The organism is Methylomonas sp. HW2-6 (assembly GCF_052474525.1).
Map to the genome: position 1 here is coordinate 979900 of NZ_CP184124.1, position 57671 is coordinate 1037570.

The following is a 57671-nucleotide window of genomic DNA, read 5'->3' on the forward strand; positions in this document are numbered from 1 at the left end:
GAACTGGCGGTTGGTTTGCAAATCCGATTCCCAAATGCCGACGCCGCCGTAGAACTGGCTGATACGAAACCGCTCTTCGCTTTGCTTCAGTGCCAGTTCGGTTTGCTTGCGTTCGGTAATATCTTGCACCAGGACGACGAAGCGGTCGTGACCGGCTTTGTAGCTGTCGATGGCGTACCAGCGGTCGATCTGCGCCACATGGTTTTCGAAGTGTTTCGGCTCGCCGCTGATGTCCAGGCCGTCGAAACTGTTGATCCAGGCCGCTTCGGTTTGCGGCAACACCTGTTTGACGGTCTTGCCGATCCAATTTTCGCGGCCAAGGCCGGTCATTTTTTCGAAAGCGGGATTAATGTCCAGGTAACGGTAGTCGACGATTTTGCCGCCGGGATCGCGAATCACCTGGTGCAGTGCAAATCCGAGAGACATGTTGGTGTACAAGCGCGCCAGATCGGCTTCACTGGTTTTGCGGGCCCGGATCTCGCGGCGTAAGCGGTAAACCCAGTAAAAGCAGAACAGCAAAGCCAATAGCAAGGCCAGCGCCGGTTTGGCCAAGGTTTTCAGGTCGGCGCCGGTGTCGGCCTGGATTCCCAGCCAGCGGTTGGTGATCTTGTCGCGTTCGGTTGGCTCGATCGCCGCCAAAGCTTTTTCCAGCAAACTTAACAATTCCGGGTGCGCTTTGGTCACAGCCAGCCGACTTTCGCCGACGTAGCCGGTCTGGCCGAGGATGCGCAGGTTGGACAGGCCTTGTTGTTTGATGATGAAGCTGGCGGAAGCGGCATCGCCGATGTATGCGTCAACTTTGCCCTCGTCCAATAGTCGCAGGCAGTCATTTACCGAACCGCCAACCGTCAGTTGCAAGTTCGGATAGTCGCGTTTAAGCAACTCCTGGACGAAATAGCCCTGTTCGACGGCGATCCGCCGTCCGGCCAGCATATGCAGCGACGTAATGAAGCCGTGGAATTTGTTGCCGATAACGACGGCCGGCATCGACAGATAGGGCTCGGTGAAGGATAGATATTGTTCGCGTTCCGGCGTCTTAAGCGCTGCGGCGACGGCGTCGAGTTCGCCGCGCTCGACCATTTCCATTATCTCTTGCCAGGTCTTGTTCTGCACCGGGACGAACTGGATGCCCAACCGCTTTTCGATCAATTGCAGAAAATCCGGGACAGCGCCGGTGTAGCGGCCTGCGGCGTCCAGGGTTTCATAGGGTGGTAAGTTCCGCTCGACGCCGAGTCGAATCGTCGGATGCTTGTTCAGCCAGATGCGTTCGGCCTCGGTCAAGGAGATGCCGTTCAAGCGGCCGCCGCTCAGAATGAAGCCGTCCAGCTGTTTCGGATTCAAGCTGGGCATTGATTTCAGATTGGAGAATATTTCCGCAACCCGCTGGAGCCGTGCCGCCTCGATTTGGCCGAGCGGAATCGTGTCGGCCTGAATCCGTTTGCGGGTTTCCTCGGCTTCGAACCGGAGTTGTCCGCGGCTGAGCTTACTGTGGTATTTGCTGCGGATTAGTTCGATAACGGCGTCCGGATGCTCCAGTGCATATTGCCAGCCTTTCAAGCTGGCGCGGCGAAACGCCTCGCTGCGGCCGGGATGCTTTTCCAGTTCGGCCTGACTGGTAAACAGGATGTCGCCGTAAAAATCGATGCCGTAGTTTTGCGGTGAGATCAGATTGAATTTGATCCCTTTTTGGCGCAAGCCAAAGGGCAGGTCAGTGACGTAGCCGGCCATCACATCGACTTTATTGCGGATCAAGTCCGAGTCGGCAAAGTTGTGGGCTACTTTTTGAAGCCGGGTTTCGTCGAGATGGGCCTCGGCCAACAGCGCGCGGATTTGGGCGTTGTTTTCGCCGGCCAGATCGTACATGACTCTTTTGCCGGACATTTCATAGGGGCTGAGGATGCCGGAAGATTGCTTGCTGAACAACGCCAGGGCGTCGTGCTGGAAGATGGCCGCCAAGGCGACAATCGGTTTGCCGTTGGCGTACCGGACGACCAAGCCGGAGTCGCCGATACCGTAATCGGCTTGGCCGGAAACGACTTGTTCGACGAAATCCTGCGCAGGATCGCGTTCACGGATCTCGACCTGCAAGCCTTCCTCGGCATAGTAGCCTTGTTCGAGCGCGGCGTAATAGCCGGCGAATTGAAACTGATGAAACCACTTAAGCTGCAGTGTTACCGGCTCCGGCGCCTGCCCGGCAGCGAGGGCTGCGGCATTGAACGACACGGCTAAAACCGTTGCCAGCCGAATAAAGCTTTTTGTCATGGGGCGGCACGCCGGAATGAAAGTAGGGTTATTCTACATCCAAAAATCGAACGCCCCAGCCGGTTTTAATCGGCGCTGTAGGTCGCGGTCGTAAATATCGCTTGAAATTTATTTTTGCCGGTATTCGATTTTCGTTGTTGCGTATTGGTCAGGGCCAGTTTGGCCTCGTTCTGCAATTGGCTGTCGGCAAAATACTGGTTTTTGCGTAACGGTGCTTGCACCGCTTTACGCAAATATTCTTCCGCTTCGGCACTGCGGTCTTGCTGCAGCAAATAATCGGCGTAGAAATAATTGGCATCAATGCCGTTGGGATTGATTTTCAGGCTGGCCTTTAACATTTGTTCGGCCAATTGGTTGTCCCCGAAAGAAATGGGCCAGCCGGGCGCCATGTAATACAAGGTGCCCAGCGTGACATAAGCGGCGCCATCCAATGCCTCGGGTTGCAATGCAATCGCTTCTTCCAACAAGCCTTTGGCAGCTCTCAGGCTAGCCAATGCATCCAATGATGACTGAAATTCGGCGTTGGTGGCGATGATGGTTGCTTGCCAGATTTTCGGTTCGGCGGCGCGCGGAAAGCGTTTGCCCAACTCGGCCGCTTTGTCGATCAAAGCCGGATAGGCTTTGCGCTGTAAGCTCTCGTCGTTCTGGTAATACACCTTGGCCCACTCACCCTCCAAATTGTCGATGGCATGGGTCAGCTCCGACGCCCAGATCGGGGTCGCGAAAAGTATCAAAAAAACAACAACAGTAGCTTTGCTCATACAGAAAATATAGAGCATTGCACCTCGCTTTTCAATACTTCTCGTAAATTATTGTTATTTATCCCAATCCTTGAACGGATTTTTTGCCAAATTATTGTTGTAATAGCGCAAATCGTCCGTCACTTCCTGGCCCAGCCAGGTCGGTTTTGCAAAAGATTCGCCAATTTGCGACAACTCGATCTCAGCCACGATCAAGCCTTGATTGTCGCCGAGGAATTCGTCGATTTCCCACAGATGCGGCTCGCGGCGTACGAAATGGCGGACTTTTTCAATCACCGGCTTATGGCAGAGCTCGGCCAGCAATTGCTCGGCGTCGGCCAACGGGATCTCGTATTCGAATTCGAGGCGATGGGTTCCGATCGTCGCGCTTTTAATATTCAACCAGGCTTGGCTGTCGGAAATCCGTACTCGGATCGAGCTGAGCGGACTCCCGCTCAGATAGCCTTGTTTGTATAAAACCGAATCCTCGACTTCGTCACGCCAAGCGTCGTTAGCCAATAAAAATTTGTGTTCCACTTCGAGCGCCATGCTGTGTTTCCTCGCGGCAAAAGCGACATGATAATGGCTGGGAGCGGACTTTTCAGGACTTCGGGTGGGCGAACCGGGCGCAGACGCCGACTCGGGGTAGACTGAGGCAGATGGAGGGCGCGCCGCCGAATTGCCGGACGGCGCATTGGAACTGTTGTGGATTATGCCGGCGAATCGGCGCTTTTGCGGCCGACGCCGAAGCTTTCCAGCAACATCAGGCCGACGCCGATGCAAATCGCCGAATCGGCGATATTGAACGCCGGCCAATGCCAGTTTTGGTAATAAACGTCGAGAAAATCGATCACGTAACCGTAAGCCACCCGGTCGATCAGATTGCCGATCGCGCCGCCAAGTACCAGCGACAAGGCCCAGGCCATCAGGGTTTCATATGGTTTCAGTCGGTACAACCAGACGCCGATGATACCGCTCATTACCACTGCCAGCCCGGCGAACAGCCAGCGCTGCCAGCCGCCGGCCTGAGCCAGAAAACTGAAGGCGGCGCCAGTATTGCGGGCGTAAGTCAGATTGAAATTCGGCAGCAACGGAATCGATTCGTAGAGTTGCATCGTTGCGTCGACCGTCAGTTTGCTGGCTTGGTCCAATATCAGCACCAGCGCCGAAACCCAAAGCCACTTAAGCATAACGACGGGTCTCACCATTGCCGGCCACGTTTTCCACGCAACGGCCGCACAACTCCGGATGCTCCGGATGCTCGCCGATGTCGTAACGTTGGTGCCAGCAGCGCACGCATTTTTGCTGCTCGGATACTCTGACCTTTATTCTCAAACCGTCGATATCGGTCGCAACCGCATCGTCCGGGCAGAACTGCATATCGGAAACGCCGGCATTGGAAGTGATGAAAATAAAGTGCAACTCTTTGCCCAGTTTGTTCAATTCGGCGCCGTAAACTTCGTTGCAATACAAATCGACTTCGGCATTCAACGATGCGCCGATCGCGCCGTCTTTGCGCAAGGCTTCAAGTTCCTTCGACACCGCCGCGCGCACCGCCATGACCCTGTCCCAGGTGTCGCGGTTGATCGCGGCATCGGCTTCCAGCGGGAACAAGCCTTGGTACCAGGTTTCCAGGAATACCGACTCGCCGCGTTGGCCGGGGATGAAGTGCCAGATTTCGTCGGCGGTATAGCTGGTGATTGGCGCCAGCCAGCGCACCAGTGCCTCAATGACATGGTACATCGCGGTCTGGCCGGAACGGCGCGCCAGGCAATCTTCCTTGGCGGTGTACTGGCGGTCCTTGACGATGTCCAGATAAAAACCGCCCAAGTCGATGCTGCAAAAATTCAGCACTTTTTGGTAGATCACCTGGAATTGGTATTCGTTATAAGCCACCTTGATTTCTTCCTGCAATTGCCAGGCTTTGTCGACGACCCAGCGGTCCAGCGCCACTAAATCGTCCTTGCCGACCAGATGTTGCGTCGGGTCGAAGCCGTCCAGGTTCGCCAATAAAAAGCGCGCGGTGTTGCGCAAGCGGCGGTAGGCGTCGGAGGTGCGTTTCAGAATCTCGTCGGACACCGACATTTCGTAGCGGTAGTCGGTGCTGGCCACCCACAAGCGCAACACGTCGGCACCCAGCGATTTCATCACCGTCTGCGGCAGTACCACGTTGCCCTTGGATTTGGACATTTTCTTGCCTTCGGCATCGACGGTGAAGCCGTGGGTCAGCACCTCTTTATACGGCGCGACGTCGTTCATCGCCACCGAGGCCATCAACGACGACTGGAACCAGCCGCGGTGCTGGTCGGAACCTTCCAGATACAAATCGGCCGGGAAGCGCAATTGCTCGCGGCGCTCCAACACGGCAGCATGAGTGACGCCGGAATCGAACCAAACGTCCAGCGTATCGGCGACTTTTTCGTAGTGCTCGGCGTCGGCGCCCAGCAATTCGGCCGCATCCAGTTCGAACCAGGCATCGATGCCTTGTTGTTCGATGCGCTGCGCGACTTGCTCGATCAATTCGGCGCTACGCGGATGCAGTTCGCCGCTTTCTTTATGCACGAAAAAGGCGATCGGCACGCCCCAGGTACGCTGGCGCGAGATGCACCAGTCCGGGCGGTTGGAAATCATCGCCTCGATCCGCGCCTGGCCCCAGTCCGGCACCCAATCGACGCGTTTGACTTCGTTCAAGGCGGTATCGCGCAAACCGTTCTTTTCCATCGAAATAAACCACTGCGGCGTGGCGCGGAAAATGATCGGGGTTTTGTGGCGCCAGCAATGCGGATAGCTGTGCAGCAAGGCGTGGTGGTGCAGCAAGCGGCCGCGCTCGCGTAACACTTCCAAGACCTTGTCGTTGGCGCTGAATACGTGCAGGCCGGCGAATAACTCGGTACCGGGCAGGAACACGCCGTTGCTGCCGACCGGATTGTCGACCGGCAGGTCGTATTTCATGCCGACCACATAGTCTTCCTGGCCGTGGCCGGGCGCGGTATGCACGGCGCCGGTGCCGGCGTCGGTGGTAACGTGGTCGCCGAGGATGATCGGCACCTGCCGGTCGTAGAACGGGTGCTGCAACAACAGGCCTTCCAGCGCGTTGCCCTTGCAGTAGCCGACGATGTGGTGCTCGCCGATGCCGTAGCGCAATACCGCATCTTTTAATAATGCTTCAGCCAGCAACAGCCGTTCGGTTTGGCCGTCGATTTCGCATTGCACCACCGCGTATTCCAGCTCCGGATTCAATGCCACCGCTTGGTTGGCCGGCAGAGTCCAGGGCGTGGTGGTCCAGATCACCACCGACAGCGGGCCTTGGCCTTCGCGATCGCCGGCATGATGGCACTTTTCCATGAAGGCATGCTCGTCGACGACGGCAAAACGCACGTCGATCGCCGGCGAATGCTTGTCCTCGTATTCTACTTCCGCTTCGGCCAGCGCCGAGCCGCAATCGGTACACCAATGCACCGGTTTGAAGCCCTTGCTCAGATGGCCCTTGGCGGCGATTCGGCCCAGGGCGCGGACGATGTCGGCCTCGAACGCGAAATCCATCGTCAAATAAGGATTGTCCCAATCGCCCAATACGCCCAAGCGGATGAATTCTTCTTTTTGAATGCCGACCTGTTTCTTGGCGTAAGCGCGGCACTCCTTGCGAAACTCGGCCGGCGATACTTTGACGCCGGCCTTGCCGACCGACTTTTCCACCATCAATTCGATCGGCAAGCCGTGGCAATCCCAGCCCGGCACGTAGGGGGCGTCGAAACCGGCCAGGGTTTTGGATTTGACGATGATGTCCTTCAACACCTTGTTCACCGCGTGGCCGATGTGAATCGCGCCGTTCGCATACGGCGGGCCGTCGTGCAGAATGAATTTGGGCCGGCCGGCGCAAGCCTCGCGAATCTTTTGATACAGTTGGTTTTCGTTCCACTGTTTCAGCATCTCCGGTTCGCGCTGAGCCAGATTGGCTTTCATCGCAAACTCGGTCTTGGGCAGGTTCAGGGTTTGTTTATAATCGATGGTCATGGTGTTTTCTGCGTAGCATTCCGGCGCGTAATCGCCGACACCGGCCGCTGAAGCCGAACGCTTGCGCCGATTTGCCGAACGGTTTAATAATGGTAAACGCGCGATTCTAGCACCAACCGGCAAGCGCTATAAAGCGCCGGCTGCGCGAAGCAGGGAACCGTAATGGCGAGGGTAGAGCTTTGCAGGGCCGCCGAATCGGTATTTTCGGCGGCGGATGATGGCGGCGGTTCAGGCCCGGTTACGCAGCCAGTACAGCCCGTATACCGCGCCGATCAGCAGGCTGACGCCGATTGCCGTCAACGGGTGGTCGTATTCGGAAGCGCTTGCGGCGAACACCGTCTCGAATGCCAGCAGGTTTGCCGCCCAAGAACGCCCCGGTCCGGCCGCGGCGGCCAGTGCGCAAATGCTGAATAACCACCACAGGCTTTTTTTTGGCATGATACCGCTCCCGGTTGAATTTATTGTTATAGTTTTGATTCGCTATCATGTTAGCGACAAAACCGGAACGCGCAAACCTTTTTTTCATTCCTGATTTCGGGTGATCCTTATGCATAGAAAACCAGCCCAAACCGCGGTCGAAATTAACGGCTTGATCGCCGAACGCTGGAGCCCGCGCGCGTTTGCCGCCGACCAACCGGTCAGCCGGCGCGATCTGACCGCTTTGCTGGAGGCGGCGCGGTGGGCGCCGTCCTGTTTCAACGACCAACCCTGGCGATTTATCGTGTGCGACAAATTCGGTGATGGGGCGGCATGGCAAATCGCGCTGAACGTCGTTGCCGAAAAGAACCGGCTATGGGCGCAAAACGCGCCGCTGTTGCTGCTGGCGGTAGCCATGAATAATTTTAATCACAACGGTAAGCCGAACCGTTGGGCAGCCTACGATACCGGCGCGGCCGCGTTGAGCATCTGCTTGCAGGCCACGGCGTTGGGTTTGGCGGCTCACCAAATGGGCGGTTTCGATGCCGATCTGGCCCGGCAAAGTTTCGGTCTGCCGGATGACTGCACGCCGATGGCGATGATTGCGGTGGGCTATCCGGCGGACGCCGCGATCCTGCCCGAGGATTTTCAGGCCGGCGAGCGCGGCGAACGCAGCCGGGCGGCTTTGGAGCAGCGCTTCTATTGCGGACACTGGGGCAAAACCTTCGACTAATCCGTACTCTTAACATCCAATCCGGCGGTTCGGCATGTTGGTGAAATCTGCAAAAACATCGTATGCGCGGAGCCTGATCGAGGCCAGTCTCGATCCGTTGGTCACCATCAGCGCCGACGGTAAAATCATGGACGTCAACAGCGCCACCGAAAAAGTTACTGGCGTGCCGCGCAAGGAGTTGATCGGCAGCGATTTCTCCAACTATTTCACCGATCCGCAAAAAGCCCGCGACGGTTACCGTCTGGCGTTTTCGCAAGGCAAGGTTACCGATTATCCGCTGGCGATTTGCCACGTTTCCGGCAAGATTACCGAGGTGCTGTACAACGCCTCGGTCTACCGCGACGAAGACGACAATATCGCCGGCATTTTTGCCGCTGCCCGCGACATTACGGCCTTGAACAAGGCTCAGCGCGAATTGGAAGCGGCGATCTTGCACATGCAATTGGTCCGGGAAATGACCGATCTGCTGCAGAGCTGCCAGAAAATGGACGAAGCCTATCCGATCATGAAGGCAGCGTTCGTCCGCCTGTTCCCGGAATCCAGCGGCGGGCTTTACATGCTGGACGCCGCCGGCAATTCGTTGGTGCTGGAAGACTCTTGGGGCGATACCCGGCTGGAAGCGGTATTCAACCCTGACGAATGCTGGGGCATGCGCCGCGGCCGTATCCACATCGCCCGTTGCGGTAATTCGATCAATCCCAGCTGCGGCCACGTTTGCTCCGAATCCGTTCCGTATCTATGCATCCCGTTGTTGGCCCACACCCGCGGCCTGGGATTGATCTATATCGAGCCCCGTTTCGCCGATCCCAAGGGCGACGACATTGAACGCACCCTATCTATCGCCGAAGCGGCGGCAGATAGCGCACGCTTGGCTTTGGCCAATCTGACCTTGCGCGAAGAACTGCACGAATTATCGATCCGCGACCCGTTGACCGGCTTGTTCAATCGCCGCTTTCTGGAGGAGGTGCTGGATCGGGAAATCTTGCGGATGGGGCGTAGCAACAAAATGTTGGCCGTGGCGATGATCGACATTGACCATTTCAAGGTTTTCAACGACAACTACGGCCACGATGCCGGCGACGAAGTTTTGACCAAAACCGGCCAATTGATGAACGGCTTTCGCGAGGGTAGCGACATCGTTTGCCGCTACGGCGGCGAGGAATTCGTCGTGGTTACTTCGGAAGTGGATCCGGATAAAATTTTGCGCCGGCTGGAGCGTTTACGGATGGAAGTGGAGCATCTGCATGTCAAGTTCGGCAATCAGCAACTGCCGGAACTGAGCGTCTCGATCGGGGTGGCAATTTTTCCGGATCACGGCAGCAACCGGACCGAGCTGCTGAACCGGGCCGACCAGGCGCTGTATGTCGCCAAGGAAGCCGGTCGTAACCGGCTGATCGTAGCCGGCTAGCGGCGGTCAAGTCTTCGGCCGGTAGGCGAACGGTTTGGCCAGCGGTTCGCCGACAAATATGCCTTGTCCCGGCTGCTGCACGCTCTTCCAGTACGCTTCGATCAAACTGCTGCCGCGCAGGTAAAAATACAGTACCACGCCGGGATTCGGAAACTTGGCCGGAAAATTACACGGTTCCACCACCGCGCCGTAGCTGGCCGTGGCCCCGGCGCTCAGCCACTCGGTGATGCTCATTTGGCCGCCGCCGGACAGCACGCCGCCGGCCGACGTCAAATGGTCGGCAATCGCCCCCGGCAGATAATGGTTTTCGGCCAGATGCGGCACATGGGTCAGGCCGGTGAAGTAAAACATCACGTCCTGGCGGCCGCTGATGTAGTCCTGCTCCAGATAGTGCACCGGCCAAAAATTCTGCAGCGCCTCGGCCACTTTCGGAAAGGTTTGGGCGCGGGAGCTGCGCGCCTTGTCCGAAGTTTTCAGCAGATAAGCGGCGCCTTGCGGATGCGAGTAATCGGACGCTACGCCGGTATCGATCAATTTCTTGGCCTCGGCGAAGGTTTTGCCGGCCACCGCCATGGTCGGCCGCCAGGCGTGGGCCTTAAACGGCTTATCGGTTTCGGAAGTGAAATAGGGGCTGTTGCGCGTGGTCTGGCAGCCTTTGGCGCAAAACGCCGGATCGTAACCGGCCGCGAATGCCGTCGTGATCGACATGCAATCCACCCGAAACGGCAGCAGCCAGGTCAAGGCATACGCCTGCACGTGGGCCGGGGTTTTGGCGTCGACCTGCTGTTTCAGGGCTTCGAAGGTACGTTGCGACATCACCGCCTGCCGCGGCGGAAACTGCAGATGGATGATCTGCTCGGCCGGAATTTGACGCTGCTGGCTGTAATATTCGCCGATCTGCCGGCTCAGTGGATCGGCATCGTTGACGATCACCGCCAGATCGTGCCCGCTTAGGGCCGGCGCCGGGCGGTACAACGGCGAAATCGCCTCGGCCTGCACGCTGCCGGGCAAGCAGGCCAAGGCCAATATCAGCCGCAATAATTGAAACGGTTTGGCGTTGAACACTCGATTCTCCTCCAGAAAAGGGCGGCCTGGTCCGATAAGCCGGCGGCCTGCTAAACCCCGAGCATAGCCGACGCCGCCTCGATTTCAAACCTGGAAGCGGCCGATTATCGATCCAATCGCCAATATCGCCTGTGCCGCTCCATTCCGGCTAGCGGCAGGCCGCGATTTTTGCCGACCGGCAGCGCCGCGGTTTCAAGTACAATCCGGGCTTCATTGCCGCGGCCGTTTGTGCCGCATCGTTCGCCATCGGGAATGCCTGACGCCATAGGCGCAACGGCGATTGCCCGCCAAGCCGAGAGCCATTATGACCACGATCCGCCAAGCCGATTTTATCCAAAGCATCGCCGATGCCTTGCAGTTCATTTCCTATTACCACCCCAAAGACTTCATTGACGCGCTGTACGCCGCGTATCAGCAAGAACAAAGCCCGGCGGCGAAGGATGCGATGGCGCAGATTCTGATCAACTCCAGGATGTGCGCCGAAGGCCGGCGGCCGATTTGCCAGGATACCGGTATCGTTACGGTGTTTTTGAAGATCGGCATGGACCTACGCTGGGACGCCACATTGAGCGTGACCGAGATGGTCAACGCCGGCGTGCGCCAGGCTTATCTGCATCCGGACAACGTGCTACGCGCCTCCATCCTGTCCGACCCGGCCGGCAAGCGCCTCAACACCAAAGACAACACGCCGGCGGTGGTGCATATGGAACTGGTGCCCGGCGATAAAGTGGACGTGGAAGTCGCGGCCAAAGGCGGCGGCTCGGAAGCCAAATCCAAGTTCGTCATGTTGAACCCGGCCGACAATATCGTCGATTGGGTGTTGAAAACCGTGCCGACCATGGGTGCCGGCTGGTGTCCGCCGGGTATCCTGGGTATCGGTATCGGCGGCACTGCCGAAAAAGCCATGATTTTGGCGAAGCAGGCCTGCATGGGCTCGATCGATATTCAGGATCTGATCGCCCGCGGGCCGGCCAATGCCATCGAGGAATTGCGCCTGGAGTTGTACGACAAAGTCAACGCGCTCGGCATCGGCGCCCAGGGCTTGGGCGGTCTGACCACGGTGCTGGACATCAAAATCCTGGATTACCCAACCCACGCCGCCAACAAACCGGTGGCGATGATCCCCAATTGCGCCGCGACCCGCCACGCCCATTTCGTGTTGGACGGTTCCGGGCCGGCCATCTTGACGCCCCCCAAACTGTCGGATTGGCCGGCCATCACCCAATCGGCCAGCACCGCCCGCCGCGTCAACATCGACGGCCTGACCAAGCAGGATGTTGCCGATTGGCAGCCCGGCGAAACCCTGCTGCTCAGCGGCACTTTGTTGACCGGCCGCGACGCCGCCCACAAACGCATCGTCGATTTGCTGAACAAAGGCGAGCCGTTACCGGACGGGGTCGATTTAAAGGACAAATTCATTTACTACGTCGGCCCGGTCGATCCGGTGCGCGAGGAAGTGGTCGGCCCGGCCGGGCCGACCACCGCGACGCGGATGGACAGCTTCACCGACACGGTGCTGGAACAGACCGGCCTGCTGGGCATGATCGGCAAATCCGAACGCGGCCCGCAAGCCATCGAGGCCATCGCCAAACACAAAGCGGTGTATTTGATTGCAGTCGGCGGCGCCGCTTATCTGGTATCCAAAGCCATCAAGCAAGCGCGGGTCGTGGCCTTTCCCGAATTGGGCATGGAAGCGATCCACGAATTCGTGGTCGAGGACATGCCGGTCACCGTGGCGGTGGACAGCCGCGGCGAGTCTATTCACAACAGCGCACCTAAGCTGTGGCAAGCGAAAATCGGCAAAATCAAGGTGGTCGCGGAGTAGGTAAGTCGCGCGCAAGCGCCTGACTTTACCGGGCGGACTCGGTGCCGGCGGCCGGTTGGAGTTCCCGATATATACGGCATATGCCCTATTTTTTGGCAAGTCGGTGGGGATTTTGACTTTTGAAACGTCTTAACTGAAGAGGCCCTGTAAGCAAAGGGCCGCCGCACTGTCCAAAACCGTTCATTCATCGACGCATGCCCTTACCCCGCAAACCGGCCCCGACTTTAACGCTCTGCGCTGGGCTGGTTGCGGCGGCGTGCGCTTGCCAGCCGCTGCCGCCCCGCGATCCCCAGGATCTCGCCTTTGCGACGCCGCCGCAATGGTCGGAACAGCCGACGCCGCCGGAGCAGTCGGTCTCGGCGTGGCTGGATCGCTTTGCCGACGCGCAATTGACGGCGTTAGTGGCCGATGGTCTGGCCGGCAATTTCGATCTGCAGGTCGCTGCGGCCCGTATCGATGCGGCCCGCGAACAAGCGGTGGTGGCCGGCGCCGGGCGTTGGCCGCAAGCTTATTTCAATCCGGGTTACCAACGCAGGCGCGATCTCGGCGTCGAATCCGGCCGCTTTGCCGCGCTATTCAACTTGAGTTGGGAGCTGGATGTCTGGGGCCGGATCAAGGCCGGACAGCAAGCCGCCATCAGTAACGCCGCCGCAGTCGCCGACGATTATCGGGCGGCCCGGCTCTCGCTGGCGGCGCGGATTGCCCAAGCTTATTTCGCCCTGGCCGAAGCCCGCTTGCAGGCTCATGTTGCGGCGCAATCGGTCCACGACCGCGGCGTGATCGTCGACCTGGTACGCGGCCGATTTAATAGAGGTTTGACCCGCGGTCTGGATTTGCGGCTGGCATTGACCGATCTGGCGAATGCCCAAGCCCAACTGGCCCAAGCCGAAAACGACGTGCAATTGTTGGCGCGGCTACTGCAAACCCTGCTCGGCCGTTATCCGGACGGCCGGATCGCTCAAACCGCGGCGAACGACCCAGCCGGCCAGACGCCGCACAGCTTGCCGGAGCCGCCGCCCGGTCTGGCCGCCGGCCTGCCGGCCGAGCTGATGCTGCGCCGCCCCGACATTACCGCCGCTTTCCAACGCTTGCAAGCTGCCGACTCCGGCCTGGAAAGCGCCGAAAAAGCGTTATTGCCACGGCTGACGTTGACGGCTGCCGGCGGCAGCGCCAGCCCGGCCCTGGCCGAAATTGTCGATCCGCGCGCAGCGGCCTGGAACTTGGCGGCTGGCCTGGCTCAACCCTTGTTCACCGGCGACCGTTTGCAAGCCGAGATTCGCTTGAATCAGGCCCGAGTTCGCGAGGCCTACCAACAATACCAGAGCGTGGCGTTGAACGCGTTCCGCGAAGTCGAACAAGCCCTGGCCGCCGAAACCCGCTTACGGGAGCAGGAACAGGCGCTACGCGAGGCCGTCGAGCAAACCGAAGCCAGCCGCAAGCTGGCGGTGTATTCCTACCAGCAGGGCTTGATCGAAATTCTGACCCTGCTGGACAGCTACCGCAGCACCCTGAACGCGCAAAGCGCGCATCTGGCGGTGCGGCGGCAATTACTAGCCAATCGCATCAACTTATATTTGGCCTTGGGCGGCCCGGTGTGAACGAAAAATCCCGTTGGTTACAAATCATCTTGCCGGCTGCGGTGTTGAGCGCGGCCTTTGGTGCGGCCTGGGCCATGATCGCCTTGCGGCCGAGCAGTTTGCCGGCGCCGGCCGAGCAGCCAATCCCGCGCGTCGAGTTCGTCAATGCCCAACCGCAAACCTTGAAACTGAACGTGCATTCGCAAGGCGTGGTTGCCCCGCGCGAAGCGATCGACCTGATCGCCCAAGTCTCTGGCAAAGTCGAGCAGATGCATCCGGCGCTGGTGTCCGGCGGTTTTTTCAAGGCCGACGAACTGTTGGCGACGATAGACCCGCGCGACTACGATTACGCCATCGTCGTCACCCAGGCCAAGATTGCCGAAGCCAAACGGGTACTGATCAACGAACGCGCCCAGGCCGAACAGGCGCTGAGCGAATGGCAGGCGCTGGGCCAGGGCGAAGCCAGCGATCTGGCCTTGCGCAAACCGCAACTGGCCGAAGCCGAAGCCAAATTGCAGGCCGCCGCAGCGGATCTGGCCAAAGCCAAACTCGACCGCAGCCGCTGCGAGATCCGGGCGCCGTTCTCCGGCCGGGTGTTGAGCAAGCAAGTCGGCCGCGGCCAGTTTCTGCCGGCCGGCGCGACGATTGCAAGGATTTACGCCAACGACATCGTCGAGATTCGGCTACCGGTCGGTATCAACGAACTGGCCTTTCTGGATTTGCCGCTGGGCCAAGCCGGCCGCGCGGCGCATTGGCCGGCGGTGACCTTGAGAGCGGAGGTGGCCGGCCAGCCGCAAACCTGGCGCGGGCGCATCGTCCGCAGCGAAGCCGAACTGGACAGCAGCAGCGGCCAGTTGTTTCTGGTCGCCCAGGTCGAGCAGCCCGATAACAGCCGCGACGGCGCCGCGCCGCTGTTGAGCGGCCTGTTCGTCCAAGCCGAAATCGAGGGTGTAGCCCGCGCCGGGCTGTATGCCTTGCCGCGTAGCGCATTGAACAATCTGCAGCAGGTCAAATTGGTCGATGCCGAGCAGCGCTTGGTGTTCCGCGATGTCGAGATCCTGCGCAGCGAGCCGGGGAGGGTCGTGGTCAAGTCCGGTTTGCAGGCCGGAGACCGGGTGGTGGTTTCGGAAATGCCGCTGCCGGTGGCCGGCATGCGGGTCGAAGCGGCGCCAAGCCAACCATGAGCGGCTCGAACGGCGCGGCCCGCCTGGGCGGGATTTTGGCCTGGTTTGCCGGCAATCCGGTCGCGGCCAATTTGTTGATGTTGCTGATCCTGGCCGGGGGCGTGATCGGCATGCTGGACGTCGACAAGGAAGTGTTTCCGCGCTTCAGTCCGCATCAGATCGAAATTACCGCCGTCTTCCCCGGCGCCGGGCCATCCGAAGTCGAGGAAGCAGTGTGCATCCCAATCGAAGAAGCGGTGCACGACCTGCCCGGCATCAAGCATTTGCACGGCGAAATTCAGGGCGATACCTGCACCTTGGCGGTTGAAATCCATGCCGACCGTGACCGCGAGCAAATGATGGCCTTGCTGCGCGCCAGGGTGCAAGCCATTCCGCGCCTGCCCAGGCAACTGGAAAAAATCGACGTATTGCCGGCCGACCGCAAAGACGACGACGGCGTGATCTGGGTGGCGCTGCACGGCGCTACCGATGCCTTTAAGCTGCAGCAGTTCGGCGACCGGATTCAACAGCAATTGTCGACGATACCGGGCGTCAGCCGGGTGCGCAATTACGGCGAACGCAATTACGAGATTGGTATCGAAGTCGCGCCGGAGCAAATGCGCAAATACCAACTGACGCTGGACGATGTCACCCAAGCCGTGCGCGCCGCGTCGGTCGACCTACCCGGCGGCCTGGTCCGCAATCCGGACGGCGAATTATTGTTGCGGGTGGCCGGCCGGGCCAAGGATGCCGACGCGGTCGGCGCGTTGATCGTCAAGACTTTGCCGGACGGCAACCGGCTGCGGCTGGACCAAATCGCCACGATCCGCGACGGCCTGGAGGAGCGCCTGTACGACTGGCGCCACAACGGCGAAACCGCGCAAGGTTGGGAGGTGCATACCGAACGCGACAGCGTGGCGGTGGCGCGCAAAGTCAAATCGGAAATCGCGGCCATGCGCGCCGGCCTGCCGGAAGGTTTGCGTCTGATTACCTGGTGGGACGATTCCCAGGCCTACGACGAACGCATCGGCACCTTGCTCGAAGACGGTTTGAGCGGCTTTTTGCTGGTGTGTCTGGTGTTGACGCTGTTCCTGCGAGTGCGGGTGGCGCTGTGGGCCGGCGTCGGCATTTTTACTTCGGTGCTGGGCGCGTTCTGGCTGATGCCGGCGTTGGATATTTCGCTGAACATGCTGTCCTTGTTCGGCTTTTTGCTGGCGATGGGCGTGCTGGTGGACGATGCGATCATCATCGGCGAAAGCGTGCACAGCCGCCAGCTCGAAGGCGGCGAAACCCCGTTGCAAGCCGCCGTCAACGGCGTGCGCGCCGTGGCCTTGCCGGTCACGCTGTCGGTGTTGATCGTGTTGGTGGCGTTTCTGCCGGGCTTGTATTTGCCGGGCTGGGCCGGGCAAATGATGCGGCCGATCTGCGTCATTATGATCCTGACGCTGGTGTTCTCGCTGGTCGAAGCCCTGCTGATCCTGCCCTCGCATCTGGTCGCGCCGGTATCGGCGCCGAGCGCCGCCCACGGCTTGCAGCGGTTGCGCACCCGGCTGAACGGCGGCCTGGACCGCTTCGTCGCGCGGGTGTACCGGCCGCTGCTGGCGGCCTCACTGCGCTGGCGTTATCTGACTGTCGCGCTGTTCGCCGCCCTGCTGATTATTTGCTGGGGGCTGGTGGCCAGCGACCGGGTGCGCCAGTCGATCAATCCGGACGTGTCCAAGGACAGTTTTTGGGTGTCGATCCGGCTGCCGCAAAGCGCGCCGTACAGCGAAACCCAAGCCTTGGCCAACCGGGTCGAAAACGCCTTGTTTGAATTGCGCGACGAACTGGACGGCGTGCCGCCCGGCGCCGGCAAGCGCGGCCAACACCCCGAGCACAGCGTCATTGTTGGTGTCGAAACCATCGTCTGGGAACACGGCGCCGGCCTGTGGCTGGAATTGTCGGCGGCCGGCCGCCAGCGCATCAAGGTCGAGGACTTCATCCGCGACTGGCGCCAGCGCATCGGCGACATTCAAATCGGCCAGGTCGATTTCATTTTCAAGGAGGGCGACCAACCCTACGACCTGGAGCTGACGGTCGGCGCCGACAATCCGGCTCAGCTCGGCCCGGCGGTCGAGCAGCTCAAACAACAGATCAAGGGCTTTCGCGGCGCCTACGACGTGATCGATTCCGGCGAACCCGGCAAGCCGGAGATTCACTTGACGCTAAAGCCCGACGCCGAACGGCTGGGCATGCGCCTGGAGCAACTGGCCGAGCAGGTCCGCAACGGCTATTACGGCGAGGAAGTGCATCGCTTCATGCGCGGCCGCAAGGAAGTCAAGGTGATGGTGCGTTTTCCGCTGCGCGAGCGGCGTTCGCTGGACCAACTCAAGGCCCAGCCGGTGCGCCTGCCCAACGGCGCCAGCGCACCGCTGGCCAGCTTGGCCGACGTTGAAGTGCTGCAAGGTTACGCCCGCATCGTGCGCGAAGACCGGCAACGGGTCTTGAAAGTCCAGGCCAGGGTCGATCCGACCCTGGCCGACGCCAACGAAGTTTACGCGGTGCTGGAGCGCGACGTGTTCCCGGCGCTGGAAAGCCGCTTTCCCGGCCTGAACGTCAAAATCGGCCAGCAACGCCAGGAACAGAAAGAGCTGCTGGCCGCTTTCGGCAAAAACACGCTGATCGCGCTGTTGGTGATCTACGCCTTGATCGCCGTGCCGTTTCGTTCATACGCCAAACCGCTGATCTTTCTGCTGGCCGCGCCGGTGGCCTGGTGCGGCGCGGTGCTGGCCCACTGGGCCGCCGGCCTGCCGCTGTCTATGGAATCCTTGGTCGGCATGATTGCCGCCAGCGGCGTGGTGGTTAACGACAGTCTGGTATTGCTGGACTATCTGCGCCAGCACGACGGCGACGACCGCCCGGTGGACGTGCTGATCGCCGAAGCCTGCTGCTCCCGCTTCCGGCCCATCCTGCTGGCCTTCCTGACCAACTTCGCCGGCTTCCTGCCCACCCTGCTGGAAACCAGCCCGCAAGCCCAATTCCTGATCCCGATGACGCTGTCCCTCTCCGCCGGCCTGCTGATCGGCATGGCGGCCAGTTTGATATTGACGCCGGCGTGTTATGCGGTGTTGGGGGAGAGGTGAGTTGGGGGCAGTTGCGAATAGGCAGTTCGACGCGTTGCGGTCTATCGGCCAATCTGATTCAATGACCGCAATTTGATGTTTGTTTACTTGGCTCTGATGATATACAGAAAGGAAATGCCTATGTTGATCAATAAATTGTCGCTTCGGGGCTATTTTCGGTAGATATACGGAACCATCTAATAACTAGTTAGCACTCAATTGAGAAAGGAGAGAAAAAATTGAGAAAACCAAGATTATTTATAGCATCTTCAGTAGAGAGCTTACCTATTGCCGAAGCTGTAAACGTAAATTTGGACCATGAATTTGAAATTACTCTCTGGAAAAATGGGACTTTTAAGCTTTCATCATCAACCGTTGACGACCTTGTTGAAAAGTCTTCATTTGTTGATTTCGCGTTATTTATATTTGCTCCTGACGACATATCTGAGATTAGAAGCAGAAAAGAGCATGTCGTAAGGGACAACGTAATATTCGAAATGGGCTTGTTTGTTGGTGCAATAGGGAAATCGCGTTCTTTTATATTAAAGCCGCGAGGTATTGATATGCATTTGCCAACGGACTTACTTGGTGTAACGCCAGCAGATTACGACGCGGGAAGATCCGATGGCGATTTAGTTTCATCAACAAACCGAGCTTGCTCCCTAATAAAATCCGAAGTAGAAAGGCTCGGTTTGATAAACCATGCAGCCCTATCAGAATCCAAAAAAATAGTAGCGAATCCAACAATCTATGAGCTAAAAGATCAAGACTATAGATATCTCGCTGCGTGCTTACAAAGTCATACGGTTGATCCGGTTGGATTGCCTTTCCATAGAATATCAAGTATTTTTCGCGGTATAAATGAAGCTGCTTTACAAATCTCACTCATCAAACTTCAACGCATGGGTTATGTGAGTAAAACCGTAGAAACTGATCATCACGATGGGTATGACTTTTTCGCTTATTCAATTACCGAAATGGGTATTGATGAACTATTGAAAAATGAAGAAGCTTTGCAACCCAAAGCACCGGAGCCACCAGAGAGTTTCGATGAAGATATACCGTTCTAGCCCGCGTAGGGCGCAATAACCAACGGGCATTGCGCCGCAGTTAATCTGATATTGATATTAAAAAATGGATTACCGGCGAATTTGGCATCCAGGCGGAACCTATTTTTTTACGATCAATTTGTTACAAAGAAAAAATAACGACTTATTGATAAGGCATATTCAACTTTTACGAGACTCGATCAAAACGGTAAAGGCGAATCACCCGTTTAAAATTCACGGTTGGGTGGTATTGCCCGAACATATGCATTGTTTGATTGAATTGCCGGAAAACGATACCGATTACGCGACAAGAATACGTTTGATAAAAATTGGATTTTCCAAGGCAATACCAAAAACAGAGCGAAGATCCGCGATCAGAATCAAACGTGGCGAACGCGGTATTTGGCAGCGGCGTTATTGGGAACACTTGATAAGAGATGAGGCGGATTTTCAAGCACACTTGAATTATATCCACTACAACCCTGTGAAACATGGTTGGGTAAACCAGGTAAAAGATTGGTCTTATTCGACCTTTCCTCGGTGGGTCGAGCGTGGCGTTTATCCTTTAAATTGGGCAGGAAATGACGGAGATTTATATGAGTTTGAATAGTTTGAAAATACGGCGCAATGCCCGCTGGTTATTGCGCCTTACGGCCTTGCGGTCTATCGGCTGATCTGATTCAATGACCGCAATTTCCTGTGTCTTTACTTGGCTCCGATGATATACAGAAAGGAAATGCCTATGTTGATCAATAAATTGTCGCTTCGGGGGCCATTTTCGGTAGATATATGGAACCATCTAATAACTGGTTGGGCGTCACACAGATAACCATGAGACCACGGACAATCATTGCTCTGGTCGTTGTATCGGTGGCGCTGTCCATAGCTGCCGCTATCGGTGTCTATGTTGAAAATCTTGGTCACCTGCGCTTATCCACCAACGATCCAGGACCTTGGGGTGAATTCGGTGACTATATTGGCGGCATCCTCAATCCATTGTTTGCGCTCATAAATGCAGCTGCTGTCACATATATTGGATTCACAATAAATCGGCTTGAATCTGAGCGCGAAAAAGAGGCGGAGCGACGGCAACAACTTGATAAGCAAGAGCGAATAGCTGCCGAACGCCGGAAAAATACAGTTCAATTGATCGATAGATTCCAGAACCTTCAATTCTACAAAGAGGTTTCTGCACCAGTTTGGGAGATTTTTGTTAAATGGCGCCATTGGAAAGGCCCGGATGGCACTCACTATCGATTTTCTGTAGTTACAGGCTTCGTCCACTACCAGCAAATGGATTTTCAATCGGAAGCCGAAAGGTCTCCTTTTGGCCACAACTTCGTTCGTTTTGTTGATCACTATCATCCAGCCGACTATGTACCTCCGAAATTGAGATCAACACGCGAGCCTGCGTACATTCAGTCGGCTCTTTCAGAACACCAGGCCTTGACTTGCTGGCTGGAGTACTGGGGTAACATTCACACTATGATTGACGCCGAACTCGTTGACGAACAAATACTAAGACGTGCACTATCAGACTGGTACGGATATTGGATGGAATTGGTGGCTGAGCTTCGATATATTGTTGAGACTCTCTATCGCGAAAAGCGGTCATCCAACGGTTTCATGGATAGCGTACATGAACCACTGCCAAACTGGATTGAAGAGACAAAGGCTATCGAAAAGTGCTTTTTCTCTGATGCTCCGAATAACTGGTACAAGTCAATCATGGAAGTCTGCGACTCTCGTGCGAAGCTGATATTTGAAGAAATTAATCCCTTGATATCAGAGAGAATTAATGTCAACAGCAAGAGCGATGCGGGTCGCTAGCAGGTTGGTGAAAAACTCTTTTTTGGCTTTGAATGACTCTATATTTAGGGCCGTAGGATGATGGCATGGACTCCTCCCCACCCCACGCGGTGTCATACTGCGCCAGAGAATTTAAACGGAGCGACGAGGAGTCCGAAATGAATAGTAACGTGGTGGGTCTGGATACGGCAAAAAGCATTTTTCATCTGTACAGCCAGGCGGCGAACGACAGGCCGGTGAAAAAGAAACTGAGACGGGCAGCCGCGTAGGGTGGGCACGGTTTTTGTGCCCACGCGGAATTTAAACTGGGATGAATATTGTTTCGCTGTCGCGAAGCCTAATTTATTGCCGGTTCGCGGACCGGCAACCGCGATACTTTTCTTTGCTTGTCCAAAGAAAAGCATCCAAAAGAAACGACACCCCATGCCGCTTGTGTCCTGCGCGCCTGCGGGTTTGAGCGGGGTTTTCGGAAGGGCTGTCCTAGCCCTCCGAAAACGCGCGGCATCCCTGCCGCGCCCCTGCCGGGCAACTACCGCTCAAACCCTCCGGTGCTCGGCGCGGCATCAGGGGACAAAACCCGTCCAGGTTACAACGTTGCTCAGCCAATCCGCGTAGCGTAGCTGCCATCATCCTACGGCCGATTGGTACAGTTTTCGGTTGATTCGATTGAATCCTCTGTAGAACAGGGCCGTAGGATGCGGTAAACAACGTGCACCGCATCGTTCGCGATTGATGCGGTTCGTTCCTCACCGCATCCTACGGCCAACTGATACAGTTTTCGGTTGATTCGATTGAGTCCTCTTTAGAACAGAATGATTGCCCAAAGCATCGTCATTCAAAGCCAGCCCATATCAAGTCGCACCTTAAATTCCAATAGGTCAAAATTTAAACCAGGCGAGTTTGGGCTCGCCTAGTTAGTTTCAGCCATTTGTCAGCCGTTCAATTCCGGAATATTGGCCGCCAACCGGGACCGTAACAAACCCAGCTGTCTTTGCAATTCGTCTTCGGCGTCGCCGATATTTTTGAAGGCCTGCAAGACTTTTTGATCGTTCAGCGCAGCCGGATAATTCGCGTCGACGAAATCCAGGATTTCGGAGTCCATTTCGCTCATGCTTTTGACGATTTCTTCCATTTTGTCCAAGACCGCGCGTAATTCGTTTAAATCTTTAGCCATAAATCTCTCATTCGTTTGGATTATTATCATCAGCTGACCGTTGGGCAACGTTGTCTATACGGTCTGGTTAGTCCGGCATTTGCGGCCGAATTCTTTTCTTCCTGGGTCATTCGCCAAATCGGCGTAACCGCGGATTACACTGTTGGCAACGCCAATTACGGCAGGCCAAACAGTACGTTAAGCCAAGGTCGCCGCTGCCATTGCCTGTTTGCCGGGTTCATTTACGATGCTCGTTCCAGTAAGGCATTGCGGGCTTCGGTAATTCGAATGAATTGCTCGTGGCTGCCGCCGACGTCGGGGTGGGTTTTTTGGGCGAGGCGCCGAAATGCGGTTTTAATCTGGGAGGCTTTCAGTACGCCGTCGAGCGGCAGGTGCAATGCTTCCCGGTGTCGCCGTTCGCTGAAGCGGCGATCCTGGCTGGGGTCCTGAAAACGGCTTTGGTGGTGCCGGGCCTGGTATTCGTAAAGTCTTTCCTGCGCCGCGCGGCGGAGTTTCAGCGACTCCCGGCGCAATTCCACTTGGTCGTCCTGCCATTTTTGCCGCGACATCACCGTGCAAGCTTCGAAGCCTATCCAACCGTTCGTTTCCAGCTCGTCGAGGTTGAACGGGCCGACCATGTCGTAGGGCTCTTCCAGCCAGGCATACCTCGCCTGCGGACTGGCTTTAATCAGGCCGATGGTCACGGTATCGACGATGCCGAGCGAGCCGTTCCAAATGACCCATAGCTGTTCTTCTTCCGGCCACGGATTGTGGTGCATGGTCTTTACCTGATTGGCTGATGAGCAAGAATTTTCTGTTAAGCCAGCAAGATGAATACCAAGCACGACAGCGGTTGGAGAAGTGTCGCCAGCCGTGGTTTGTTAGCGCGTTAAGCCCTATCCGGGCGAATGGAAATTTAGGGTTTGGGGTACGAATGGGTAGTGGAAAACTGACAAACTGTCAGGTTTGGAACAAGCCGGTTGGTTTGTCGATTTCTAAAGGGCTGCGGCCGAATCTGCCGAGCTTTGCGTTGTCAGTCCGCTTGGCCCATCCTGACCAGCCTGGACGGCGTTGCGCAATCCAGGCTCCGTGCGGCGTAATCAGAGCGTTCTGAGAGACATTCGACCCAGGCCGAGGCCAAGGGAGCGAGAATGGCTATGCCGGTAAAGCGTTCAAGATCGGGTCACCGACTATAGACGCCTGATATATCCATCGTCTCGAGCGCCAAACATTTGCTTCAGCCGCGGAAATTTTGCAATCGCGTTGGCTAATTTCATTAGCGTGGCGTAATCCTTCATATCCACGGGTTTGAAGACACTGCGGCTGACATGAAAATCCGAAAAACCATCGGGAGTTGGGTAAAAACCGGGAGTGGGCAGAGGCACTTCGCTTTGATGATAGGTTTCCTGCAGCCTTTTTCCCTTAATTTGGTTCGGACTAAAACCGTCTATCTTGTCCGGTTCGACGTTCATTATGCTGTAAGAATACGATTCGGTTACCAGCTCTCTGCCTATGTTGTTTGCCTGGCCATGCGCCTGTGTGATGTGGCCGTTCAGAAACAGAATCTGGGCGACGTCACCGACTTGTTTGGTTTTTATGGCCCCGTTTTCATCTCTCGATTCGGTAACAAAATACACCGTAGGATTATTGTCCAAGTCTCCACTGTAGCCAATTATGTTGTCCGGCCGATATAAATAGTCGCAATATCCCATCGTTTACCTACCTTCTTTAAGATTAAGCTTTTGTTGTTTTCCGCGGTTTGGTTTGGCTTTAGCAGGTTGGTGAAAAACTCTTTTTTGGCTTTGAATGACTCTATATTTAGTGGTGATGAAGCCAATTTCCTACTAAATGCTGGTTCGATTGAGCAAAATTAGCGTCTCAAATATGGTTTTTCACCAACCTGTTAGCCAGGGTAGCGCATAAATTCAGTTAAATTTTTGCGGGAGGTTCAACCGGTTTTCGCGCAAAACTCATTCAAGCGGTTTTGGGTTAACCGCTGGCTCCCTGCAACGCCAACGGCCAAGCAAAGTGCTGCAAACCTGATGCAATTTCCGGCCGTTTCGGGTGATTGCCGATTCCGTATCGACTTTCCGGTGATGCAGTTTGTTTGGCAGCAGCAAGCAAAACTGTAGTCGAAATCGGCGTTGGTGCCGGACAAAAATAGGAGCGGCTTTCGGAGTCCGTCATGGCGGCCCCACAGCCCCAAGTACAAGATACCCGTTAGCGTCCGGCTAAGCGGCCATTAAGCTGAACCGAGAACAATCTGCCGCAACTGAAACAGTCCGCGAAGGAGGATATATGTTCAGACTATTAGCAATCACGGTATTTTGTATATCGTTTTCCGGTGTGGCAGCCGCGCACGGCGGGGATTGGGGCTATGGTCGCCACCATCATCACCACAGACATCATCACCCCCGTTTCTGGGGCTACGACCGGCCTTACTATCCCGCGTACTCTCAGCCGTACTGGGGTGTTCGCCCCATACCGCCGGGGTATCGCGAGCTGACGCCGCCCAGATACTACCGCTATGACCGATCCGGCCCGTATCGGGATTTCGACTACCGGCGAGGCTGGTAGTCATGCGTCTCCACCTGCGTTTATTGTTTTTGCTGGCCGGACTGTTGTTGCTGTCGGGATGCGTGGCCTATGTGCCCTACGGCCAGCGTTCGGCCGGTTACTACGCGCCTTACGGCGGCTATGGCTACGACGCCGGCCCGCACCACGGCGGTTGGCATCATCGCCATCACCGCCACCATTGGCATCACTGATTGCCGTCGCTTAGCCGATCCTGACCGGGTGTCGGAATATTTGACGGCGTCAGCCGTGCGTGCGGGATCTGACGGCCGGCGTTGGCGCATCGGTCCTCGAATTTGCTGAGTTCTGACAGCCGATTGAGGCGATCGCGCTACGTTGCGCGTGTCGCGTTTTTTGACAATTGCCGCTGGGTCGCAGCGGTGTTCGGCTGTTGCGGCGGTTGTCGGCTTTGATTTTCAACAGGTTTTATGCCCAGGTTCGCTTTATGCAGGTGTTTTGACGCCAAAAAACCATATACCGGGGGCGATTATGAACACCTTACACCATCACCCGAAAATCGCAGATTTTGCCCAGGTTGCCGTAGTTCAAGCCAAAGCCATCGACGGGCATAAGATATTCGCTTACTTGGCTTGTTTTGCCGATGTCGCGCTGGCATTGACTGTCCTGATCTCGATTTGCTGTTCCAGCCTGTTATTGCTCTGCACCAGCTTGGGTGTGATTTAAGTACCCGAAGCACAGGCGATGCCGCTAAACCAATAGTTAGGGCTGCAATTGTCTGGGCAGTAGCCGAGCGGTCAGGTCCAAGATTATTACGGATCTGCCGGTCGGCTTTCATCAAATCCGGAGGCTTCATCGGCCGACATCGATTGACTTCCGCTACTCCGCCGATAAGCTAAGCCGATTTGGCTTGGGTGGCACGCAATATGGTCCGACGTATCGCTTGTTTGGATAATCTGCGCGGTTTGGTCATGATATTGATGACGCTAGACCATACTCGCGATTTTTTCAGCATCTCTCATTTCGATCCTACCGATTTGCAGAAAACCTCCGCGGCACTGTTCATGACCCGCTGGATTACCCATTTCTGCGCGGCGGTGTTCGTGTTTCTGGCCGGTACCAGCGCCTGGTTGTGGGCGGCTAAACGTGGGCCGGCCGCACCGGTCAGCGGCTTTCTGGCCAAGCGCGGTTTGTTATTGCTGCTGCTGGTGGTTACGGTTGAAGCTTGGGCCTGGAATTTTCGTGCCGATTTGCGCCACGTCGACGCCGGCGTGTTGTGGGCGCTGGGTTGGTCGATGATGGTTTTGGCGGTGCTGGTCAAATTGCCGCTGGGTTGGGTGGTCGCCATCGGCGGCTTGATGGTTGTCGGCCATAACGTGTTTGACGGCTTGAAACCGGCCGAGATGGGGTGGTTCGGGCCCTGGTGGTCGGTGTTACATACCGGCGATGACATCGATTTCGGCGGCGGGTTTGTGTTGAATCCTTACTACCCCCTGATTCCGTGGATCGGCGTGATGGCCTTGGGCTACGGTTTCGGCCATTTGTTGGATGCAGAGCAATGGCGCAAACCGCGGCGGCTGGCGTGGCTGGGCGGCGGCTTGTTTGCTGCCTTCATATTGTTGCGCTACAGCAATTTATACGGCGATCCGCAGCCGTGGCAAGCTTACCCCGATCCGGTATTTACGTTGTTGTCGTTTTTAAACTGCCACAAATATCCGCCTTCCTTGTTGTATCTATTGATGACGCTGGGGCCGGCATTGATGTTTCTGGCGCTTGCGTCCCGGCCGATAGCGGTGCTGCAGGTGTTCGGCAGAACGCCGTTGTTTTATTATCTGATCCATCTCTATGCAATCCACGGTTTGGCGGTGCTGGTGGCCTTGGTTAGCGGCGGACCGGTGGCGGTCGTGGCCGGCGGCGGTATCTGGCAAAAAGATTGGCCGGCCGATTACGGCTTCGGACTGCCCGGCGTTTACGGTGTCTGGCTGCTGGTGTTGATGATGCTGTATCCGGTTTGCCGTTGGTTCGAGGCGTTCAAAGCGGCGCGGCCGCAGTGGCGTTGGTTGCAATATTTATAGCCAAGGGCTGCCGGTACGTGCATAACCGTTTACGCGTTATCCCCCGTCCCCGTTATACTGAGGCAATTTGTCCGCTTAACTTGCTATGCAACCATATTTAGAGCTTCTGGCCGATATCATGGCCAACGGCGTCGATAAAAGCGACCGTACCGGCACCGGTACCCGTTCGGTTTTCGGCCGGCAAATCCGTTACAACCTGGCCGATGGGTTTCCGTTGTTAACCACCAAAAAACTGCACTTCAAGTCGATAGCTTACGAGTTGCTCTGGTTTTTGCGGGGCGACACCAATATCAAATATCTGAACGACCACGGCGTCACGATCTGGGACGAATGGGCAACGCCGGATGGCGAGCTGGGCCCGGTTTACGGCGCGCAGTGGCGCAACTGGTTGGGGCCGGATGGAAGGCGTTTCGATCAGATCGAGATTCTGGTCGATGGCTTGAAGCGCAAACCCGACTCGCGCCGGCACCTGGTCAGCGCCTGGAACGTGGGTTTTCTGCCGGACGAATCGATCGGGCCGCGCGAAAATGCGGCGGCCGGCAGGATGGCGTTGCCGCCGTGCCACGTGCTGTACCAGTTTTACGTGGCGAACGGTAAATTGTCCTGCATGATGACCCAACGCAGTGCCGACTGTTTTTTGGGCGTGCCTTACAACCAAGCCAGTGTGGCGTTATTGACGCACATGTTGGCCCAGCAATGCGGCTTCGAAGTCGGCGAATTGATCATGTCGTTCGGCGATGTACACGTCTACCGCAACCATTTTGCCCAAGTCGAGTTGCAGTTGAGTCGCCAACCTTTGCCGCCGCCGCGTTTGCAGTTCGGGCGCCGGCCGGAGTCGATTTTCGATTACCGATTCGCCGATTTGCAGTTATTGGAGTACCAAGCCCACCCGCACATCGCCGGAGCCGTGTCGGTATGATGGATTGCGGGTAGAGACGCAGTCGATGGCGTCTCTACCCGGCGGCCTCAGGCCGCGGTTGAATTCTGATTGCGGGAGTTTGGCGGGTTATTTATTGCCGGCCTTGATATGTTCGACGGCTTCCTCGGCGGCTTTGGTCGCAACGTCGGCATGGCCCATTTTTCCGTGTTCTATCGCGCTTTCCAACGATTTGACGCCGGCATCGAGATGAGTTTTGGCTTCGCCTTTGGCAACTTCGGCGCCTTTTTTGGCATGAGGCAGAGCGGCTTCGGCGTGTTCTACCAATACCGAGGCATGGCCGGCTTTGCCGTGGGTGACGGCCTGATTGGCGTGTTCCAGTGCGGTGGCGGCGTGTTCTTCTGCAAGGGCGCCGGTAGCGGCTAGCAACAGTGCGCTTAGGATAATGCTTGATAACGTTTTCATAATTCCCCCGAATTGATGTGTGTAGTGGTGCTGCGCACCCGCTTGGGTGCCAGCTAGAGACTGGCGGGGCGCGGAATGGTTCCGGCCAAATCCGCGTTATCGAATTTCAGGTGGCGGGCAGCAGAGGGATTGCCTGGACTTGCTTGCCGAATGTTTAATTGCCTGGAAAACTTAAACCCGAGGGTATCGATCCGGTATGAATAACGACAAACGCCTGGCCATTTTCGAACGTCTGGCCGAGGCCACGCCTAACCCCACGACAGAGTTAAATTACAGTTCGCCGTTCGAATTATTGGTGGCGGTGGTGCTGTCGGCACAGGCGACCGATAAGGGGGTTAATAAAGCTACCGCCAAGCTGTTTCCGGTGGCGAATACACCGCAGGCGATTTTGGCTTTGGGCGAAGACGGCTTAAAAGAACATATCAAAACCATCGGTTTATTTAACAGCAAGGCGGCAAATGTCATAAAACTTTGTCAGACTCTGTTGGAAAAGCACCAAGGCGAGGTGCCCCGCGAGCGAGAAGCGTTAGAGGCGCTGGCCGGCGTCGGCCGCAAGACGGCTAACGTGATTTTGAATACCGCGTTTGGGCAACCGACCATCGCGGTCGATACTCATATTTTCCGGGTCGCGAACCGCACCGGTCTGGCGCCGGGAAAAAACGTGCTTGAGGTGGAGAAAAAATTGGACAAGACGGTGCCGAAATCCCACAAGAAAGATGCACATCATTTGTTGATTCTGCACGGCCGCTACATCTGTATCGCCCGCAAACCCCGCTGCGAGGCTTGTTGTATTGCCGACCTTTGCGAATTTAAGGACAAGAATCTAGCGTGAGTATGCAATAATCAGAATCGAAGCAGCAGGACGTTTGCCCGTCGTAATGCGGCCGGACGAAGGCCGGATAACATAATTACAAAAACGCACGAGAGGATAGCTACATGAAAAAATTCAATAAATCTCCGTTGGCCGCTGCAATGGGCGGTGCCCTTTTGTCCGGTATCGCTGCGAACGCGCAAGCCGAGCCCAATCCGTTTGCGTTGTCGGAACTGGCCGGCGGTTACATGCAGGTTGCAACCTCACACGCCGAGCATTCCAACGGCAAAATCAGCCAAGGTGCCTGCGGTTCCAATGCGATGGACAGCAACGGTAAGAAAGTGGTTGCCGGCGCTAAAAAATCCGATGCGAAGAAAACCGAAGGTTCCTGTGGCGAAGGCATGTGCGGCGGCATGATGAGCGGCGGCAAAATGAAGCCGGGCATGGAAAACATGTGCGGTGCGATGATGAAAGGCAAGGAAGGCGCCTGCGGCATGGGCATGATGGGCGGTATGGATCATGGTAACGCCGACAAACCGAAACAAGCCGAAGAAGGTAGCTGCGGTGCGATGATGAATCCGGATAAAAAAGCCGGCGAACATAGCTGCGGCGCCATGATGAAAGGCGGTGAAGGCAGTTGCGGCAGCAAAATGGATGCCGACAAAGCGGCCGGCCATTAATTCTCCGACCTGACGGTATTGAATCGACGTTATGGATTTTCAGGATATACAGCAGCTGGTTATCGATTACGGTTATCTGGCCTTATTTATCGGTACCTATCTGGAAGGCGAAACCATTTTGGTGATTGCCGGCTTTTTGGCGCATAGCGGCTATTTGGCGTTGGAATGGGTCATGTTGACAGCGTTCCTCGGTACTTTTGCCGGCGACCAGACCTTTTTTTATCTGGGGCGGTGGAAAGGTATCTCCTTTTTGGAAAAAAGGCCGCTCTGGCACAGTAAAACCGACAAAGTGTTCGATCTGCTGCACAAGCACCAGATACCGGTGATTCTCGGTTTCCGCTTTCTTTACGGTGTGCGTAACGTCACGCCGTTCGTAATCGGCGCCAGCAAGATTCATCCGCTTAAGTTTTTTGCCTTGAATTTTTTGGGTGCGGCGATCTGGGCGATAGCCGTCGGTTACTTGGGTTATACCTTCGGCCAGTTTGCCGAGTCCATCATGGGCCAAGTCAAAAAATACGAAATGTATATCCTGGGCGTGCTGGTGGCGATAGGCTTGGCCTTGTTTTGGCGTTCGACGCATAAACCGGAAGAGTAAGCGATGCAAAGCGTCCGCAATCTGGTCCACGGTGTCGGCCTGGGTTTGCGTCGTTCGTTTTTGAGCGAGATTGTCGAGCAGCCGCCGGCGCAAGTCGGGTTTTACGAGGTAGCGCCGGAGAATTGGATGCCGATAGGCGGCAAGTTCGGCAAACAATTTCGGGCCATGACCGAGCGTTTCGACTTTGTTTGTCACGGCCTGTCTTTGTCCATCGGCAGCAGCGATCCGCTCGACGAGCAATTCGTGCGCGATTTGAAACGGTTCATGGCCGAACACGGCATCAAGTTTTACAGCGAACACCTCAGTTATTGCAGCCACGGCGGACATCTGTACGATTTGATGCCGATGCCGTTTACCGAGGATGCGGTCAAACATGTCGCCGCGCGAATTCGCCGGGTGCAAGACATTCTCGAACAGCGCATTGCCATCGAAAATATTTCTTACTATGCCGCGCCAGGCCGGGAGATGGCCGAGATTGATTTCTTCAATGCCGTCGTCGCAGAGGCCGATTGCGATGTGCTGATCGACATCAATAACATCTACGTCAATAGCGTCAACCACGGGTACGACGCGGAAGCCTTTCTACGGGCCATGCCCGGCGACCGAATCGCTTACGCCCACATCGCCGGCCATTACGTTGAAGCCGAAGACTTTTTGGTCGATACCCACGGCGCGACGGTGATCGATCCGGTTTGGAAGTTACTGGAGACGGCTTACCGCCTGTTCGGCGTTTTCCCAACCTTATTGGAACGGGATTTCAACATTCCACCTTTGGCCGAATTGTTACAGGAAGTGGACACGATCCGCGCCGTTCAACAGCATGCCGTTGCCGCGGAAAAACGGGTGGCGTGATGGCGGCATCTTTTCAAAGCACGCAACAGCGCTTTGCCGCCTATATCCGCGATCCGCATAGCAATCCGCCGCCAGCCGATGTGGAGCCTAGACGGATGGCGATGTACCGTGAATTGTTTTTCAACAATATCGACAGCTTCATCGCCAGCAATTTCCCGGTGGTCAGGGCGATTCTGGATGATGCCCAATGGCTGGAATTGACCCGGGATTTTTTTTCCCGCCACCATTGCCGGACGCCGTATTTTTCCGAGATTGCCGAAGAATTTTTAGACTATTTGCAAAACGAGCGCAGCAATCCGGAGGATTATCCCTTCCTGCTGGAGCTAGCGCATTACGAGTGGGTGGAAATGGCGCTGTCGATTGCCAAGGACGCGCCGAAACTAGGTGATCAAGCGTTTTTGGACAGCCTAACGACCCAACGGATTGCGCTGTCAGAACTGGCTTTGCCGTTGTTGTACCAATATCCGGTGCATCGGATCGGTCCCGATTTCCTGCCGTTGCAGCCGCCCGAGCAGACCACCTGTCTGGTCGTTTATCGCGACAAGACGGACCAAGTCCACTTTTTGCAGGTTAGCGGTCTGACGCTAAGCGTGTTGCAAATCCTGCAAGACCGGGGGCCAATGCCGGCCGCGCAATGTTTGCAAAACGTGGCAGCCGAGTTCCCGCAGATCGAGCCGCAACTGATTCAGAGCAACGGTCTATCGATGCTGCGGGAGCTGGCCGAAAAAGGGATTGTTATTCCGGCTGGCGACGCTTGAAGCAGTGCAGCCAGACCAAGCCGTCTTCGTTCCATTCCATGCCGCTGTGCATACGTAAGATCAAATCTTTGTACATCGCTAAATTCGGATAGCCCTCGGCGCGGGCGTCGGCGTCTGTCATATCGCGGATTCGTTGCCGCTCGACTCCCGTGACCTCGAATTCCACTCCTTCCAGAATAAACCTCTCGCCCGGATAGGCATAGAGGCCGTCGCGGCGTTGCTGGGTCTTTTCCCCGGCTAGCGCAGCCGCCACCAGTTTGGGGTGGCGGACCAACCGATCGATATCGCAAGTTTTTTCCGGATAGTCGTGCATAGTCATCTTCAAAGTGCGTAAAAGCGCCACACTTTAAGAGTCTTATTCAAGCATGACAAGCCTCAGCCGTAACTGATCCACAAAATTTATTGGCCGATTGCGGCGAGTCGGACATTTCCTACATGTCCGCATTAGCAATACGGAATTCTCTGTCTATACTGCTTGACACATGATTGCTACCGAATCTTTGAATAAATCCTAGCAATTCGATTAAACGGAAAAGGGAGGCGGATCCCGTGCCTATGTTTCAAGTAATACTATTGTTGCTCGCCTGCTCGTTGTTGAGCGCTTGGCTTGCTTCTTCGTATACCAAGCGCCGTTTGCTTTTGGAACAGGCCAGCATGCCCAAACCGCCGCCATCGTTGCCGGTTCCTGATGTGGAAAAATACCTTACCGGGATCGACAAGTTTGCCAACGAAGTCGCTCCGGTTTGGTCCAAGCACATTGAATCGTCGCGCCAGGAAATGGAACAGGCCATTGGCGAATTAACCGGGCGCTTTGCCGGCATCACCAGCGGCCTCGACGTCTTGGTTGGCTCTTCTAGCAATCCGGCATTCGGCCGCAACGAGGATATTTTTTCGACGAGTAACGCCAATCTGCAGAAAGTTGTCGGTTCACTGGACGCCGCGCTACAGGAAAATTTACAGGTACTGACCAAAATCCGTTCCTTAGCCGGTTTCATAGAAGAATTGAAAACCATGGCCAAAGAAGTGGCGCGGATCGCCGAGCAGACCAATTTGATCGCATTGAATGCGGCGATCGAGGCGGCCAGAGCCGGCGAAGCCGGCCGGGGATTTGCCGTGGTTGCCGATGAGGTGCGTAAGCTTTCCAACCTGTCCGGTGAGACCGGCAAACTGATCGGTTCTAAAGTCGATCAAGTCAGCGGAGCGATTCAAACCACCTTGGCAGCCGTGGAGAAAAGCACCGAAAACGAAACCGCGGCGGTTGCCGCGTCGCAAGGCAATATCCAAAACGTGATGAGTGCGTTGCACGGGGTGTTCGAAACGCTGCAGCGGCATTCCGAAGAGATGAATAAACAGGCCCGTGTGATCAAACGCGAGATCGACGAGTCGCTGGTGCAATTTCAATTTCAGGATCGGATTGGTCAGGTGTTGTCGCATGTGCGCGACAGCATCAGCGATCTGCCGCGCCATATCATGCGCAGCCAAGGCGACGGCGTTTTCGGGCTCAAGCCGTTGGCCACCGACGACATTCTGCACGAGTTGCGCAGCACATACACTATGGTTTCCGAGCACAGCGCCCACGGTGGTAGCGCGCACCACGAACAACCTTCTACCGAAATTACTTTTTTCTAGGAACAAAAAATGGCCAAAACAATTTTAGTGGTTGATGACTCAGCATCGGTCCGTCAAGTTGTCAGTATTGCTCTGAAAGGTGCCGGCTACGACGTTATCGAAGGCGTAGACGGCAAAGATGCGCTGAGCAAATTGAATGGGCAAAAAGTGCATTTGGTGATTTCTGACGTAAACATGCCGAATATGGACGGCATCACCTTCGTTAAAGAACTCAAGCAATTGCCCGCTTATAAGTTTACTCCGGTCATCATGCTGACCACCGAGTCGCAAGAAAGCAAGAAGCAAGAAGGGCAAGCCGCCGGTGCCAAAGCCTGGGTGGTTAAACCGTTTCAGCCGGCGCAAATGCTGGCTGCCGTGTCGAAATTGATTTTGCCCTAATAGCTTTTGCCGGTTATTCCAGGTCGACGGTTTCAGGCTTATCCAACTTATATGGCGAGGTTTTGACGATGCAAACGCTAACGATAGAAGATGAATTGACCATCTTTACCGCCGCGGAACAGAAATCCGGTCTGCTGAATTTTCTAGGGTCGGGCGACGATTTGGAAATCAATTTATCCCAGGTCTCCGAAATGGATACTGCCGGTTTGCAGTTGTTGATTCTGGCCAAACGGGAGGCGGCTCGCGCCGGGAAGGCCCTGCGTTTTGTCATGCATAGCAAGGTGGTTCTGGAAATTTTGGAACTCGCCAATCTGACCACGGCGTTTGGCGACCAAGTGGTAATTTCGCATAACGAGGACTAACCAAATGAGTATCGACGCCGAAATGAAGGCCGCTCTGGTCACGTTCACAATAGAGAGTCTGGAACTGTTGCAAGACATGGAAGACGGGCTCCTGAGTCTGGAAGACGGGGAAGACCCGACGGAACGGATCAATTCGATTTTCCGCGCCGCCCATACCATCAAGGGTTCGTCCGGTTTATTCGGCCTAGACCACATCGTCAAATTCACCCACGTGGTCGAAAGCATTCTGGATGCCGTACGCGAAGGTAAACTCGACGTCAGCTCCGATCTGGTGGCGGTATTGTTACCTTGTTGCGACCACATCGCACTATTGATTCGGGCTGTGGTTGACGGTGATGTCGACGAGAACCCCGATATGACCGCGGCCGGAGATGTGCTGTTGGCCGAACTGCGGCCGTTTCTGGACGGCAACAAAGCGGGCCAGGTGGCAACAGTGGCCCCGGCTCAGGAGCGGGTGGAAACCAGCGGCGGCGGTGAAGTCGAGACCGGCAATTGGCATATCTCGCTCCGGTTCGGCGAAGATTCTCTGCGCAACGGCATGGATCCGTTGTCTTTTATTCGTTATATGACGACGTTGGGAAGCATCGTTAACTTGACCACGATTACCAGCCGGATACCCGCTGTAGAAGAAATGGATCCGGAAACCAATTATCTGGGCTTCGAAATCGACGTGAAAAGCGATGCCGGTAAAGAAGCTCTGGAAAACGTATTCGAATTCGTCAGGGCCGACAGTATCATCCACATTTTGCCCTTGGAAAGCGCGATAGCCGATTACATCGAACTGATCCGTTCCTTGCCGGAAGACGATGTTTTCCTCGGCGAATTACTGGTGAAAAGCGGCGTGCTGACCAAACGCGAATTGGAAGACGGCCTGAGTAAACAGAAAAACGATTCCGAAACCAGTCATCAGGCGCAACCGATCGGAGAAATCCTGGTCGAGCAGCAAGTCGTGCAGCAGCCCTTGGTCACGGCGGCCCTGGAAAAGCAAAAACAGATCAAAGACAACAAAGCCCGCGAAAGCCAAAGCATTCGCGTCGATGCCGAACGTCTGGATAAATTGATCGACTTGATCGGCGAATTAGTGATTTCCAGCGCCGGCGTTAATCTGCGCGCCTTGCAAACCGCGCAATCGGCGTTGTTGGAAGCTACCGGCGAAATGATGCGGCTGGTAGAAGAAGTTCGCGACAGCGCGTTGCAATTGCGCATGGTGCCGATTGGGACCACATTCAGCCGTTTCCAACGGGTGGTTCGCGACGTTAGTAAAGAATTGGGTAAAGACATCAATTTGGTGATTACCGGCGGCGAAACCGAAGTCGACAAATCCGTGGTCGAAAAAATTGGCGATCCGCTGATGCACTTGGTGCGCAATGCAATGGATCACGGCATCGAATCGGCCGAAGTTCGTCATCAAAAAGGTAAACCCAGCCAGGGCACGCTACGGCTGAATGCCTATCACGAATCCGGAACTATTGCGATCGAAGTCAGCGACGATGGTGGCGGCTTGAATCGCGAGCGTATTCTGGCCAAAGCCGTCGAAAAAGGCATGGTCTCGGCCGATGCCAAGTTATCCGATCAAGAAGTCTACGCCTTGATCTTCGAACCTGGTTTCTCCACAGCCGCGCAAATTTCCAACCTGTCCGGCCGCGGCGTCGGTATGGACGTGGTGAAACGCAACGTGACCGATTTGCGCGGCAGTATCGAGGTCGACAGCGCTATCGGCGTCGGTACTACCATGCGTATCCGCTTGCCTTTAACGTTAGCGATTATCGACGGCTTTTTGGTCGGTGTGGGCAAGTCCTCGTTCGTAGTGCCGCTGGATCGGGTCGTAGAATGCGTGGAATTGACTAACGACACCGGCCACAACGACTACATGGATTTACGCGGCGAGGTATTGCCGTTCATCCGTTTGCGCAGCCTGTTCGGCATCAACGAGCAACCCCCGCGGCGGGCGAATGTGGTGGTGGTCGATGTTGCCGGGGCCAAGACCGGCTTGGTCGTAGACCGCTTGCTTGGCGAGTTTCAAACCGTGATTAAGCCGCTTGGAAAGCTGTTTGCTCATGTTCAGGGCTTGGGCGGTTCGACCATCCTCGGTAGCGGCGAAGTTGCGTTAATCCTCGATGTACCGGTTTTAGTGGGTTCGTTTGAACAGAAAATGCAGCGTCACGCCCTGTCCTTGTCGGCATGATGCTGTACCGATCATTCTCTTTGCGAATTGGGAATTAAGCCATGAGAAATAATCAACCTGTTACTAATATCGAATTAAATTTCGACGAAGACGAGATACTAAGTTCTACAACCGATTTAGAAGGGCATATCACCAGTGCCAGCCCGGCATTCGTTAAGTTGAGTGGATTTAGCGAACAAGAACTGATGGGCCAGCCCCACAACATTGTGCGCCATCCGGACATGCCCGAAGAAGCCTATGAATGGATGTGGCGCGACATCCAGGCCGGGAAAACCTGGCGAGGGCTAGTAAAGAACCGCTCCAAGCACGGGGATTTCTACTGGGTTGAGGCCAACGTCTCGCCGGTCTATAACGGCGGCAAAATCGTTGGTTATCGCTCTCTACGCTATAAACCCCGCCGTCAGGATATCGACGAGGCCGCAAAGCTATATGCCGGAATTAAATCCGGTCACATAAAAAATCCATTTCAACCAAAAACACTGAACACCATGCTGAGCAAGATCAAACTTTGGCAAAAATTTCTTGTGCTGATTGTACTGGCTACCATTATGTCTGCTGTACCAACCTACCTGTTGGTGGAGCGCAGTCTCAATGAAAAAGATGTCGCATTAAAGGAAAAAAAGGGCATCGATTACACAACTGCAACCATTAAGTTGATGCAACTTGCGATGGATCATCGCGGTATAAATGGGATGGTGATTGCAGGCAACGGTCAGGAGATATCTCGGAGAAACGCCAAACGTCAGGAAATTAATGAGCATCTCGCAAATATCACTGCGCTGGATAGCCGACTGTCGGATTTTGGATTGACCCAGTCGTGGCAAGCCTTGCAGGAAAAATGGCGCGATTTAGAGGCCGCGTCCAACACATTCGATACGCAGGCCAATTTTGGTAAACACGCCGAATTTATTAAACAGGTGCACGCTTTTACCCGTAGCGTGGCTGATGCGTCCGGATTGGCGCTGGACCCGGAACATAATACCTATTACGCGCAATTGTTGTCGGTTGATCTAATTCCGGATCTATGTGAGCAATTTGGTCTGATCAGAGGCCTAGGCGCTTCCATGCTGCAACGGAGAACATTTACGCCTGAGGAAGCTGCTTCTTTGCGCGAAATCATGGACTCTACCGAAGAGACCTTCGAGATAGTCAAAGAGAGTTCAGCCAAAATCGGCAATATGGATGACGCTTTCCGTTCAACACTCAAAAAAGCCAAGGACGAGGCCGAAAATGCCATTTCATTGGTCAAAAAGGGGATTCTGCAGACTAACAAAGTCGATATGTCTGCTGCCGATTACTTCAACACTATGACTGGCGTCGTACAACACAATTTCGACTTGTCCGCCAAATTTGGCGAACTGTTGCGTACTGGCTTGGACGACCGCATAGAAAGGGTGGACCGAAGCGTCAATAATGCACTAATCATAGCGTCCCTGTTGCTATTAGTTTTTCTTGCCGTGAGCTGGTCTATCGTAATGGGTGTGTTGCGGCCGGTAAGGTCAATGATCGATGCCGTGTCTATGTTGGGGCGCGGCGAGATGCCGCCCCGGGACGATAACAATTACGGCTTGGAATTCAATCAGCTTAACGAGGGTATTAAAGCCGCTGTGTTCTCGGTGCAGTCCTTGATTGCCGACGCCAGCATGCTGTCGCAAGCGGCGGTGGAAGGCAAATTGTCGACCCGAGCCGATGCCGGCAAACACCAAGGCGACTACCGTAAAATCGTCCAAGGCGTAAACAACACCCTGGACGCCGTGATCGGCCCGCTCAACGTCGCCGCCGACTACGTCGACAAAATCTCGCGCGGCGCCATCCCGGCCAAAATCACGGACAGCTACAACGGCGACTTCAACGTCATCAAAAACAACCTCAACACCTGTATTGATGCGGTGAACGCCCTGGTGGCGGACGCCAACCTGCTGGCGCAAGCGGCAGTGGAAGGCAAACTGTCGACCCGAGCCGACGCCAGCAAACACCAAGGCGACTTCCGCAAAGTGGTGGAAGGCGTCAACCATACCCTGGACGCCGTGATCGGCCCGCTCAACGTCGCCGCCGACTACGTCGACAACATCGCCAAAGGCGCCATCCCGGCCAAAATCAGCGACCACTACAACGGCGACTTCAACACCATCAAAAACAACCTGAACAACTGCATCGACGCCATCAGCAACATGGTGGCGGAAGCCGCCGCCCTGGAAAAAGCCGCGATCGAAGGCCGCCTGGCCACCCGTGCCGACGCCAGCCAATACCAAGGCGACTACCGTAAAATCGTCCAAGGCGTAAACAACACCCTGGATGCCGTGATCGGCCCGCTCAACGTCGCCGCCGACTACGTCGACAAAATCTCGCGCGGCGCCATCCCGGCCAAAATCACGGACAGCTACAACGGCGACTTCAACGTCATCAAAAACAACCTCAACACCTGTATTGATGCGGTGAACGCCCTGGTGGCGGACGCCAACCTGCTGGCGCAAGCGGCAGTGGAAGGCAAACTGTCGACCCGGGCCGACGCCAGCAAACACCAAGGCGACTTCCGCAAAGTGGTGGAAGGCGTCAACCACACCCTGGACGCCGTGATCGGCCCGCTCAACGTTGCTGCCGACTACGTCGACAACATCTCCAAAGGCGCCATCCCGGCCAAAATCAGCGACCACTACAACGGCGACTTCAACACCATCAAAAACAACCTGAACAACTGCATCGACGCCATCAGCAACATGGTGGCGGAAGCCGCCGCCCTGGAAAAAGCCGCGATCGAAGGCCGCCTGGCCACCCGTGCCGACGCCAGCCAATACCAAGGCGACTACCGTAAAATCGTCCAAGGCGTAAACAACACCCTGGATGCCGTGATCGGCCCGCTCAACGTGGCGGCGGACTACGTCGACAAAATCTCGCGCGGCGCCATCCCGGCCAAAATCACGGACAGCTACAACGGCGACTTCAACGTCATCAAAAACAACCTCAACACCTGTATTGATGCGGTGAACGCATTGGTAGCCGACGCCAACCTGCTGGCGCAAGCGGCAGTGGAAGGCAAACTGTCGACCCGGGCCGACGCCAGCAAACACCAAGGCGACTTCCGCAAAGTGGTGGAAGGCGTCAACCACACCCTGGACGCCGTGATCGGCCCGCTCAACGTTGCTGCCGACTACGTCGACAACATCGCCAAAGGCGCCATCCCGGCCAAAATCAGCGACCACTACAACGGCGACTTCAACACCATCAAAAACAACCTGAACAACTGCATCGACGCCATCAGCAACATGGTGGCGGAAGCCGCCGCCCTGGAAAAAGCCGCGATCGAAGGCCGCCTGGCCACCCGTGCCGACGCCAGCCAATACCAAGGCGACTACCGTAAAATCGTCCAAGGCGTAAACAACACCCTGGATGCCGTGATCGGCCCGCTCAACGTGGCGGCGGACTACGTCGACAAAATCTCGCGCGGCGCTATCCCGGCCAAAATCACGGACAGCTACAACGGCGACTTCAACGTCATCAAAAACAACCTCAACACCTGTATTGATGCGGTGAACGCCCTGGTGGCGGACGCCAACCTGCTGGCGCAAGCGGCAGTGGAAGGCAAACTGTCGACCCGGGCCGACGCCAGCAAACACCAAGGCGACTTCCGCAAAGTGGTGGAAGGCGTCAACCACACCCTGGACGCCGTGATCGGCCCGCTCAACGTTGCTGCCGACTACGTCGACAACATCGCCAAAGGCGCCATCCCGGCCAAAATCAGCGACCACTACAACGGCGACTTCAACACCATCAAAAACAACCTGAACAACTGCATCGACGCCATCAGCAACATGGTGGCGGAAGCCGCCGCCCTGGAAAAAGCCGCGATCGAAGGCCGCCTGGCCACCCGTGCCGACGCCAGCCAATACCAAGGCGACTACCGTAAAATCGTCCAAGGCGTGAACAACACCCTGGATGCCGTGATCGGCCCGCTCAACGTGGCGGCGGACTACGTCGACAAAATCTCGCGCGGCGCCATCCCGGCCAAAATCACGGACAGCTACAACGGCGACTTCAACGTCATCAAAAACAACCTCAACACCTGTATTGATGCGGTGAACGCCCTGGTGGCGGACGCCAACCTACTGGCGCAAGCGGCAGTGGAAGGCAAACTGTCGACCCGAGCCGACGCCAGCAAACACCAAGGCGACTTCCGCAAAATCGTCCAAGGGGTCAACGAAACCCTGGACGGCGTGATCCTGCCGCTGAACGAAGCGGTCGAAGTGCTGAGCTTGGTCGAACAAGGCGACCTGACCCGGACCGTCAACGGCGACTACAAAGGCCAATTGAGCGACTTCAAGGATACCGTCAACAACACCATCGCCAACCTGTCGAAAACCATCGGCGACGTCATCATCGCCGCCGACCAACTGACCAATGCCGCCGAGCAAATCAGCTCCACCTCGCAATCGTTGTCGCAAGCAGCCAGCGAACAAGCGGCCAGCGTCGAAGAGACCAGCGCCAGCATCGAAGAAATGGCCGCCAGCATCAACCAGAACGCCGAGAACGCCAAAGTTACCGACGGCATGGCCGGCAAAGCCTCCAAAGAAGCGGTGGAAGGCGGTGGCGCGGTCAAGCAAACCGTAGACGCGATGAAAGAAATCGCCGCCAAAATCGGCATCATCGACGACATCGCCTACCAAACCAACATGCTGGCGTTAAACGCCGCCATCGAAGCGGCGCGGGCCGGCGACCACGGCAAAGGCTTTGCCGTGGTGGCGGCGGAAGTGCGCAAACTGGCCGAACGCAGCCAAGTGGCGGCGCAGGAAATCGGCGAATTGGCGGACAGCAGCGTGAAAACGGCGGAAACCGCCGGCAAATTGCTCGACGAAATCGTACCGAGCATTGCCAAAACCTCGGACCTGGTGCAAGAGATCGCAGCGGCCTCGCAAGAACAATCGGCGGGAGTCAGCCAAGTCAACAACGCCATGAACCAAATGAACCAGATCACCCAGCAAAACGCGTCGGCGAGCGAACAATTGGCGGCGACGGCGGAAGAAATGACCGGGCAGTCGGAACAACTGCAAACGCTGATGGCCTTCTTCAAAATCGGCCACGGCAACAGCAGCGGGTCGCGCAGCAGCGCGAAAGCCTCGCGGCGGGTGGCAAAGGTCAAGCCGGTCTCGAGCCCTGCGTCCCACGACGAAGGCGAAGCCGAATTCGACCTCAGCCAGTTCGAACGTTTCTAGGAGGCAAGCGAAAGAATAACTGCGACAAACGCCAAACCAAAACAGAAATAAAAGCTTTGTAGTGGCTGGCGCAAGGAACGTTGTTTGGGCCGCGGCGGGAATGCTGCGCCGATTCAGGAACGCGGATGGAATCAAAGATTATTGTTTTTTAACGAGGATTCATCATGACAGTCACACAGCGTTTGTTGATATTAATCGGTTCGGCCGTATTGGGTCTGGCCGGATTGGCGGGCTTTAATTATGTCCAGATCGACAGAGTTTATACCGCGACAAATTTCAATACCGTCAACACCTTGCCTAGCGTATTGCTGCTGAACGATATCGTCGGCGAAATATCCGGTGTTCGCGCCCACGTTTGGCAGCATCTGACAGAGACCGACGATTCGGCGATGCAGAGCGTCGAACGAGAAATCGAAACCAGACGCCGAAATATCGATAAGTTGCTGAAAGATTATGAGCCAATGCTGGCGGACGACGAAGACAAGCGTTTGCTTCAGGACGATATAGCCCGGCTGGCCGAGTACGACAAACTGACCGCCAAAGTGCGCGACTTGTCGAGACAGAATAAAAACGCCGAAGCTCGCGATTTAATGATGGCGAACCAAGCGACAGTCGACACAATGCTGAGCGCATTCAAAAGCCATAGCGAATATAACCAGCGCTTGGGGAAAAATTCGTCGGACGAGGCTATCTCGATCAAATCATCTGCTGTTCTGGTTTCTACAATCATTGCGGTATTGGCTATTGCGGTGATGGGCTTGCTCGGACTATTCATCGCGCGCAGTCTGATGAGGCAATTGGGCGGCGAACCTGATTTCGTGGCGGATCTGGCTTACAAGATCTCGCAAGGCGACTTGAGTACCATGATTAGCTTGAAAGCCGGCGATCAAACCAGCGTCATGGCCAACATGAAAAGCCTGAGCGACAACATTAAAGCTTTGCTGGATGAAATGGAGCACATGGCCGCCGAACACGAAAAAGGCGATATCGATGTTGTCGTGAATACTTCTAAATTCCATGGCAGTTTTAAAACCGTGGCGAAAGGCGTTAATGATATGGTCAATGCGCATATCGCCGTTAAAAAGATGGCCGTTGGCGTATTCAAAGAGTTTGGTGAAGGTAATTTTGACGCCCCGATGGAAAAATTACCGGGTAAAAAGGCCTTTATCAACGAGACGGTCGAGTTGGTACGCGGTAATCTGAAAGCCGTTGTTGCCGACGCCAACCTGCTGGCGCAAGCGGCAGTGGAAGGCAAACTGTCGACCCGCGCCGACGCCAGCAAACACCAAGGTGATTTCAAAAAATTAGTTCAGGGCGTCAACGATACCCTGGACGCCGTGATCGGCCCGCTCAACGTTGCTGCCGACTACGTCGACAACATCTCCAAAGGTGCCATCCCGGCCAAAATCAGCGACCACTACAACGGCGACTTCAACACCATCAAAAACAACCTGAACAACTGCATCGACGCCATCAGCAACATGGTGGCGGAAGCCGCCGCCCTGGAAAAAGCCGCGATCGAAGGCCGCCTTGCCACCCGTGCCGACGCCAGCCAATACCAAGGCGACTACCGTAAAATCGTCCAAGGCGTAAACAACACCCTGGACGCCGTGATCGGCCCGCTCAACGTCGCCGCCGACTACGTCGACAAAATCTCGCGCGGCGCCATCCCGGCCAAAATCACGGACAGCTACAACGGCGACTTCAACGTCATCAAAAACAACCTCAACACCTGTATTGATGCGGTGAACGCCCTGGTGGCGGACGCCAACCTGCTGGCGCAAGCGGCGGTGGAAGGCAAACTGTCGACCCGAGCCGACGCCAGCAAACACCAAGGCGACTTCCGCAAAGTGGTGGAAGGCGTCAACCACACCCTGGACGCCGTGATCGGCCCGCTCAACGTTGCTGCCGACTACGTCGACAACATCTCCAAAGGCGCCATCCCGGCCAAAATCAGCGACCACTACAACGGCGACTTCAACACCATCAAAAACAACCTGAACAACTGCATCGACGCCATCAGCAACATGGTGGCGGAAGCCGCCGCCCTGGAAAAAGCCGCGATCGAAGGCCGCCTGGCCACCCGTGCCGACGCCAGCCAATACCAAGGCGACTACCGTAAAATCGTCCAAGGCGTAAACAACACCCTGGATGCCGTGATCGGCCCGCTCAACGTGGCGGCGGACTACGTCGACAAAATCTCGCGCGGCGCCATCCCGGCCAAAATCACGGACAGCTACAACGGCGACTTCAACGTCATCAAAAACAACCTCAACACCTGTATTGATGCGGTGAACGCCCTGGTGGCGGACGCCAACCTGCTGGCGCAAGCGGCAGTGGAAGGCAAACTGTCGACCCGAGCCGACGCCAGCAAACACCAAGGCGACTTCCGCAAAGTGGTGGAAGGCGTCAACCACACCCTGGACGCCGTGATCGGCCCGCTCAACGTTGCTGCCGACTACGTCGACAACATCGCCAAAGGCGCCATCCCGGCCAAAATCAGCGACCACTACAACGGCGACTTCAACACCATCAAAAACAACCTGAACAACTGCATCGACGCCATCAGCAACATGGTGGCGGAAGCCGCCGCCCTGGAAAAAGCCGCGATCGAAGGCCGCCTGGCCACCCGTGCCGACGCCAGCCAATACCAAGGCGACTACCGTAAAATCGTCCAAGGCGTAAACAACACCCTGGATGCCGTGATCGGCCCGCTCAACGTGGCGGCGGACTACGTCGACAAAATCTCGCGCGGCGCTATCCCGGCCAAAATCACGGACAGCTACAACGGCGACTTCAACGTCATCAAAAACAACCTCAACACCTGTATTGATGCGGTGAACGCCCTGGTGGCGGACGCCAACCTGCTGGCGCAAGCGGCAGTGGAAGGCAAACTGTCGACCCGGGCCGACGCCAGCAAACACCAAGGCGACTTCCGCAAAGTGGTGGAAGGCGTCAACCACACCCTGGACGCCGTGATCGGCCCGCTCAACGTTGCTGCCGACTACGTCGACAACATCGCCAAAGGCGCCATCCCGGCCAAAATCAGCGACCACTACAACGGCGACTTCAACACCATCAAAAACAACCTGAACAACTGCATCGACGCCATCAGCAACATGGTGGCGGAAGCCGCCGCCCTGGAAAAAGCCGCGATCGAAGGCCGCCTGGCCACCCGTGCCGACGCCAGCCAATACCAAGGCGACTACCGTAAAATCGTCCAAGGCGTGAACAACACCCTGGATGCCGTGATCGGCCCGCTCAACGTGGCGGCGGACTACGTCGACAAAATCTCGCGCGGCGCCATCCCGGCCAAAATCACGGACAGCTACAACGGCGACTTCAACGTCATCAAAAACAACCTCAACACCTGCATTGATGCGGTGAACGCCCTGGTGGCGGACGCCAACCTACTGGCGCAAGCGGCAGTGGAAGGCAAACTGTCGACCCGAGCCGACGCCAGCAAACACCAAGGCGACTTCCGCAAAATCGTCCAAGGGGTCAACGAAACCCTGGACGGCGTGATCCTGCCGCTGAACGAAGCGGTCGAAGTGCTGAGCTTGGTCGAACAAGGCGACCTGACCCGGACCGTCAACGGCGACTACAAAGGCCAATTGAGCGACTTCAAGGATACCGTCAACAACACCATCGCCAACCTGTCGAAAACCATCGGCGACGTCATCATCGCCGCCGACCAACTGACCAATGCCGCCGAGCAAATCAGCTCCACCTCGCAATCGTTGTCGCAAGCAGCCAGCGAACAAGCGGCCAGCGTCGAAGAGACCAGCGCCAGCATCGAAGAAATGGCCGCCAGCATCAACCAGAACGCCGAGAACGCCAAAGTTACCGACGGCATGGCCGGCAAAGCCTCCAAAGAAGCGGTGGAAGGCGGTGGCGCGGTCAAGCAAACCGTAGACGCGATGAAAGAAATCGCCGCCAAAATCGGCATCATCGACGACATCGCCTACCAAACCAACATGCTGGCGTTAAACGCCGCCATCGAAGCGGCGCGGGCCGGCGACCACGGCAAAGGCTTTGCCGTGGTGGCGGCGGAAGTGCGCAAACTGGCCGAACGCAGCCAAGTGGCGGCGCAGGAAATCGGCGAATTGGCGGACAGCAGCGTGAAAACGGCGGAAACCGCCGGCAAATTGCTCGACGAAATCGTACCGAGCATTGCCAAAACCTCGGACCTGGTGCAAGAGATCGCAGCGGCCTCGCAAGAACAATCGGCGGGAGTCAGCCAAGTCAACAACGCCATGAACCAAATGAACCAGATCACCCAGCAAAACGCGTCGGCGAGCGAACAATTGGCGGCGACGGCGGAAGAAATGACCGGGCAGTCGGAACAACTGCAAACGCTGATGGCCTTCTTCAAAATCGGCCACGGCAACAGCAGCGGGTCGCGCAGCAGCGCGAAAGCCTCGCGGCGGGTGGCAAAGGTCAAGCCGGTCTCGAGCCCTGCGTCCCACGACGAAGGCGAAGCCGAATTCGACCTCAGCCAGTTCGAACGTTTCTAGGGGGTCGGCATGGGTGCAATCGCGACAACATCAAGCCAACTGCCGGTGGCAGTAGAGTCCGTAGCTACTGCAGGCCAGTATTTGACATTTGTCCTTGGCGGCGAGGTTTATGCGCTGGGGATTTTGAATATCAAGGAAATTATCGATTACGGCCAACTGACCGAAGTACCGATGATGCCGTCTTTTGTGCGCGGCGTGATCAATCTGCGCGGTAGCGTGGTGCCGGTAATCGACTTGTTGGCCCGATTCGGCAAAGGTGCAACTCAAATTGCCAAGCGTACCGGTATTGTGATCGTCGAGACGGCAACGAGCGACCAGGAAGACGAGCATAGCCAGGATATCGGCATCATCGTCGACGCGGTCAACGAGGTGGTGGATATCGGTAATCAGGATATCGAGCCACCGCCAAGTTTCGGCGCCGGTATCCGGCCGGATTTCATTAACGGCATGGCAAAGTGCGATAGCAGTTTCGTAATTTTGTTGAACGTTAACAAAGTGCTATCGGTGGATGAAATGGCCGCGCTGGGGCAGACGGTTTCCGGGTTTGCTCAGGAAGGAATAGCCGATTAGGGAGGACGCAATGGCGGCCATTAGTCATCAATCCGGGTCGGCTCCTGTCTTGCAACAACATGAGTTTGTCTGGATCAAGGATTTTTTATACAAGCGCGCGGGAATCGTGCTCAACGACAATAAGCAGGCGATGGTGGTTGGGCGTTTGGAAAAACGCCTACGCCATCATGGCTTGACCAGCTATACCGAATATTTTCGTTTGTTCGGCCGGCCAGGATTCGAAAACGAAACCACGATGGCGATCGATTTGTTGACCACGAACGAAACATATTTTTTTCGTGAGCCCAAACATTTCGAATATTTGACTCAGCATATTCTGCCGAATCATTCGCCTAGTAGGACGTTCAGAGTCTGGAGTGCGGCCAGCTCGAGCGGTGAGGAAGCTTACACCTTGGCGATGTTGTTGGCCGATCATGCCCGGCTAGGGCCATGGGAAATCGTCGGGACCGACATTTCCAACCGGATTTTGGAGAAGGCGAGGCGGGGTTTGTACCCGACTCACGGTTCGGAAAAGATTCCGCCATCGTTGCTTAAAAAATATTGTTTGAAAGGTACCGGCGAGTTCGACGGATATTTTTTGATCGATCCGGCTTTGCGCAAGCATGTCAAATTTATCTATGCCAATTTGATTGGAAACTTGCCCAAGATGGAGATGTTCGACGTGATTTTTCTACGTAATGTCATGATTTACTTCGATATGGAAACCAAACAACGTTTGCTTGAGCGAATTACTAAATATTTGTTGCCGGGTGGTTACTTTTACGTCAGCCACTCCGAATCGTTGAACGGTATGAAAACCGATTTGCAGATAGTGACGCCATCCATCTACCGCAAGCCGGTAGAAGCTTGATTTTAGGAGAGGCATGAGCAAGCCGGAATTTTTTCTGGAGATTTTTTTACAACCGGGGGAGCTGTATTTCGGCGACAGGGAGACCAGAATTCGCACGGTTTTGGGTTCTTGCGTTGCAATCACATTGTGGCACCCCGCATTGCATATCGGCGGCATGTGCCATTTTATGTTGCCGGGAAGCCGGCGCCAGCAACGGTCCAACGAGTTGGACGGGCGTTACGCAGATGAAGCGGTATTGATGTTTATGCATGAGTTGCGGAAGTCCAAAACTTCGCCAAAGGATTACGAAGTAAAAGTGTTCGGCGGAGGGGACCAGTTCCCCGGACAAGCCAAGCCTAACCGGCTCAGCGTTTCCGATAACAATGTGATAGCCGCTAGGGAATTGCTGGCACATCATGGCTTTAAGATCAAAGCGGAGCACTTGGGCGGAACCGGTCACCGCAATGTGATTTTCGATTTGTGGAGCGGCCATGTCTGGATGAAGCACGTTTCGAAAGGGGCTTGAGCGAGTGAGAATATGAGCGAGAAGAAAATCAGAGTGCTGATCGTCGACGATTCAGCGGTCGTGCGCCAAGTGTTGACGCAAATTCTAAGTAAGTCGGCCGATATCGATGTCATCGGTTCGGTATCCGACCCGATTTTTGCGATGGCAAAAATGAATCAGGACTGGCCTGATGTGGTTGTGCTGGATGTGGAAATGCCGCGAATGGACGGTATTACCTTCCTGAAGAAGATTATGTCGGTTAGGCCGACGCCGGTGGTAATTTGCTCGACGTTGACTGAAAAAGGTGCCGAGACGACGATGCAAGCGCTGTCTGCAGGCGCTACCGGTATCGTGACCAAACCGAAAGCCGGTTTAAAGTCGTTTTTGGAGGACGACTGCGGCGATATCGTTCACGCCGTGAAAGCCGCGGCAATGACCGATATGCGGCGCATGAAAGCGATGACGATGGCCTCTCACGCGAAGCCGGTGAAAACCATGGACTCGGCCGCAACCGGAACGGGAGGCGTCGGGCATGCTTCGGCGATGGCTGCCACTACCGACCGGCTGGTTGCAATCGGCACGTCGACCGGCGGAACCCAGGCTTTGGAAGTGGTTTTGACTCAGTTGTCCCGGATCGCGCCGGGAATTGTGATCGTACAGCATATGCCGGAGAAGTTTACCGGCGCCTTTGCCGCCCGACTTAACAGTATTTGCGAAATTGAAGTCAAAGAAGCCGTCAGCGGCGACCGGGTAATACCGGGGCGGGCCTTGATTGCACCGGGCGGCAAACATATGTCGATATTGCGTAGTGGTGCCCAATACGTGGTCGAAGTCCAGGACGGGCCGTTGGTCAATCGGCATCGGCCGTCGGTGGATGTGTTGTTTCGTTCGGTAGCAAAATGGGCCGGTAAAAATGCGTTTGGAATCATTATGACCGGTATGGGGGACGACGGCGCGCGCGGTTTGAAAGAAATGCACTCGGCCGGAGCCCGCACAGCAGGCCAGGATGAAAAAACCTGCGTGGTCTACGGCATGCCCAGAGAAGCGGTGAAGTTGGGCGCTGTGCAGCAAGAAGTGCCGTTGCAAGCGATTGCCGGCCTGATCGAGCAATACGGCAAGTAAATCCGTTAAAAAATACAAATTTCGTTTCCGTCTCGGTCATAATTGCCGTTTTATTGCCGGGACCGTAAGCATGCGTTATTTACACACTATGGTGAGGGTGCGAGACCTTGCCGAATCGCTGGATTTTTATTGCAATAAGCTGGGTTTGACGGAAATTCGGCGGCTGGATAACGAGTCAGGCCGGTTTACTTTAGTGTATTTGGCTGCGCCGTTAGATCGGGAACGCGGCGCCGCGAACGGTGCTCCACTGTTGGAATTGACCTATAACTGGGATGCTGAGGATTACACCGGTGGCCGCAATTTCGGCCATCTGGCATTCGAAGTCGACGACATCTACGCAAGCTGCCAAAAGCTGGCGGATCAAGGTGTCACCATCAACCGCCCGCCGCGGGATGGCTTTATGGCCTTCATTCGTTCGCCGGACCAGATTTCCATCGAGTTGCTGCAAAAAGGCGCCGCGTTGCCCCCGCAAGAGCCCTGGGTCTCTATGGCGAATACCGGGGTTTGGTAAGGCATACACCTTTGCTACCCTTAGGTCTGTACATTCATTTTCCGTGGTGCATCCGCAAATGCCCTTATTGCGACTTCAATTCCCACGCCGTCAAACAACCAATCCCTGAACAGCTTTACGTCGATGCCTTGCTGGCCGACTTGCAAGCGGATTTGAATTTGCTGGCAATGCCGCGCGAAATCGCAAGTATTTTTATGGGGGGAGGTACCCCCAGCTTGTTTTCGCCGGACGCGCTCAACCGTTTGTTCGCCGGGATAAGACAACTGGCAGGGCTGACCGCCGATTGCGAGATCACGCTCGAAGCCAATCCGGGAACCTTCGAGAGCGCCAAATTTGCCGAATTCCGCGCTTTGGGCATCAACCGCTTATCTGTGGGCATCCAAACTTTTTCTGACCATCACTTGCAAGTTCTGGGAAGGGTGCACTCCTCCGCGGAAGCCATGGCGGCATCGGAGATTGCGATTCAGGCAGGGTTCGACAATTTCAATCTGGATCTGATGTTCGGTTTGCCGGAACAAAGTCCCGACCAGATGCTGGCTGATGTGCAAACCGCGATCAATCTGGCGCCGACGCATATTTCGTTTTATCAGTTGACGTTGGAACCCAATACCTACTTCCACAAATTTCCGCCGCAATTGCCGGACGGCGACGAGATATTCGCCGCGCAGAAGCGTTGCCAGAGCTTATTAGCAGATCACGGTTTTCAACAGTACGAAGTTTCGGCTTACGCCCAGGTTGGACGGCAATCCCGCCACAATAAAAACTATTGGCAATTCGGCGATTATTTGGGGATTGGCGCCGGCGCCCACGGCAAAATCAGTCGCCGTTTGCCGGACGATATCGTGCGTACTGTCAAGCCAAGGAGTCCGGAGCAGTATTTGCGCCGCGATTGGACGGCAATCGCGGAGCCGATAGCGGTTGGCCAATTGCCACTGGAGTTCTTGATGAATCAATTGCGCTTGAAAGCCGGTTTCGATTTGGCGCACTTTCGAGCAGCCACCGGATTAACGGCAGTCAGCTTACAGCCTGGATTGTCGCTATGTCTGCAGCAAGGCCTTTTGAGTCGACAAGAAAACCACTACGCCTGTACCGAGCGAGGCTGGGATCTGTTGGATTTGGTCCTAGAAAAATTTATCGATTAAAGGGGTGCGGTTATAATTGGTAGCCCGGATCTTTTGTTACTAGTATCCCGTTCGGGCTGAGCAGTTCTAAGCCCAAGGCGGTTCTAACTTGACATGCTCAGCCCGAACGGAATTCAAGGCCCGGGCAACAATGCCACTAACTCGCAATATTCCTACCATGCTCGATTACCAGAAACAGTTTATTCAGTACGCTTTGGCGTGCGGTGTACTGAAATTCGGCGAATTTCAATTAAAGTCGGGGCGGATCAGCCCTTATTTTTTTAATACCGGTTTATTCAATACCGGCGCCCAACTCGATAAGTTGGGCCAATTTTACGCGCAAACCTTGATTAACGCCGGGGTCGAAGTCGATGTGCTGTACGGCCCGGCGTATAAGGGCATCCCGTTGGTCAGCACGACGTCGATCGCTTATTCCCGGTTAAAAGCGGACATTCCGTTTGCCTTTAACCGCAAAGAAGCCAAAGACCATGGCGAGGGCGGCACCCTGGTCGGTGCACCACTGCAAGGCAAGGTCTGGATTCTGGATGACGTGATTACCGCCGGGACTTCAGTACGGGAATCGGTAGACATTATTCGTGCGGCCGGCGCCACCGTGGCCGGCGTGGTTATCGCGTTGGACCGCCAAGAAAAAGGCCAGAACGAGTTGTCGGCAGCGCAGGAAGTCTCGGCTCAATTCGATATTCCGGTGCTGGCAATTATCGGTTTGGCGGACATCATCGAGTTTATTAATCAAGAGCCGGCATTTGCCGGGAAATTGCCGGTGATTCGCGCTTACCGCCAGCAATACGGAATTTGAGCCGCGACGCGAGCTACCGGCGAAATGCTTGTGGATTATTGGTCTACACTTAGCCGTTATTATTAGCCCTTACATCGAGTACAGTCAGCACAAAGGCGAGCAATGAGAACTCTGGAATTTAAAGAACAGTTGCACGAATACACGCATTGGCGTGAACAACTGATTCAAGGCATCGAGATGTATCGCGACTGGCGCAATCGGTATCGGTTTAACGACCCGCAAAGCACCGATACGTTGCTGAATATTTTGCAGGGCTTGCATAACGACCGTGTGACGCTGGCGTTCGTCGCCGAGTTTTCCCGCGGCAAAACCGAATTGATCAACTCACTATTCTTCGCCGAAACCGGCGTACGCCTGCTGCCGTCCTCGCCGGGGCGCACGACGATGTCGCCCACCGAATTGTTTTGGGACGAGAAAGGCGGCAGTTACATCCGGTTGTTGAATATTGAAAGCCGTTTGGAAGACATTTCGCTGATGGACTACAAGCGTAACCCGGATCGGTGGACCCAAATCGATTTGAATTGCGACTCGCCAACCCAGATGCAGGAAGCCTTCCGCGAGTTGATTGCGACCAAAAAAGTGTCCAAGGATATGGCCGACAAACTCGGGCTCTGGAACGAACGCGAAGCCGCCGAACAGGGCATCATCAACCCGGAAGCCGTGGAAGTCCCGTGCTGGCGTCACGCGATGATCAGCTTTCCGCATCCCTTGCTGAAGGAGGGATTGTGTATTCTGGATACCCCAGGCCTTAACGCATTGGGTACCGAGCCGGAGTTGACCCTGAGCATGTTGCCCAGCGCCCAGGCCATCGTTTTCGTGTTGGCGGCCGATACCGGTGTGACCAAAAGCGATTTGGAAATGTGGAAGAGCCACGTTTGCAGTTCCCGCGGTAACCGTCGCCAGGGCTTAGCGGTGGTGATGAATAAAATCGATTCGATGTGGGACGACTTGGCCGGAGAAACCGGTTACGAAGCCGCGATCCAGAAGCAGATCGAAACGTCGGCGACAATTCTAAACCTGGAAAAAGACGTGATTTTCCCGGTGTCCGCCAAGCAGGCATTGCTGGCAAAAGTCAAAGGCGACGAAGCCTTGTTGGAAAAAAGCCGGCTGCGGCAATTGGAGAACTACCTTTCCGAAGACATTTTGAATCAGCGTCGCGATATCCTGAAAGGCGTTGTGGACAAAGAGATCGGTTTCTTGATCAGCGAATCGGTCAAGCTGATGGATGCCAAGATCAATCACGCCCAGAAGCAGTTGGAAGAATTCAAGCAGGTCGATTTCGAAAATCAGGAGTTGACCGGCAAGTTGATGGCGGAAACCCGCGATCGGCAAAACACTTATATGGCGAATATCGAGAACTTTCAGGCCAGTCGCAAAGTGTTTGCCGTTCAGGCGAAAATGCTGATCGATTCGTTCGCAAAAGAGAAAATTGACGAGATCATTCGCCGTACCAAAGAGGATATGAGCAAAAGCCTGACTACCTACGGCATGAAACAGAACATGCGCAAGTTGTTCGACGAGTTGCGCGACTTATTGCAGGATTCGGTGGATTTAACCGAGGAGACTCGGCGCCTGATCAAGGCAATTCACAAGAAATTCCAGGACGAATACGGTTTCAAGGAAATCGAGCCGCAGCTGTTTTCGATCAAACAGCATCAATTTGAATTGGAGCAGATTTTCGAGGAAGGCGAGGCGTTTCGCAATAGCGCCCGAACGACGATGACTGAGCAGAGCGTCGTGGTAAACAAGCTTTACAGCACGCTGATCGCCAAAGCCCGCAACATATTGCAGCAGGCGCAACGCGACGCCGTAACCTGGAGCAACAGCGTATTGTCGCCGTTGATGCACCAGATCAAAGACCACAAAAAGCAGATCGAAAGTCGGTTGATCATGCTGCGCAAAATTAACGAATCCAAAGGCGGTTTGGCGGAAAGTATCGCCCAATTGGAAGCCGAGTTGGGGCCGTTACAAACCCAGTATCAGGAATTGCTGGACATCATGAAATCGGTGCATTTGGCACCGCCCTCCGACTAGCTGTTTCGGCAGCGACTCGGCTATTGCGTCAGTTCAGTAAATCGTAAAAACGTTGCCAGTCGAACAATGGGCCGGGGTCGGCCTTGCGTAGCGGGGCAATGTCGCTGTGGCCGGCAATTCTTTGCGCCGATAAGCCAGGGTAGGTTGCCAGTAAGGTTTTGACTGCTTTGGCTAATTGTATGTACTGCGCGTCGGTGTAAGGTTGGGTTACCGAACCTTCCAGCTCGATACCGATAGAGAAATCGTTACACCGTTCGCGGCCTTGATAATTCGAAACTCCGGCATGCCAGGCGCGGCGGTTGAAGGGTACATATTGCCGGATGCTGCCGTCGCGACGGATCAGCAAGTGAGCGGACACCTGCAGTTGGTAAATTGCCTGGAAATAAGGATCGCTGTCGGGGTCAAGCTGGTTGCAGAACAATTGATCGATATAGGGGCCGCCGAATTGTTCCGGCGGCAAGCTGATGCAATGAATGACCAGTAGCGAGATGTCTTGCGCATCAGGCCTGTCGTCGCAGTTCGGCGATGGGACTTGGTGGGCTTGGTCCAGGTAATGGTCTTGAATTTTCATCGATCTCGCTCAGGCAATCGCGGCATTGTACAGCGCCAGGCCGAACCTCGCTCACGGCTTTGTTTATAATGTCCGTTTTGTTTCAGACAATTCGATACGGCATGCAACCTGATCCCGCAGAAATTGACCGCTTTTTAGCCGAAGATATCGGTGATGGCGATTTGACGGCCAATATCATTCCCGAAGCGATACAAGCCAGCGCGACAGTTGTCACTCGCGAGGGCATGGTGTTATGCGGTGGCGCTTGGTTCGATGCCGTGTTCGAACGGCTTAGCCCGCAGTTGATGATCGAATGGGTGGTTAGCGACGGCGATTGGGTGGCCGCCGATACGGTACTGTGCCGCCTGAGCGGTCCGGCGAGAGCTCTGTTGACTGGAGAACGTACTGCGCTGAATTTACTGCAAACCCTGTCCGCCACAGCCAGCGTCGCCCGCGAATATGCCAATGCGGTGGCTGGCACCGGCTGTAAGGTGCTGGATACGCGCAAAACCTTGCCCGGCTTGCGGCTGGCGCAAAAATACGCGGTCCGGTGTGGTGGCTGTTTCAATCACCGGATCGGCTTGTTCGATGCCATTTTGATCAAGGAAAACCATATTTTGGCCGCCGGGTCCATAGCGGAAGCGGTGCGTGAAGCCAGGAGTCAGGCAAACGTGCCGGTAGAGGTTGAGGTGGAAAATCTGGACGAGCTTGAGCAGGCTTTGGCGGCAAGGCCTGATAGGGTCATGCTGGACAACTTTAGCGTGGCGGAACTGGTGGCGGCGGTCAGTCGCAATCAAGGCCAAGTCGAATTGGAAGCTTCCGGCAATATCACGCTGCAAAATATCCGTAGTGTCGCTGAGACCGGAGTCGATTTTATTTCGATCGGCGCACTGACCAAAAATATCAAAGCGGTGGATTTGTCGATGCGCATCGACATGCGCATCGGCTGATCCGATCTCGCAAGTTTGGTCAGTTGACCGCGTTCAGCATCTCGTTTTCGTAGAGCCGCAATTTTTTCCAGTTGGCGAATTTGCTGTCGTCGAATTGCGCATCGTGGTCAATGGCGTGTTCGTAGCAGCTACGGAACAGGCGAGCGGTTCTGAAGGCGTGCAATTCGTCGTCTGCAGTCACCGTTTCGACATTGCCTACCTGGAAGGTTTTGTTGCGGGATTTGCTGTCTTTGACCCAGAAAACCGTGTAACAAAGATAGCTTTTGTCCTTCCGATGGTCGAATTTGATGGTTCTGGAAACGCCGGTCACGCCGGTGGTTGTTTTATTTTTCGGCGGTTTCAGGAAACGGGTCTTACTGCCTTTCAGCACCACCAGCATCTGGTCGCGCCAAGTGATGGCGGCCTTCAGTGACTTGGTTTTGCTGCCCCACAATTTGTGAGAAAAATAACGGCTGCTCTCTTTGCCGCGGCGGACGATGCGGACTTGAAAGCCGAATGCGTCGGGTTCAGTGATGTGTTTTACTTTTGCCATACGTTGTAAACCAGGTGTTTGACAACAGCCCGCATAATGGTGAATAACAATGTACGCAGACCGTCTGTTATTTATGTAAGCCGTGGATTACACGTTAGCGCGAAATTTACTGTCTTGCAAGCGGAATTTGATGGGATTATTGGCCGATTACCAACTATTTTAGTGTAGAATAGGGTTCAGCCTTCTCGCAGAGGCGGAAAAAAGGTCTTAACCTTCTGTTTTATAAATAAATATGGAGAAATTCGATGAGCGTTTTAGTAGGTAAGCAAGCCCCTGATTTTACAGTTCCTGCGGTGTTGGGCGATGGCCAAATTGTTGATTCTTTCAGCTTTTCTGAAGCAACTCGTGGCAAGTATGCGGTACTTTTCTTCTATCCGCTGGACTTCACTTTCGTTTGCCCTAGCGAATTGATCGCTTTGGATCACCGTATCGACGAATTCAAAAGCCGCGGCGTCGAAGTCATCGGCGTTTCCATCGATTCGCATTTCACCCACAACGCCTGGCGTAACACTCCGGTCAACCAAGGCGGTATCGGCCCGGTCCGTTATACCCTGGCGGCCGACCTGAAACATACGATCGCACAAGACTACGATGTCGAATCCGCCATCGGCGTGGCTTATCGCGGTAGCTTCCTGATCGACAAGGCCGGCGTAGTACGTCACCAAGTGGTTAACGATCTGCCGCTGGGCCGTAATTTCGACGAGATGCTGCGCATGGTCGACGCGCTGCAATTCCACGAAGAGCACGGCGAAGTCTGCCCGGCCGGTTGGAACAAAGGCGACGCCGGTATGAATGCCAACCCAGCGGGTGTGGCTGAATATCTGAGCAAAAATGCTGACAAATTGTAAGCGTTAGCCGGCATCGAAAAGCAGGGCGTATCGTTTCGGTGATACGCCTTTTTTTTGCCCTGAAGAATTTGCAGAGGCGGTGAGCCAACTGCACTAGCCAGCCGAATTATTGCTTGCCTGTCTGACCAATGCTAAGGTGCCGCGAATGGCATGTGATTCGACTCGACCTTAAACGGCGGATGGCGCAAATTACCGGAATACTACTGGCGGCGGGAGCGAGCCGACGCTTCGGCGGCGATAAACTCAGTTATACCCTTCCCAACGGCTCAGCCGTTGTCGAGCAAGCGTGTCGTAATTTAGGTCAAGCCGTGGATCGGGTGTTAGCCGTGGTGCGTCCAGGGGCCGATGTTGTCGCCGAGGCGCTGAAAGCAGCTGGAGCTCGGGTTGTGGTCTGCGCAGAAGCCGATAGCGGCATGGGCGCAAGTTTGGCTTGCGGGGTTGCGGCCAGCGCCGATGCCGATGCCTGGCTGGTCGCGTTAGCGGACATGCCTTGGATTGCGCCGCAAACCGTTGCTTCGGTAGCGGATGCGTTGCGAAACGGCGCGGCAATCGCTGCCCCCTGCCGACAAGGCCGGCGTGGCCATCCGGTCGGATTTGCCCGGCATTTGGCCGCCGATTTGCTCGCTTTGCACGGCGATAACGGGGCGAAGAGCGTAATCGAGCGCTACCGGGCGCAATTGCAATTGGTCGAAGTCGCCGATCCCGGTATTCTGCGCGATATCGATACGCCGACCGATCTTATCCAACTATAAAAAAACCGCGTGATTCCCGACATACTCGACTTGCAACTTTCGTTGCGTAAACAACGCCAGCCTTACGTTTTGGCCACCGTTACCGAAATTCTGGGTTCGTCATCGGCAAAGCCGGCGGCGAAGGCATTGTTGGATCACGACGGCAAGGTCTTGGCCGGTTGGGTTGGCGGCGGCTGCGCGCAGTCCATGGTGGCTCGCGCCGCGTTGGAGTGTCTGAAAACGGGAGAGCCGTGCGTGATCGATATTGATTTGAACGATGAAATATTCGGCGCCGGCATGCCTTGCGGCGGC

The 57671-nt window shown here is 55.6% G+C and carries 50 protein-coding genes (2 of these 50 only partly in view); 36 read left to right on the forward strand and 14 right to left on the reverse strand.

Translation table 11 applies throughout. From position 1 onward, the window contains the following. The 6 genes from ACH518_RS05560 to ACH518_RS05585 all read right to left on the reverse strand — a co-directional run. Nucleotides 1–2262, reverse strand: partial view of an EAL domain-containing protein gene (locus ACH518_RS05560; protein WP_445372182.1) — the 5' end (the start) only. 2367 nt of this gene lie to the left of the window's left edge; the window shows 2262 of its 4629 coding nt (coding positions 1–2262); its start codon is at nucleotides 2260–2262; its stop codon lies off the left edge, out of view. A 65-nt stretch (nucleotides 2263–2327) separates the two neighbouring features. Beyond that, nucleotides 2328–2996 (reverse strand): tetratricopeptide repeat protein, encoded by a 669-nt coding sequence (locus ACH518_RS05565; protein ID WP_260839392.1) that lies wholly within the window; start codon nucleotides 2994–2996, stop codon nucleotides 2328–2330. An 81-nt stretch (nucleotides 2997–3077) separates the two neighbouring features. Further along, nucleotides 3078–3551, reverse strand: coding sequence for a CYTH domain-containing protein (locus ACH518_RS05570; RefSeq protein ID WP_140913822.1), 474 nt, complete (start codon nucleotides 3549–3551; stop codon nucleotides 3078–3080). Nucleotides 3552–3712: 161 nt separating this feature from the next. Beyond that, nucleotides 3713–4192, reverse strand: coding sequence for a signal peptidase II (gene lspA / locus ACH518_RS05575; RefSeq protein ID WP_140913823.1), 480 nt, complete (start codon nucleotides 4190–4192; stop codon nucleotides 3713–3715). Continuing rightward, complete coding sequence (gene ileS, locus ACH518_RS05580; protein WP_445372183.1) at nucleotides 4185–7016, reverse strand: isoleucine--tRNA ligase; 2832 nt, start codon at nucleotides 7014–7016, stop codon at nucleotides 4185–4187. Before ileS ends, lspA begins: the two co-directional genes overlap by 8 nt. Before the next feature lie 228 nt (nucleotides 7017–7244). Beyond that, nucleotides 7245–7454 carry a hypothetical protein gene (locus tag ACH518_RS05585; protein ID WP_278209856.1) on the reverse strand — a complete coding sequence of 70 codons (210 nt, stop codon included), beginning with the start codon at nucleotides 7452–7454 and terminating at the stop codon, nucleotides 7245–7247. Nucleotides 7455–7563: 109 nt separating this feature from the next. Between ACH518_RS05585 and ACH518_RS05590 the strand changes: the two genes are divergently transcribed. Together ACH518_RS05590 and ACH518_RS05595 are read left to right on the forward strand one after the other, a co-directional pair. Then, on the forward strand, nucleotides 7564–8166 hold the full coding sequence (locus ACH518_RS05590; protein WP_445372184.1) for a nitroreductase family protein: 603 nt from the start codon (nucleotides 7564–7566) through the stop codon (nucleotides 8164–8166). A gap of 34 nt (nucleotides 8167–8200) precedes the next feature. Further along, complete coding sequence (locus tag ACH518_RS05595; protein ID WP_445372185.1) at nucleotides 8201–9574, forward strand: diguanylate cyclase; 1374 nt, start codon at nucleotides 8201–8203, stop codon at nucleotides 9572–9574. A gap of 6 nt (nucleotides 9575–9580) precedes the next feature. Here ACH518_RS05595 and ACH518_RS05600 read toward each other — a convergent pair whose 3' ends face one another. Further along, the gene (locus ACH518_RS05600) at nucleotides 9581–10639 is read right to left on the reverse strand and encodes a TIGR03790 family protein (RefSeq protein ID WP_445372186.1); all 1059 of its coding nucleotides are present in this window, start codon (nucleotides 10637–10639) and stop codon (nucleotides 9581–9583) included. 304 nt (nucleotides 10640–10943) lie between these two features. On the opposite strand from ACH518_RS05600, the gene ACH518_RS05605 reads away from it, so the two are divergent. The 7 genes from ACH518_RS05605 (at nucleotide 10944) to ACH518_RS05635 (ending at nucleotide 21184) form a co-directional block, all read left to right on the forward strand. Further along, the gene (locus ACH518_RS05605) at nucleotides 10944–12464 is read left to right on the forward strand and encodes a fumarate hydratase (protein ID WP_445372187.1); all 1521 of its coding nucleotides are present in this window, start codon (nucleotides 10944–10946) and stop codon (nucleotides 12462–12464) included. A gap of 194 nt (nucleotides 12465–12658) precedes the next feature. Then, entirely contained in the window at nucleotides 12659–14062 is a 1404-nt protein-coding gene (locus tag ACH518_RS05610) for an efflux transporter outer membrane subunit (protein WP_445372188.1), read from the forward strand. Beyond that, nucleotides 14059–15225, forward strand: coding sequence for an efflux RND transporter periplasmic adaptor subunit (locus ACH518_RS05615; protein WP_445372189.1), 1167 nt, complete (start codon nucleotides 14059–14061; stop codon nucleotides 15223–15225). The genes ACH518_RS05610 and ACH518_RS05615 overlap by 4 nt, the downstream gene beginning before the upstream one ends. Then, entirely contained in the window at nucleotides 15222–18326 is a 3105-nt protein-coding gene (locus tag ACH518_RS05620) for an efflux RND transporter permease subunit (protein WP_445372190.1), read from the forward strand. The genes ACH518_RS05615 and ACH518_RS05620 overlap by 4 nt, the downstream gene beginning before the upstream one ends. Nucleotides 18327–18544: 218 nt before the next feature. Further along, a complete protein-coding gene (locus tag ACH518_RS05625; protein ID WP_445372191.1) occupies nucleotides 18545–19375 on the forward strand; it encodes a TIR domain-containing protein in 831 nt (276 codons plus the stop codon). Nucleotides 19376–19439: 64 nt separating this feature from the next. Continuing rightward, complete coding sequence (locus ACH518_RS05630) at nucleotides 19440–19964, forward strand: REP-associated tyrosine transposase (protein WP_445372192.1); 525 nt, start codon at nucleotides 19440–19442, stop codon at nucleotides 19962–19964. Nucleotides 19965–20143: 179 nt separating this feature from the next. After that, complete coding sequence (locus ACH518_RS05635) at nucleotides 20144–21184, forward strand: hypothetical protein (protein WP_445372193.1); 1041 nt, start codon at nucleotides 20144–20146, stop codon at nucleotides 21182–21184. A gap of 910 nt (nucleotides 21185–22094) precedes the next feature. Here the strand turns inward: ACH518_RS05635 and ACH518_RS05640 are convergent. From ACH518_RS05640 to ACH518_RS05650, 3 genes are all read right to left on the reverse strand, one after another. After that, nucleotides 22095–22337 carry a hypothetical protein gene (locus ACH518_RS05640; protein ID WP_140913966.1) on the reverse strand — a complete coding sequence of 81 codons (243 nt, stop codon included), beginning with the start codon at nucleotides 22335–22337 and terminating at the stop codon, nucleotides 22095–22097. Nucleotides 22338–22558: 221 nt separating this feature from the next. Next, nucleotides 22559–23095: a J domain-containing protein gene (locus tag ACH518_RS05645; RefSeq protein ID WP_445372194.1), complete on the reverse strand. Its 537-nt coding sequence runs from the start codon at nucleotides 23093–23095 to the stop codon at nucleotides 22559–22561. Between the two features lie 411 nt (nucleotides 23096–23506). Continuing rightward, nucleotides 23507–23971 (reverse strand): hypothetical protein, encoded by a 465-nt coding sequence (locus tag ACH518_RS05650; RefSeq protein ID WP_445372195.1) that lies wholly within the window; start codon nucleotides 23969–23971, stop codon nucleotides 23507–23509. Nucleotides 23972–24895: 924 nt separating this feature from the next. On the opposite strand from ACH518_RS05650, the gene ACH518_RS05655 reads away from it, so the two are divergent. The 4 genes from ACH518_RS05655 (at nucleotide 24896) to ACH518_RS05670 (ending at nucleotide 27842) form a co-directional block, all read left to right on the forward strand. Continuing rightward, nucleotides 24896–25084 (forward strand): hypothetical protein, encoded by a 189-nt coding sequence (locus ACH518_RS05655; protein WP_445372196.1) that lies wholly within the window; start codon nucleotides 24896–24898, stop codon nucleotides 25082–25084. Nucleotides 25085–25379: 295 nt separating this feature from the next. Then, nucleotides 25380–25574, forward strand: a complete 195-nt coding sequence (locus tag ACH518_RS05660) for a hypothetical protein (protein ID WP_140913961.1) — start codon at nucleotides 25380–25382, stop codon at nucleotides 25572–25574. A gap of 200 nt (nucleotides 25575–25774) precedes the next feature. Further along, nucleotides 25775–26923: a DUF1624 domain-containing protein gene (locus tag ACH518_RS05665; RefSeq protein WP_445372197.1), complete on the forward strand. Its 1149-nt coding sequence runs from the start codon at nucleotides 25775–25777 to the stop codon at nucleotides 26921–26923. 85 nt (nucleotides 26924–27008) lie between these two features. Further along, entirely contained in the window at nucleotides 27009–27842 is an 834-nt protein-coding gene (locus tag ACH518_RS05670) for a thymidylate synthase (RefSeq protein ID WP_445372198.1), read from the forward strand. An 87-nt stretch (nucleotides 27843–27929) separates the two neighbouring features. Here ACH518_RS05670 and smbP read toward each other — a convergent pair whose 3' ends face one another. Continuing rightward, the gene (smbP, locus tag ACH518_RS05675) at nucleotides 27930–28265 is read right to left on the reverse strand and encodes a small metal-binding protein SmbP (RefSeq protein ID WP_140913958.1); all 336 of its coding nucleotides are present in this window, start codon (nucleotides 28263–28265) and stop codon (nucleotides 27930–27932) included. Nucleotides 28266–28461: 196 nt separating this feature from the next. Here smbP and nth point away from each other — a divergent pair, with 196 nt between their 5' ends. From nth to ACH518_RS05700, 5 genes are all read left to right on the forward strand, one after another. After that, the gene (gene nth / locus ACH518_RS05680) at nucleotides 28462–29097 is read left to right on the forward strand and encodes an endonuclease III (protein WP_140913957.1); all 636 of its coding nucleotides are present in this window, start codon (nucleotides 28462–28464) and stop codon (nucleotides 29095–29097) included. A 104-nt stretch (nucleotides 29098–29201) separates the two neighbouring features. Continuing rightward, entirely contained in the window at nucleotides 29202–29756 is a 555-nt protein-coding gene (locus ACH518_RS05685; protein ID WP_445372199.1) for a hypothetical protein, read from the forward strand. A 31-nt stretch (nucleotides 29757–29787) separates the two neighbouring features. Further along, nucleotides 29788–30351 carry a DedA family protein gene (locus ACH518_RS05690; protein WP_064023096.1) on the forward strand — a complete coding sequence of 188 codons (564 nt, stop codon included), beginning with the start codon at nucleotides 29788–29790 and terminating at the stop codon, nucleotides 30349–30351. A gap of 3 nt (nucleotides 30352–30354) precedes the next feature. Then, nucleotides 30355–31203 carry an HvfB family MNIO-type RiPP peptide maturase gene (locus ACH518_RS05695; RefSeq protein WP_445372200.1) on the forward strand — a complete coding sequence of 283 codons (849 nt, stop codon included), beginning with the start codon at nucleotides 30355–30357 and terminating at the stop codon, nucleotides 31201–31203. Continuing rightward, nucleotides 31203–31961 (forward strand): HvfC family RiPP maturation protein, encoded by a 759-nt coding sequence (locus ACH518_RS05700; protein WP_445372201.1) that lies wholly within the window; start codon nucleotides 31203–31205, stop codon nucleotides 31959–31961. The genes ACH518_RS05695 and ACH518_RS05700 overlap by 1 nt, the downstream gene beginning before the upstream one ends. Here the strand turns inward: ACH518_RS05700 and ACH518_RS05705 are convergent. Beyond that, nucleotides 31939–32274, reverse strand: a complete 336-nt coding sequence (locus tag ACH518_RS05705) for an ASCH domain-containing protein (protein WP_445372970.1) — start codon at nucleotides 32272–32274, stop codon at nucleotides 31939–31941. The genes ACH518_RS05700 and ACH518_RS05705 overlap by 23 nt on opposite strands. 242 nt (nucleotides 32275–32516) lie before the next feature. Here ACH518_RS05705 and ACH518_RS05710 point away from each other — a divergent pair, with 242 nt between their 5' ends. From ACH518_RS05710 to ACH518_RS05775, 14 genes are all read left to right on the forward strand, one after another. Further along, on the forward strand, nucleotides 32517–33590 hold the full coding sequence (locus tag ACH518_RS05710; RefSeq protein WP_445372202.1) for a methyl-accepting chemotaxis protein: 1074 nt from the start codon (nucleotides 32517–32519) through the stop codon (nucleotides 33588–33590). A 9-nt stretch (nucleotides 33591–33599) separates the two neighbouring features. Then, a complete protein-coding gene (locus ACH518_RS05715; protein WP_064027959.1) occupies nucleotides 33600–33968 on the forward strand; it encodes a response regulator in 369 nt (122 codons plus the stop codon). Between the two features lie 68 nt (nucleotides 33969–34036). Continuing rightward, nucleotides 34037–34330: an STAS domain-containing protein gene (locus ACH518_RS05720; RefSeq protein WP_278209836.1), complete on the forward strand. Its 294-nt coding sequence runs from the start codon at nucleotides 34037–34039 to the stop codon at nucleotides 34328–34330. A 4-nt stretch (nucleotides 34331–34334) separates the two neighbouring features. Beyond that, on the forward strand, nucleotides 34335–36515 hold the full coding sequence (locus ACH518_RS05725; RefSeq protein WP_140913952.1) for a chemotaxis protein CheA: 2181 nt from the start codon (nucleotides 34335–34337) through the stop codon (nucleotides 36513–36515). 41 nt (nucleotides 36516–36556) lie between these two features. Continuing rightward, nucleotides 36557–41722: a methyl-accepting chemotaxis protein gene (locus ACH518_RS05730; RefSeq protein ID WP_445372203.1), complete on the forward strand. Its 5166-nt coding sequence runs from the start codon at nucleotides 36557–36559 to the stop codon at nucleotides 41720–41722. 164 nt (nucleotides 41723–41886) lie between these two features. Further along, a complete protein-coding gene (locus ACH518_RS05735; protein ID WP_445372204.1) occupies nucleotides 41887–46239 on the forward strand; it encodes a methyl-accepting chemotaxis protein in 4353 nt (1450 codons plus the stop codon). A gap of 81 nt (nucleotides 46240–46320) precedes the next feature. After that, nucleotides 46321–46809: a chemotaxis protein CheW gene (locus tag ACH518_RS05740; protein WP_445372205.1), complete on the forward strand. Its 489-nt coding sequence runs from the start codon at nucleotides 46321–46323 to the stop codon at nucleotides 46807–46809. 10 nt (nucleotides 46810–46819) lie between these two features. After that, nucleotides 46820–47659, forward strand: a complete 840-nt coding sequence (locus ACH518_RS05745; RefSeq protein WP_140914130.1) for a CheR family methyltransferase — start codon at nucleotides 46820–46822, stop codon at nucleotides 47657–47659. Between the two features lie 13 nt (nucleotides 47660–47672). Then, nucleotides 47673–48164 (forward strand): chemotaxis protein CheD, encoded by a 492-nt coding sequence (locus tag ACH518_RS05750; RefSeq protein ID WP_186289678.1) that lies wholly within the window; start codon nucleotides 47673–47675, stop codon nucleotides 48162–48164. 12 nt (nucleotides 48165–48176) lie between these two features. Then, nucleotides 48177–49265: a protein-glutamate methylesterase/protein-glutamine glutaminase gene (locus ACH518_RS05755; protein ID WP_278209831.1), complete on the forward strand. Its 1089-nt coding sequence runs from the start codon at nucleotides 48177–48179 to the stop codon at nucleotides 49263–49265. Nucleotides 49266–49335: 70 nt separating this feature from the next. Beyond that, the gene (locus ACH518_RS05760; RefSeq protein WP_445372206.1) at nucleotides 49336–49776 is read left to right on the forward strand and encodes a VOC family protein; all 441 of its coding nucleotides are present in this window, start codon (nucleotides 49336–49338) and stop codon (nucleotides 49774–49776) included. Between the two features lie 11 nt (nucleotides 49777–49787). Then, nucleotides 49788–50918: a radical SAM family heme chaperone HemW gene (gene hemW / locus ACH518_RS05765; protein WP_445372207.1), complete on the forward strand. Its 1131-nt coding sequence runs from the start codon at nucleotides 49788–49790 to the stop codon at nucleotides 50916–50918. A 157-nt stretch (nucleotides 50919–51075) separates the two neighbouring features. Next, nucleotides 51076–51714 carry an orotate phosphoribosyltransferase gene (pyrE, locus tag ACH518_RS05770; protein ID WP_445372971.1) on the forward strand — a complete coding sequence of 213 codons (639 nt, stop codon included), beginning with the start codon at nucleotides 51076–51078 and terminating at the stop codon, nucleotides 51712–51714. A 102-nt stretch (nucleotides 51715–51816) separates the two neighbouring features. Continuing rightward, a complete protein-coding gene (locus ACH518_RS05775; protein ID WP_140914127.1) occupies nucleotides 51817–53748 on the forward strand; it encodes a dynamin family protein in 1932 nt (643 codons plus the stop codon). A gap of 28 nt (nucleotides 53749–53776) precedes the next feature. Here the strand turns inward: ACH518_RS05775 and ampD are convergent, their stop codons facing one another. Then, on the reverse strand, nucleotides 53777–54319 hold the full coding sequence (gene ampD, locus ACH518_RS05780) for a 1,6-anhydro-N-acetylmuramyl-L-alanine amidase AmpD (RefSeq protein ID WP_140914126.1): 543 nt from the start codon (nucleotides 54317–54319) through the stop codon (nucleotides 53777–53779). A gap of 101 nt (nucleotides 54320–54420) precedes the next feature. Here ampD and nadC point away from each other — a divergent pair, with 101 nt between their 5' ends. After that, nucleotides 54421–55248, forward strand: coding sequence for a carboxylating nicotinate-nucleotide diphosphorylase (gene nadC / locus ACH518_RS05785; protein ID WP_445372208.1), 828 nt, complete (start codon nucleotides 54421–54423; stop codon nucleotides 55246–55248). A gap of 19 nt (nucleotides 55249–55267) precedes the next feature. Here nadC and ACH518_RS05790 read toward each other — a convergent pair whose 3' ends face one another. After that, a complete protein-coding gene (locus ACH518_RS05790) occupies nucleotides 55268–55780 on the reverse strand; it encodes a hypothetical protein (RefSeq protein WP_140914124.1) in 513 nt (170 codons plus the stop codon). A gap of 245 nt (nucleotides 55781–56025) precedes the next feature. Between ACH518_RS05790 and ACH518_RS05795 the strand changes: the two genes are divergently transcribed. The 3 genes from ACH518_RS05795 to ACH518_RS05805 all read left to right on the forward strand — a co-directional run. Next, nucleotides 56026–56628 carry a peroxiredoxin gene (locus ACH518_RS05795; protein ID WP_278209826.1) on the forward strand — a complete coding sequence of 201 codons (603 nt, stop codon included), beginning with the start codon at nucleotides 56026–56028 and terminating at the stop codon, nucleotides 56626–56628. Nucleotides 56629–56780: 152 nt separating this feature from the next. Continuing rightward, nucleotides 56781–57380 (forward strand): nucleotidyltransferase family protein, encoded by a 600-nt coding sequence (locus ACH518_RS05800; protein ID WP_445372209.1) that lies wholly within the window; start codon nucleotides 56781–56783, stop codon nucleotides 57378–57380. A gap of 9 nt (nucleotides 57381–57389) precedes the next feature. Then, nucleotides 57390–57671, forward strand: the 5' end (the start) of a protein-coding gene (locus tag ACH518_RS05805; RefSeq protein WP_445372210.1) for an XdhC family protein. Its footprint extends 513 nt past the window's final position; 282 of the gene's 795 nt are visible here — the first part of the coding sequence; the start codon lies at nucleotides 57390–57392; the stop codon falls past the right edge of the window.

What these genes read in the sequence shown, in the direction of transcription:
- pyrE (WP_445372971.1), top strand. Translation starts at nt 51,076, where the DNA reads ATGCTCGATTACCAGAAACAGTTTATTCAGTACGCTTTGGCGTGCGGT.
- ACH518_RS05595 (WP_445372185.1), top strand. Translation starts at nt 8,201, where the DNA reads ATGTTGGTGAAATCTGCAAAAACATCGTATGCGCGGAGCCTGATCGAG.
- nth (WP_140913957.1), top strand. Translation starts at nt 28,462, where the DNA reads ATGAATAACGACAAACGCCTGGCCATTTTCGAACGTCTGGCCGAGGCC.
- ACH518_RS05690 (WP_064023096.1), top strand. Translation starts at nt 29,788, where the DNA reads ATGGATTTTCAGGATATACAGCAGCTGGTTATCGATTACGGTTATCTG.
- ACH518_RS05630 (WP_445372192.1), top strand. Translation starts at nt 19,440, where the DNA reads ATGGATTACCGGCGAATTTGGCATCCAGGCGGAACCTATTTTTTTACG.
- ACH518_RS05585 (WP_278209856.1), bottom strand. Translation starts at nt 7,454, where the DNA reads ATGCCAAAAAAAAGCCTGTGGTGGTTATTCAGCATTTGCGCACTGGCC.
- ileS (WP_445372183.1), bottom strand. Translation starts at nt 7,016, where the DNA reads ATGACCATCGATTATAAACAAACCCTGAACCTGCCCAAGACCGAGTTT.
- ACH518_RS05695 (WP_445372200.1), top strand. Translation starts at nt 30,355, where the DNA reads ATGCAAAGCGTCCGCAATCTGGTCCACGGTGTCGGCCTGGGTTTGCGT.
- ACH518_RS05635 (WP_445372193.1), top strand. Translation starts at nt 20,144, where the DNA reads ATGGAACCATCTAATAACTGGTTGGGCGTCACACAGATAACCATGAGA.
- ACH518_RS05620 (WP_445372190.1), top strand. Translation starts at nt 15,222, where the DNA reads ATGAGCGGCTCGAACGGCGCGGCCCGCCTGGGCGGGATTTTGGCCTGG.
- ACH518_RS05590 (WP_445372184.1), top strand. Translation starts at nt 7,564, where the DNA reads ATGCATAGAAAACCAGCCCAAACCGCGGTCGAAATTAACGGCTTGATC.
- nadC (WP_445372208.1), top strand. Translation starts at nt 54,421, where the DNA reads ATGCAACCTGATCCCGCAGAAATTGACCGCTTTTTAGCCGAAGATATC.
- ACH518_RS05660 (WP_140913961.1), top strand. Translation starts at nt 25,380, where the DNA reads ATGAACACCTTACACCATCACCCGAAAATCGCAGATTTTGCCCAGGTT.
- ACH518_RS05705 (WP_445372970.1), bottom strand. Translation starts at nt 32,274, where the DNA reads ATGCACGACTATCCGGAAAAAACTTGCGATATCGATCGGTTGGTCCGC.
- ACH518_RS05725 (WP_140913952.1), top strand. Translation starts at nt 34,335, where the DNA reads ATGAGTATCGACGCCGAAATGAAGGCCGCTCTGGTCACGTTCACAATA.
- ACH518_RS05760 (WP_445372206.1), top strand. Translation starts at nt 49,336, where the DNA reads ATGCGTTATTTACACACTATGGTGAGGGTGCGAGACCTTGCCGAATCG.
- ACH518_RS05610 (WP_445372188.1), top strand. Translation starts at nt 12,659, where the DNA reads ATGCCCTTACCCCGCAAACCGGCCCCGACTTTAACGCTCTGCGCTGGG.
- ACH518_RS05700 (WP_445372201.1), top strand. Translation starts at nt 31,203, where the DNA reads ATGGCGGCATCTTTTCAAAGCACGCAACAGCGCTTTGCCGCCTATATC.
- ACH518_RS05715 (WP_064027959.1), top strand. Translation starts at nt 33,600, where the DNA reads ATGGCCAAAACAATTTTAGTGGTTGATGACTCAGCATCGGTCCGTCAA.
- ACH518_RS05730 (WP_445372203.1), top strand. Translation starts at nt 36,557, where the DNA reads ATGAGAAATAATCAACCTGTTACTAATATCGAATTAAATTTCGACGAA.
- ACH518_RS05710 (WP_445372202.1), top strand. Translation starts at nt 32,517, where the DNA reads ATGTTTCAAGTAATACTATTGTTGCTCGCCTGCTCGTTGTTGAGCGCT.
- smbP (WP_140913958.1), bottom strand. Translation starts at nt 28,265, where the DNA reads ATGAAAACGTTATCAAGCATTATCCTAAGCGCACTGTTGCTAGCCGCT.
- ACH518_RS05640 (WP_140913966.1), bottom strand. Translation starts at nt 22,337, where the DNA reads ATGGCTAAAGATTTAAACGAATTACGCGCGGTCTTGGACAAAATGGAA.
- ACH518_RS05570 (WP_140913822.1), bottom strand. Translation starts at nt 3,551, where the DNA reads ATGGCGCTCGAAGTGGAACACAAATTTTTATTGGCTAACGACGCTTGG.
- ACH518_RS05670 (WP_445372198.1), top strand. Translation starts at nt 27,009, where the DNA reads ATGCAACCATATTTAGAGCTTCTGGCCGATATCATGGCCAACGGCGTC.
- lspA (WP_140913823.1), bottom strand. Translation starts at nt 4,192, where the DNA reads ATGCTTAAGTGGCTTTGGGTTTCGGCGCTGGTGCTGATATTGGACCAA.
- ACH518_RS05755 (WP_278209831.1), top strand. Translation starts at nt 48,177, where the DNA reads ATGAGCGAGAAGAAAATCAGAGTGCTGATCGTCGACGATTCAGCGGTC.
- ACH518_RS05795 (WP_278209826.1), top strand. Translation starts at nt 56,026, where the DNA reads ATGAGCGTTTTAGTAGGTAAGCAAGCCCCTGATTTTACAGTTCCTGCG.
- ACH518_RS05720 (WP_278209836.1), top strand. Translation starts at nt 34,037, where the DNA reads ATGCAAACGCTAACGATAGAAGATGAATTGACCATCTTTACCGCCGCG.
- ACH518_RS05655 (WP_445372196.1), top strand. Translation starts at nt 24,896, where the DNA reads ATGCGTCTCCACCTGCGTTTATTGTTTTTGCTGGCCGGACTGTTGTTG.
- ACH518_RS05665 (WP_445372197.1), top strand. Translation starts at nt 25,775, where the DNA reads ATGGTCCGACGTATCGCTTGTTTGGATAATCTGCGCGGTTTGGTCATG.
- ACH518_RS05605 (WP_445372187.1), top strand. Translation starts at nt 10,944, where the DNA reads ATGACCACGATCCGCCAAGCCGATTTTATCCAAAGCATCGCCGATGCC.
- ACH518_RS05645 (WP_445372194.1), bottom strand. Translation starts at nt 23,095, where the DNA reads ATGCACCACAATCCGTGGCCGGAAGAAGAACAGCTATGGGTCATTTGG.
- ACH518_RS05735 (WP_445372204.1), top strand. Translation starts at nt 41,887, where the DNA reads ATGACAGTCACACAGCGTTTGTTGATATTAATCGGTTCGGCCGTATTG.
- ACH518_RS05745 (WP_140914130.1), top strand. Translation starts at nt 46,820, where the DNA reads ATGGCGGCCATTAGTCATCAATCCGGGTCGGCTCCTGTCTTGCAACAA.
- ACH518_RS05775 (WP_140914127.1), top strand. Translation starts at nt 51,817, where the DNA reads ATGAGAACTCTGGAATTTAAAGAACAGTTGCACGAATACACGCATTGG.
- ampD (WP_140914126.1), bottom strand. Translation starts at nt 54,319, where the DNA reads ATGAAAATTCAAGACCATTACCTGGACCAAGCCCACCAAGTCCCATCG.
- ACH518_RS05685 (WP_445372199.1), top strand. Translation starts at nt 29,202, where the DNA reads ATGAAAAAATTCAATAAATCTCCGTTGGCCGCTGCAATGGGCGGTGCC.
- ACH518_RS05750 (WP_186289678.1), top strand. Translation starts at nt 47,673, where the DNA reads ATGAGCAAGCCGGAATTTTTTCTGGAGATTTTTTTACAACCGGGGGAG.
- ACH518_RS05790 (WP_140914124.1), bottom strand. Translation starts at nt 55,780, where the DNA reads ATGGCAAAAGTAAAACACATCACTGAACCCGACGCATTCGGCTTTCAA.